The organism is Veillonella sp. 3_1_44, from assembly GCF_000163715.1.
Lineage (GTDB): Bacteria > Bacillota > Negativicutes > Veillonellales > Veillonellaceae > Veillonella > Veillonella parvula_A.
This window is the reverse complement of record NZ_GG770200.1, coordinates 388,914-446,584: the sequence shown is the minus strand read 5'-3', so window position 1 is coordinate 446,584 and position 57,671 is coordinate 388,914. Positions and strand designations below refer to the sequence as shown.

At 39.4% G+C, this 57,671-nt stretch carries 43 protein-coding genes and 1 riboswitch (1 of these 44 only partly in view); of the genes, 10 read left to right on the top strand and 33 right to left on the bottom strand.

The genetic code is table 11. The features are described 5' to 3' along the window. On the bottom strand, positions 1–273 hold the 5' end (the start) of the coding sequence (locus HMPREF0873_RS05605) for a DUF3427 domain-containing protein (protein ID WP_008714900.1). Its footprint begins 2,631 nt before the window's first position; 273 of the gene's 2,904 nt are visible here — the first part of the coding sequence; it begins with the start codon at positions 271–273; its stop codon lies off the left edge, out of view. A gap of 314 nt (positions 274–587) precedes the next feature. Between HMPREF0873_RS05605 and HMPREF0873_RS05600 the strand changes: the two genes are divergently transcribed. Then, positions 588–1,517: a DUF3829 domain-containing protein gene (locus HMPREF0873_RS05600; protein WP_008602411.1), complete on the top strand. Its 930-nt coding sequence runs from the start codon at positions 588–590 to the stop codon at positions 1,515–1,517. Positions 1,518–1,584: 67 nt separating this feature from the next. Here HMPREF0873_RS05600 and HMPREF0873_RS05595 read toward each other — a convergent pair whose 3' ends face one another. From HMPREF0873_RS05595 to HMPREF0873_RS05545, 11 genes are all read right to left on the bottom strand, one after another. Further along, the gene (locus tag HMPREF0873_RS05595; protein ID WP_004697524.1) at positions 1,585–3,138 is read right to left on the bottom strand and encodes an ABC transporter substrate-binding protein; all 1,554 of its coding nucleotides are present in this window, start codon (positions 3,136–3,138) and stop codon (positions 1,585–1,587) included. Positions 3,139–3,524: 386 nt separating this feature from the next. Next, positions 3,525–4,340 (bottom strand): ABC transporter ATP-binding protein, encoded by an 816-nt coding sequence (locus HMPREF0873_RS05590; RefSeq protein ID WP_038125689.1) that lies wholly within the window; start codon positions 4,338–4,340, stop codon positions 3,525–3,527. After that, positions 4,333–5,130 carry an ABC transporter ATP-binding protein gene (locus tag HMPREF0873_RS05585; RefSeq protein WP_021148551.1) on the bottom strand — a complete coding sequence of 266 codons (798 nt, stop codon included), beginning with the start codon at positions 5,128–5,130 and terminating at the stop codon, positions 4,333–4,335. Before HMPREF0873_RS05585 ends, HMPREF0873_RS05590 begins: the two co-directional genes overlap by 8 nt. A 12-nt stretch (positions 5,131–5,142) precedes the next feature. Beyond that, complete coding sequence (locus tag HMPREF0873_RS05580) at positions 5,143–6,711, bottom strand: ABC transporter substrate-binding protein (RefSeq protein ID WP_004697531.1); 1,569 nt, start codon at positions 6,709–6,711, stop codon at positions 5,143–5,145. A gap of 153 nt (positions 6,712–6,864) precedes the next feature. After that, positions 6,865–7,686 carry a nickel transporter permease gene (nikC, locus tag HMPREF0873_RS05575; RefSeq protein ID WP_004695039.1) on the bottom strand — a complete coding sequence of 274 codons (822 nt, stop codon included), beginning with the start codon at positions 7,684–7,686 and terminating at the stop codon, positions 6,865–6,867. Continuing rightward, entirely contained in the window at positions 7,686–8,624 is a 939-nt protein-coding gene (gene nikB / locus HMPREF0873_RS05570) for a nickel ABC transporter permease (protein WP_004697516.1), read from the bottom strand. Before nikB ends, nikC begins: the two co-directional genes overlap by 1 nt. Positions 8,625–8,767: 143 nt before the next feature. Further along, a riboswitch (cobalamin riboswitch) is annotated at positions 8,768–8,955 on the bottom strand. 403 nt (positions 8,956–9,358) lie between these two features. Beyond that, a complete protein-coding gene (gene potE / locus HMPREF0873_RS05565; RefSeq protein WP_004697529.1) occupies positions 9,359–10,690 on the bottom strand; it encodes a putrescine-ornithine antiporter in 1,332 nt (443 codons plus the stop codon). Positions 10,691–11,279: 589 nt separating this feature from the next. Beyond that, positions 11,280–12,707, bottom strand: coding sequence for an argininosuccinate lyase (gene argH / locus HMPREF0873_RS05560; protein WP_004697518.1), 1,428 nt, complete (start codon positions 12,705–12,707; stop codon positions 11,280–11,282). Continuing rightward, on the bottom strand, positions 12,707–13,918 hold the full coding sequence (locus HMPREF0873_RS05555) for an argininosuccinate synthase (protein ID WP_004697508.1): 1,212 nt from the start codon (positions 13,916–13,918) through the stop codon (positions 12,707–12,709). Before HMPREF0873_RS05555 ends, argH begins: the two co-directional genes overlap by 1 nt. A gap of 334 nt (positions 13,919–14,252) precedes the next feature. Continuing rightward, positions 14,253–14,954 (bottom strand): hypothetical protein, encoded by a 702-nt coding sequence (locus HMPREF0873_RS05550; protein WP_008714896.1) that lies wholly within the window; start codon positions 14,952–14,954, stop codon positions 14,253–14,255. 123 nt (positions 14,955–15,077) lie between these two features. Continuing rightward, positions 15,078–15,884 (bottom strand): transglycosylase domain-containing protein, encoded by an 807-nt coding sequence (locus HMPREF0873_RS05545; protein WP_038125688.1) that lies wholly within the window; start codon positions 15,882–15,884, stop codon positions 15,078–15,080. 331 nt (positions 15,885–16,215) lie between these two features. Between HMPREF0873_RS05545 and HMPREF0873_RS05540 the strand changes: the two genes are divergently transcribed. Continuing rightward, positions 16,216–16,494: a metal-sensing transcriptional repressor gene (locus HMPREF0873_RS05540; protein ID WP_004697521.1), complete on the top strand. Its 279-nt coding sequence runs from the start codon at positions 16,216–16,218 to the stop codon at positions 16,492–16,494. Positions 16,495–16,587: 93 nt separating this feature from the next. Here the strand turns inward: HMPREF0873_RS05540 and HMPREF0873_RS05535 are convergent, their stop codons facing one another. After that, entirely contained in the window at positions 16,588–16,848 is a 261-nt protein-coding gene (locus HMPREF0873_RS05535; protein WP_004695032.1) for an HPr family phosphocarrier protein, read from the bottom strand. Positions 16,849–16,984: 136 nt separating this feature from the next. Further along, the gene (gene ptsP, locus HMPREF0873_RS05530; RefSeq protein ID WP_008602401.1) at positions 16,985–18,712 is read right to left on the bottom strand and encodes a phosphoenolpyruvate--protein phosphotransferase; all 1,728 of its coding nucleotides are present in this window, start codon (positions 18,710–18,712) and stop codon (positions 16,985–16,987) included. A gap of 318 nt (positions 18,713–19,030) precedes the next feature. On the opposite strand from ptsP, the gene dapF reads away from it, so the two are divergent. From dapF to HMPREF0873_RS10010, 5 genes are all read left to right on the top strand, one after another. Continuing rightward, on the top strand, positions 19,031–19,864 hold the full coding sequence (gene dapF / locus HMPREF0873_RS05525) for a diaminopimelate epimerase (protein WP_004695030.1): 834 nt from the start codon (positions 19,031–19,033) through the stop codon (positions 19,862–19,864). Between the two features lies 1 nt (position 19,865). Further along, entirely contained in the window at positions 19,866–21,263 is a 1,398-nt protein-coding gene (locus HMPREF0873_RS05520; protein WP_008714893.1) for a Na+/H+ antiporter NhaC family protein, read from the top strand. A gap of 28 nt (positions 21,264–21,291) precedes the next feature. Then, positions 21,292–22,206: a 1-phosphofructokinase gene (pfkB, locus tag HMPREF0873_RS05515; RefSeq protein ID WP_004695028.1), complete on the top strand. Its 915-nt coding sequence runs from the start codon at positions 21,292–21,294 to the stop codon at positions 22,204–22,206. A 33-nt stretch (positions 22,207–22,239) separates the two neighbouring features. Continuing rightward, the gene (locus tag HMPREF0873_RS05510) at positions 22,240–24,234 is read left to right on the top strand and encodes a fructose-specific PTS transporter subunit EIIC (RefSeq protein ID WP_008714890.1); all 1,995 of its coding nucleotides are present in this window, start codon (positions 22,240–22,242) and stop codon (positions 24,232–24,234) included. A 442-nt stretch (positions 24,235–24,676) separates the two neighbouring features. After that, positions 24,677–28,081, top strand: a complete 3,405-nt coding sequence (locus HMPREF0873_RS10010) for a subtype B tannase (RefSeq protein ID WP_198003473.1) — start codon at positions 24,677–24,679, stop codon at positions 28,079–28,081. Between the two features lie 275 nt (positions 28,082–28,356). Here HMPREF0873_RS10010 and cysK read toward each other — a convergent pair whose 3' ends face one another. From cysK to HMPREF0873_RS05425, 15 genes are all read right to left on the bottom strand, one after another. Continuing rightward, entirely contained in the window at positions 28,357–29,292 is a 936-nt protein-coding gene (cysK, locus tag HMPREF0873_RS05500) for a cysteine synthase A (protein ID WP_008602392.1), read from the bottom strand. Between the two features lie 15 nt (positions 29,293–29,307). Further along, positions 29,308–29,757: an Rrf2 family transcriptional regulator gene (locus HMPREF0873_RS05495; RefSeq protein WP_008602390.1), complete on the bottom strand. Its 450-nt coding sequence runs from the start codon at positions 29,755–29,757 to the stop codon at positions 29,308–29,310. Positions 29,758–30,250: 493 nt separating this feature from the next. After that, a complete protein-coding gene (gene ahpC / locus HMPREF0873_RS05490; RefSeq protein ID WP_004695016.1) occupies positions 30,251–30,814 on the bottom strand; it encodes an alkyl hydroperoxide reductase subunit C in 564 nt (187 codons plus the stop codon). A 189-nt stretch (positions 30,815–31,003) separates the two neighbouring features. Further along, the gene (locus HMPREF0873_RS05480; RefSeq protein ID WP_008602389.1) at positions 31,004–31,219 is read right to left on the bottom strand and encodes a hypothetical protein; all 216 of its coding nucleotides are present in this window, start codon (positions 31,217–31,219) and stop codon (positions 31,004–31,006) included. A gap of 9 nt (positions 31,220–31,228) precedes the next feature. Continuing rightward, entirely contained in the window at positions 31,229–32,839 is a 1,611-nt protein-coding gene (locus HMPREF0873_RS05475) for a CTP synthase (RefSeq protein ID WP_038125685.1), read from the bottom strand. Between the two features lie 15 nt (positions 32,840–32,854). Beyond that, positions 32,855–34,588 carry an arginine--tRNA ligase gene (argS, locus tag HMPREF0873_RS05470; RefSeq protein WP_008602385.1) on the bottom strand — a complete coding sequence of 578 codons (1,734 nt, stop codon included), beginning with the start codon at positions 34,586–34,588 and terminating at the stop codon, positions 32,855–32,857. Beyond that, positions 34,554–35,012, bottom strand: coding sequence for a DUF1934 domain-containing protein (locus HMPREF0873_RS05465; RefSeq protein WP_004695011.1), 459 nt, complete (start codon positions 35,010–35,012; stop codon positions 34,554–34,556). Before HMPREF0873_RS05465 ends, argS begins: the two co-directional genes overlap by 35 nt. 51 nt (positions 35,013–35,063) lie before the next feature. Beyond that, positions 35,064–35,315, bottom strand: a complete 252-nt coding sequence (locus HMPREF0873_RS05460; protein ID WP_012864827.1) for a GIY-YIG nuclease family protein — start codon at positions 35,313–35,315, stop codon at positions 35,064–35,066. Positions 35,316–35,439: 124 nt separating this feature from the next. Further along, positions 35,440–36,081: a peptidylprolyl isomerase gene (locus HMPREF0873_RS05455; protein WP_008602382.1), complete on the bottom strand. Its 642-nt coding sequence runs from the start codon at positions 36,079–36,081 to the stop codon at positions 35,440–35,442. Between the two features lie 212 nt (positions 36,082–36,293). Beyond that, positions 36,294–37,202 carry a DUF3829 domain-containing protein gene (locus HMPREF0873_RS05450; RefSeq protein WP_038125684.1) on the bottom strand — a complete coding sequence of 303 codons (909 nt, stop codon included), beginning with the start codon at positions 37,200–37,202 and terminating at the stop codon, positions 36,294–36,296. Positions 37,203–37,338: 136 nt separating this feature from the next. After that, positions 37,339–38,115: an HAD family hydrolase gene (locus tag HMPREF0873_RS05445; protein ID WP_008602378.1), complete on the bottom strand. Its 777-nt coding sequence runs from the start codon at positions 38,113–38,115 to the stop codon at positions 37,339–37,341. Between the two features lie 8 nt (positions 38,116–38,123). Further along, positions 38,124–38,360: a DUF1653 domain-containing protein gene (locus HMPREF0873_RS05440; RefSeq protein WP_004698254.1), complete on the bottom strand. Its 237-nt coding sequence runs from the start codon at positions 38,358–38,360 to the stop codon at positions 38,124–38,126. A 44-nt stretch (positions 38,361–38,404) separates the two neighbouring features. Continuing rightward, positions 38,405–39,478 (bottom strand): iron-containing alcohol dehydrogenase family protein, encoded by a 1,074-nt coding sequence (locus HMPREF0873_RS05435; protein ID WP_008602376.1) that lies wholly within the window; start codon positions 39,476–39,478, stop codon positions 38,405–38,407. A gap of 149 nt (positions 39,479–39,627) precedes the next feature. After that, the gene (brnQ, locus tag HMPREF0873_RS05430) at positions 39,628–40,959 is read right to left on the bottom strand and encodes a branched-chain amino acid transport system II carrier protein (protein WP_008602374.1); all 1,332 of its coding nucleotides are present in this window, start codon (positions 40,957–40,959) and stop codon (positions 39,628–39,630) included. 204 nt (positions 40,960–41,163) lie between these two features. Next, complete coding sequence (locus HMPREF0873_RS05425) at positions 41,164–43,167, bottom strand: molybdopterin-dependent oxidoreductase (RefSeq protein ID WP_021148570.1); 2,004 nt, start codon at positions 43,165–43,167, stop codon at positions 41,164–41,166. Between the two features lie 580 nt (positions 43,168–43,747). Between HMPREF0873_RS05425 and HMPREF0873_RS05420 the strand changes: the two genes are divergently transcribed. From HMPREF0873_RS05420 to HMPREF0873_RS05410, 3 genes are all read left to right on the top strand, one after another. Then, positions 43,748–44,887, top strand: a complete 1,140-nt coding sequence (locus tag HMPREF0873_RS05420; protein ID WP_004698291.1) for an Ldh family oxidoreductase — start codon at positions 43,748–43,750, stop codon at positions 44,885–44,887. Between the two features lie 295 nt (positions 44,888–45,182). Next, a complete protein-coding gene (locus HMPREF0873_RS05415; protein ID WP_008602367.1) occupies positions 45,183–46,820 on the top strand; it encodes an L-lactate permease in 1,638 nt (545 codons plus the stop codon). A 389-nt stretch (positions 46,821–47,209) separates the two neighbouring features. Further along, entirely contained in the window at positions 47,210–48,397 is a 1,188-nt protein-coding gene (locus tag HMPREF0873_RS05410; protein ID WP_008602366.1) for a multidrug effflux MFS transporter, read from the top strand. 711 nt (positions 48,398–49,108) lie between these two features. Here the strand turns inward: HMPREF0873_RS05410 and HMPREF0873_RS05405 are convergent. The 4 genes from HMPREF0873_RS05405 to HMPREF0873_RS05390 form a co-directional block, all read right to left on the bottom strand. After that, a complete protein-coding gene (locus HMPREF0873_RS05405) occupies positions 49,109–53,365 on the bottom strand; it encodes a 2-hydroxyacyl-CoA dehydratase (protein WP_038125683.1) in 4,257 nt (1,418 codons plus the stop codon). 514 nt (positions 53,366–53,879) lie between these two features. Further along, positions 53,880–54,713, bottom strand: a complete 834-nt coding sequence (locus HMPREF0873_RS05400; protein ID WP_008714880.1) for a MetQ/NlpA family ABC transporter substrate-binding protein — start codon at positions 54,711–54,713, stop codon at positions 53,880–53,882. Between the two features lie 371 nt (positions 54,714–55,084). Then, entirely contained in the window at positions 55,085–56,398 is a 1,314-nt protein-coding gene (locus HMPREF0873_RS05395; protein WP_008714878.1) for a DUF389 domain-containing protein, read from the bottom strand. Between the two features lie 9 nt (positions 56,399–56,407). Then, entirely contained in the window at positions 56,408–57,445 is a 1,038-nt protein-coding gene (locus tag HMPREF0873_RS05390) for a nicotinate-nucleotide--dimethylbenzimidazole phosphoribosyltransferase (RefSeq protein ID WP_008714876.1), read from the bottom strand. Positions 57,446–57,671 lie beyond the last annotated feature (226 nt).

Below are 57,671 nucleotides of genomic sequence, written 5' to 3'. Positions count from 1 at the left end.
ATTTAAATTTCCTAAATCTTCCAAAACTTGTGGACTATTAAAACCAAGATAATCCGTCGTTAACACACGTCCTCGGACGCCACGTTCTTCTAACTCTTTAAGAATTGGTTTTAATGTTAATAAGCCTTCTGGAGTAATAAATGCTACCGATATTAAAAACTCATCACAATTGCGTAATCCATCTTCAATAGCAGATAATACATTACGCCCTTCCCCATTAGCAATAAGTTCCGAAGATGTAGCAAAATTGATTAAATGATTCGATTCTGACATAACGAACTCCCCATATAATGAATACTATACTTGCTATTATACCAGCCGCAGCTACAACGTCTAGAGAGTATATAGTTTTACTTTTAAAAGTATATTTTTATAACAGCTTACAGCCTCATTCATCGTTTAATCGCTAATTATAAATATAAATACATGTCCAAATCTAACATTTTCATCTATTCCTTATAATTATCGTATCTATACGTCTTTTTTGCCACGTAAAGTTGTGATATAATGTAAATAATTACTCTTAGGACATTAGTCTGTCCAAATGGATCCAAAAGAGTTAGTGTGTTTTCAAGGAGCGTGCGCAGTTGAAAAAGGGGTACATCAAGTTAATAGCAGCCATTGTGCTCGGTGCTGCTATTATCGGTGGTGGGATCTATGGGGTGTATACACTCTTATCATCCAATACAACGACAATTTTATATCGATCAACCGTTGACGATAAAATCAACGCCATACGACCTTATATTGTTGCATTAGATGCATATAACTCATACAGTGTAGCCTATGCTAACCAATTACAGCCAACTCTTGAAGAGTTGCGCAATGGGTCTCATAATACGACGATTACCTTACCTAAATATAAGGAACTTAAAGCTGCATTAGAGGTAGCAAAACAAGATAGTTCTACACCCTACGAAGACGTAAACCAAGCGACAAATGACGTCCTCGTAGTACTTGATCAAATTATTCCTATTGCTGATCAGTTGCAATCTTACTATGTGGAACGTCGTTATGAAAAGGATAATTATAAAGGTAGCGATGAGCTAGCAGCTCAATATGTACCTTTAGCAGAACAGTTCTACGCTACATATAATGCATTAGACTTAGCTTTAGATAATCGTAATAATGAGCTTTATAACGAACGCATGACTGAGTATCAGGGAGAAAAGCGGGAAAATGCGGTTAACTTTATAGAGATAAATCTCATAACAGCACAAACTATTGACCTTATTGATCCAGATGGGAATACAGACACCCAAAAGGTAGAATCAAACTTACAACAAATTACACAACGCCTCAATAAATTACAACCTGGTACTACACCAGAAGTACAAAATGCGGTAAGAGAGTATCAAGACTCAGTAAAAGAATTTGTTGCAGAGGCACGCAACTACATTATTATCAACTCATCTTATGGCGAAGCTTATACGCAATTATTTACCAAGTATAATAAAATGATTGGCAAGGCCAATGCAGTTAACATGGCAGACTTAGATGTAACAGAAAAAAAATAATATTTAGATAACACAAAGGACTAGCCCATGCGAGCTAGTCCTTTTATTTTTATGTAAGCAGCAAACTTTATTTCTTTTTCAAATCTTTTGTAATGATGTAATATTCAGACGGTGTTATCTTGATACCATCAATATGTTTATTACCTACAATATTAATTTTAGGATACCCAAGGAATAATGCTACAGCGTTATCTAACATCAGTTGTTGGGCATTGATAACCGCATTACGACGCACCACTGGATCGCTACTACTTTCACCAAGAGCCAACAATTCATCGAAACGAGGATTAGAGAAGCCAGACCCATTAGTTTCAACGCCTATACCCCAATATTGTTTCAAGAACCATACTGGTTGACCCGTATTAGCGGTTACAACACTGGAGATAATCATATCATAATCACCAGATTGAGATAATGTGTCGATAACCGCATAATCTACGATTTTAATTCGTAAATCTACACCGATTTTTTTGTAGTCCGCTTGCAATGCTTCCGCATATAATGGCAATTCAGGACGAGTTGTGTAGGCATAAAAATCAAGTACGAGGTTTTCACCGTCTTTATCTACAATACCGTCGCCATTTGTATCTTCATAACCTTCACGTTTCAGTAATTCTTTAGCACGTTCTACATTATATTTATTAGGATCACGCAATTGGTTAAAGCCATAGTCTATGGATGGTGGCAATGGAGCCTTACCGGCTACGAAGGTATCCTTCATGAGGTTCTTCGCATAAGACTCACGGTCTGCTGCTGCAATGAGGGCTGCACGAAGATTTGGATTTCGTAGTTTCCCTTTTTGCCCCATACGAACAAATACGTCACGCAAGGAAGCCACTTCATAGATAGTGAATTTCTTATCATTTTGGAAGATACTATATTCACCAGGTCCAATGTTAACGGCCATATCTACATCGCCCGCTTGTAACGCCATAGCACGAGTATTCGCATCATTAATAGATGGGATTTCAACCTTAGCAAAGCCTGCCTTGCCATCCCAGTAATTATCATTGCGCTTTAGTTCAGCACGCTCTTTTGTGAAAGAGGATACTACATATGGACCAGTACCAATAGGACCTTCCTTTGCAATATCACGACCATTCGCCTCTGCTGTCACATCCATAATCAAAAACAATGGATCTCCTAACAAGTTGGGCAAATTATAATATTCCTTGTCAGTCTTGATGGTCAACTCCTGACCGTTAGCAGTAATTTCTGTATAGTTAAAGAACGTTTTTGCTCGTTTACTTTTAGCAAAAGTTCGTTCTAAAGATGCTTTTACCGCCTCAGCTGTCAAACTATTACCATTTGAGAATTTAACTTTATCATTGATGGTGAAAGTCCATGTTAACTTGTCATCACCTTGCTTCCAAGAGGTGGCAAGCCAAGGCGTTGCTTTCATTTGATCATCAAACTTGATAAGCGTTTCACCTATACCAAATCGTACAACGGCCCAACTAAAATAATTTTCCGTTGGTTCTAATGTGCCAGCAAAACTAATAGCCCCTACCTTTAATACATCATTAGATGAAGCAGAATCTTGATTCATACAACCAATAGTCCCGAGCATAGTCACACCAAGGGTCATACCAATTAGTAAAGCCTTGCGTAATCCTTTCATTTATACACCTAACCTTTCTACACACATTAACTATCTATTTATACTCAGATACTCACTATTTTTTGCATTAACATAATCTAGTAAATATAACCTGCTTTTACAATAGTTAATATAAAGAGAATCTATGTACATCACTTCATATGAGCATATCTTGTTATACCCATAGGGGTATATTTTATACAGTCAACTATACTATATATTAGGTGTTAACACAATGTATAATTTGAGAAACATTTCAATATATCTATTAAAAAATTTCATATCTTAACTATGCATAAAAATAGCAGTTAGTCTTGAAACTAACTGCTATTTTAAGTTTACCTATCCGATGTAACTCTCTACATTTCAAATTTATACTTTTGAAATTTTGAAAGTAAATTTTCCTATTAAGCTTCTAATGCAGCCTCATCCAAGGTAAGCGGCTTATGATCTTGACCAATTTCAAAGATAGAGCTCAATAAAACCTTTGTATATGGATGTTTTGCATCCGCCAAGTGGAAAGCATCTAGTTCTTCAACGATAGCACCTTTGTACATTACGACCACCTTGTGGCACATCGTACGAATAAAGGCAATATCATGAGCAATAAATAGGTATGTTAAATTTTTCTTTTTTTGTAAACGCGCCAAAAGGTACGCAATGGAGTCTTGTACAGATACATCTAGGGCACTAGTAGCCTCGTCTAACACGAGGATTTCGGGCTCTAAAACGATAGCACGAGCAATGGCAACACGTTGGCGTTGACCACCAGACATTTCATGAGGATAGCGATGCATAAACTCGCGAGGTAAATCTACCATTTCCAGGTAGTCACCTGCGATTTGCTCTTCTTTTCCCTTTTCAAGAAGACCAAAATTATAAAGTGGCTCAAGAATGATATCTTTAACCTTCATACGTGGGTTAAAAGCTGCAGATGGATCTTGGAATACCATTTGAATCTTTTTACGATATTCTTTCGTTTGTTCAGAATTCATATGTTGAATCTCTACACCATCTACATAAATCTCGCCTTCCGTAATAGGAAGCATCTTCATAATCATACGAACCAATGTTGTTTTCCCAGAGCCAGATTCCCCTACAATCCCAAGGGACTGACCTTTTTCGAGAGTTATATTAATATCCTTACATGCTTCAAGCTCACCACCAGTAGGAAGTGGGAATCGTTTACATACATTCTTAATTTCTACTGCGTAATTAGTCAATGTAACGACCTCCTCCCAATGTTGGCACAGCGTCTTTTAGTTGTTTCGTATATTCATTAGATGGATTTTCCAAAATGTCTTGTGGGGTTCCAGCATCTACAACACGGCCCTTTTTCATAACAATAATATAGTCAGACATATACGCTGCTACACCAAGGTTATGAGTTACCATGACTATTGCAGAATTATGCTCTTTAGCTAGTTCAAGCATTTGCATAACCACTTGAGATTGTGTTGTTACATCGAGTGCAGATGTCGGTTCGTCACCGATGAGTAATGCTGGGTCCAATGCTAACGCCATAGCAATACCAACACGTTGACGTTGACCACCAGATAATTCGTGTGGATAACGGCGCAATATATCCGCTCCATTAGGAAGAGATACAGATTCTAATAACTCAATTGCTCGTCGATCACATTCATCATTAGTGATTTCAATATGAGATGTAAACAATTCTCTAAATTGTTTACCAATGCGAACAATTGGATCTAATGCACTACCACTATCTTGGAAAATCATAGCCATATCTTTACCACGTATGGCTCTCCATTCTGACTTAGATAGGGTACGAAGGTTGTGACCGTTAAAGATCATTGTACCGTCTGTAACCTCACCACCTACAGATAATAAACCCATGAGGGCCCGGATTACAGTAGTTTTACCGGATCCGGACTCACCTACAATGGTTAATACCTTACCGCGTTCCAAGGTAAAGTTCACATCCATAACAGCAGGCACACCTTGGTACGCAATGTTAAGGTTTTCTACAGTTAGTATGTTTTCTGCCATTATAGCTCCTCACTATTTTGTAATTTTGTTAGTAATCCAGTAGTAATCACTTGGGTACATTACAGCACCTTTCAAGTAAGAACCTGTAACGATATTAGTTTTAGGATAGCCTAAGAATAATGCAGCACCATCATTCATCAACAATTGTTGAATTTGCATTGCGTAATCACGACGTTTTGCTGGGTCGAATTCAGTTTCAGCTGCATCTAACAATTGGTCAACTTGTGGATTGGAGTAACCAGAACCATTTTGAGGGTTGGAGCCATTGTTGTTAGTGTGCCAATAGTTAGCCAAGAACCAGATTGGATCACCTGTATTAGCTGTTACAATGTTGGAGATAAGCATATCATAGTCGCCGTCTTGACCCATTTTATCGATCAAGTTATAGTCAACTGTTTTGATTTTCATATCGATGCCAACCTTTTTAAGGTCTGCTTGAACAGCTTCTGCATAAAGTGGTAATTCTGCACGAGAGTTATATACTATGAAGTTGAATGTTAATGGTTTGCCATCTTTATCAAGGATCCCATCGCCATCAGTATCTTTCCAACCATCTTCAGCCAACAATTGTTTAGAACGTTCAGGATTATACGCATTAGGATCTTTCAAATCGTTGAAGCCATAGTCCATGGATGGTGGAATTGGAGCAGAACCAGGAATAAATGTACCTTTTAACAATACATCAGCATAGTTTTTACGGTCTGTTGCAGAGATAACTGCAGCACGAACTTTGTCATCCCCAAGAATACCTTTTTGATTAATACGGGCCAATACGACACGAAGAGATGCGATTTCATCTACTTTGAATTTATCATTGCCTTGGAATAAACCAATTTCACCAGGACCGATGTTAACAGCCATATCTACGTCGCCAGATTGTAAGCTCAAAGCACGCGTATTAGGGTCATCGATGGAAGGAATTTCTACAGTTTTAAATGGTACTGTACCATCCCAGTAGTTTTCGTTCGCAGCCATTTCAGCACGTTCTTTAGTGAAGGATTTAACTACATATGGGCCTGTACCGATAGGACCTTCCTTCGCAAAGTTACGGCCATCTTTTTCAGCTTGAACGTCAACGATTAGGAACAACGGATCCGCTAAAAGGCCAGGCATATTAGGATATTCTTTTGTTGTATGAATAACTAATTGTTGACCATTAGCTTCCATAGAGTCATATTCGAAGAATGTTTTCGCACGATTAGACTTTGCAAAAGCACGTTCAATAGACGCCTTTACAGCTGCTGCATCAACTTTTTTACCATTGGAGAATTTCACCTTATCATTGATTGTGAAAGTCCACGTTTTATGGTCTGGGGATACTTCCCATTTAGATGCAATCCATGGTTGAGGTTTCATTTGTTCGTCAAACTTAGCCAATGTTTCACCTACACCATAGCGCATTACAACCCATGCGAAGAAGTTTTCTGTAGGTTCTAATGTGGATGCGAAGTTAGTAACGCCTACTTTTAATACATCTTTGTTAGCAGCACCATTATTATCAGACCCACAACCAGCTATGAAGGAACCCATCATTACAATACTAAGACCTGCTAATAGGGCCTTTTTCCAAGATTTTTTCATTTAAAATCTCCTTTTACAACTACATGTAAAACATAAAAACATTTAACATCATCACTATCTAAAATAGTTGTGATGGAAAAACCATAATTTCTTACCAGTCATAATGAAACTTTCACTAGATAAAGATTCAAATTTATGAAGGTAAAAACAATTTTATCCTTGATTTTTTGGATCCACTACATCTCGTAAGGAGTCAGACCAAAGATTAAAAATAGCAACCACGATAAGGATGGACATACCAGGGAATGCCATGAGCCATGGACTCGTTTGCAAGTACTGGCGACCCTCGTTAAGCATAAGACCCCATTCTGGAGTCGGTGGCTGAGCACCAAAGCCAAGGAAGGATAAACCTGCTACCTCAATCATGATAGCCCCGATATCTAATGCACCTGTTGTAATAACGAGAGGCATAATATTAGGAATGATATGACGTCTGATGATGGCCGTCGTAGATGCGCCCATCATAACAGCAGCCGTTACATATTCCTCACCGCGCACCTTGAGCGTCATAGAACGTACAATACGAGCATATTTTGCCCAACCTACAACAGATAAGGCTAAAATCGTATTTACAATGCTACCACCTAGAATACCAGCAATAGCAATAGCCAATACGATACCAGGGAATGATAACATGATGTCTGCTAAACGCATAAGAACCATTTCAACTTTACCGCCAAAATAGCCTGCTATAGCACCGATGATAGTACCAATGCTCACCATGATAACGACGATGGATACGCCCATGAACAAGGATAATTGAGTACCATAAATGATACGAGATAATACATCACGTCCTAATTTATCTGTACCAAACCAATGTTGGCTGCTTGGTGCTTGCAATGCCTGACTTATATTTGAGGTGAAAGCATCGCCCGGTGCAAGCCAGGGTGCAAAGATAGCGATGAGAACAATGATAATCATCAACCCACTATAGAAAGAGAACAATTTATGTTTTTGAATAAATTCTGCCATTATGCTCTCTCCCTTTTCAATCTAGGGTCTAATAAGATATATGATGCATCAACCAATGCGTTAATACACATATATGCTAAAGCAACCCACAACACAAAACCTTCAATCAATGGATAATCGCGCATAGTAATAGCATAAATTGCCATATTCCCAAGTCCCGGCCAAGAGAATACCATTTCTACGACTGCCACACCACCTAGTAACCAACCAATAACAACACCAAGAATAGTGATGAGTGGTAACACCGCATTAGGTAAAATATGACCGAATAAAATTTTTATCTCACTAACACCGCGAGCACGAGCGCCAATAACATAATCCTTTTGCATTTCCTCAAGGATAACTAGCCGCACTTGACGCATGTATTTAGACCCAACAACAACTGCCAAAGTAATAGCGGGCAAAATAACACCAGACGCAGTCACTCGAGAGGATGCAATCGGTACAAGGCCCAATTTAAGACCGAAGATGTAAATCAGTACAAGACCTAACCAGAACGTAGGCATAGATACGCCTACGAAGGATAGAAATCTCAACACATAATCAACCCATTTGTTACGATTTAAGGCGCTTATAATACCTGCAGGCAATGCATAGAGCAGCGTAAATACTAAAGCCGTACCCGCTAACATTAATGTACCTGGTAAAGCCTCCAACATACGATCTACTACTGGTTTTTTAGCAGAATAACTCATCCCTAAATCACCTTGTGCGGCATTGACGACCCAGTTTGCATACTGTACTACAAATGGTTTATCTAACCCAAGCTGAGCTCGAGTTTCATCGATAAGCTCCTGAGATACGATAGTATCTGCCGTTTCAAGTAACATCGTTACTGGGTCACCTGGTGCTAAATAGGTGAGACAAAATGTCAAAAATGTGATGCCAAACAAGGTAACAATAAATTGCCCCAATTGTTTGACAAAGCGTTTGCCCATAGGCGCCTCCTAAACTCTCTAAACACTAACAACAATTCAAATGACAAACTAATGGTACTAGCTTTTTATATAGCGATGAAGCTTAAAGGCTAGGGAACGAAAAAAGGTTAGTCGCCCGACTAACCCAAATTAAGCACAGCATATGCATACCATGCCTTTAGAGCAGGCTTTCTGACTCTGATTCATCGCAACATTTCGGCCTTCCCAGTTTCCCAGTGACCCTATAATGAAACCTTGCTCCTCATTACAGCTATTTGCATAGTATGGGTTTTTCACCCATTTTCCTCTTTTACGCTCGGTAAATACCGACACTCACTAGTTCATTCATTTTTATCGATTATAAATATACTATATTAACACTCTATTTACAATACATATACCCCTTATGGGTATATGTATTTCGCATATTTTCAATATAATTTTTATACTGATAAAAAATATTGATTAATGATTAAATTCACAATCCTGCATAAAATTATATAAATTAACTTATATAAATAATTTTTTATTATATTTACTGTATATGACGGTATATATATTAATTTTAATAATAATAAAGCAATGTAAAAACTTTATTATAAAATCTTTTTATACACAGCAAAAATTTGATTAATAATAATACTCTTTATATTTTTTCATATCTAGCTCGCATTAATTATAAGTCTAATGCATGATTATGATAAAAAAGAGGCTATTACCAAGTAATAGCCTCTAATAAGACGAGATGTATTCAGTTAATCAATACTTTGTTGTAAGCGGTGTGCTCTGCGTGTATCCCACGCTTTACGCAAAACATAGATCACCAAGCCTATGCTTACTGCCACTGCGCTACCTACCATAGCATCAAAGCCACATGCGTAGATTGCATATAGGCAGTAAAGAACGCCTATACCGAACAAGTAATTAGAGCGTTTAATACGACTTTCAGCTACGCCAGCCATACGCATCATTGTAGGTACTGCCAAGATGCACAATACATACGGTACTACGTTAGTTACAACCGCTAAGTTTACTAGGATTTCAAACTGCTCACGCAAGGATTCGCTTGCAGTGAATAAAGTAAGTAATGTTTCAACAGCGAGTAAAATCAATACACCACGAACAGGAGCATCTTTGCTATTTACACGAGCGAATATTTTAGGGAAGTAACCATGTTCTGCTGCACTTTTGAAGACGCGAGACAATGTGAATTGCCAGCAAAGCAAAGCGCCAAAGCAAGAAATAACCATAGCAGCCATAACGATGTTTGCAATTGTATCATTGAACATGTATACGAATGTCAAACCGAATGGTGCGTTAGAATTTAATAAATCAACGTTAGGCACAATACCTGCCATAACGTTTGTGGACAAGATATAAACCACTGCCACTGCTAATGTACCCGCCACAGTTGCGATAGGTACGTTTTTCTTTGGATTCTCAACAGCATCAGCATTAGCCGCTGCGGACTCAAATCCTAGGAAGCCCCATAAAGTTAGGGAAATAGATTGTTTTACCGCATCATAAAGCGGAAGATCATTTGGGTTCCATGCCGCCCAATAGATAGATGGATCAAACCAATACCAGCCGATTGTACCGATTAATAAAACCGGAACAATAGAGCCCCAAATAGTCATATTGCTGAGTCGACCTGTGAAACGATTCCCTCTGAAGTTTAGAATCGCTGCAAACCACAAGAGCACAATTGTTACTTGACTTGTTTGTGTCGCATTGAGGTCAACACCAAAGAAAGCTGCGCCATAACCTACGGCAGATACCGCGATGGCGATATTAGCAATGATGAGAGATATGCTGTAAGCATAGCTCGCCATAAAATGTCCAGTTTTACCGAAGCGATGTTCTGCATAACCGCCCATGCCCCCTTGTTTTTGGGAGAACATACCCGCTTGAGCAAAAATATACGCTAGTAAAAGCGCACCCACAGCTGTCACGAGCCAAGATAAAACTGAAATAGTACCAACTTGAGCCAAATTAGTTGGTAACATAATGATCCCAGCTCCTAGCATATTGGCTGCTACCATTGTGGTTAGCTGGAATACAGACATTTTTTTAGCGGTGGTTTTCATGTATCAATCCCCTTTCACTAAGGTGAATTTTTTCTCGTCCATAATTCACTTAAAATATATATACCGCTAAGTAAATTCAGTTCGTGCTGTGATGGGCTTGAATGTGAATTTACCGTTTTTATTCTTATTACGAGTTAAATAATAACACCTATGAAACCAAAATAAAAGTACTTTATTGGCGGACAAGGCATATTACACGAATTGAATAAATCATAGGTAATTTATCATCAAAATCGAACAGAACTCATTTTAATCGTAGCAAAGTATATTTTTACCCCATTTTATTCTGTGTATAGATGTAATTTTTCCTATCTATCACGGTTATAGTGTCCTAGTACAAGACTATTATTCTCTCACAGTCCACTATATATGTACATGTAAATACATCATTTTAATAGTGGATTATCAATTAGAATTTTGGGCTTTATAGGTATCGTCTAGCTTTTAAATAAAAAATCGATATACATATAAGTATAATGGGCAATATTAGACCCTTAATGAAATCCTTATATGTATATCGATCTTATTTTTCCAGATTTTATTGATAACTATTCTTTATTTTTATCTACTACTTATTCCGCACTAAGCTCTACTCTTCTACAGATTCAACGATTTCTTTCCATTCAGCAATTTGCTTTTCCTCAGCAGCGATAATGATTTTACCATTATTACGTTGTCGTTCCACACATTCTGGAGCCGTACCAGAATAGTTATTACGACCTGCAACACAAGCTTCGATGGAGATAGCGTCAAGAATATCTGCATCAAAATGGTTGGAAATAGCTTTGAAGTCCTCTACGGATAGATCAAGGAGTACACAACCTTTTTCGATGCAATGATGCACCGCATTACCTACGATTTCATGGGCTTCACGGAATGGAACACCTTTCTTCGCAAGATAATCCGCCATATCTGTAGCATTGGAGAAGTCGTCATCCAAGACTGCTTTCATATGAGCCCCATTGACCTTCATACCACGAATCATAGCCGCATTAATGGACAATGCGAAGTGTACTGTATCAATAGCATCGAAGATACCTTCTTTATCCTCTTGCATATCCTTGTTGTATGTAAGAGGCAAGCCTTTCAAAGTTGTTAAAAGGCCTAACAAATGACCATAGGTACGGCCTGTTTTACCACGAACCAGCTCGCAAACGTCAGGATTTTTCTTTTGCGGCATAATACTAGAGCCCGTGCAGTGAGCATCATCAAGTTCAATAAAATTGAACTCATTGGTAGACCACAAGATCAACTCTTCGCTAAGACGACTCAAATGCATCATTACTAGAGATGCAAAGGACAAGAATTCAACTACGTAGTCACGGTCAGATACGGCGTCCATACTATTTTCGTAAATACGAGAAAAGCCCAAAAGCTTTTGCGTATATGTTTGATCAATGCCGTATGTAGAACCAGCTAATGCGCCGGCCCCAAGTGGCATGATGTCAGCATGTTTGAATACCATCAACAAACGATCAAAATCACGTTCCAACATAGAGAAATAGGCCATCATATGATGCCCAAACAATACAGGTTGAGCCCGTTGTAAATGCGTATAGCCAGGCATGATAACATCACTATACTTTTCAGCTGTTTCGATGAGAGCCTTCTGCATATCTACGATGAGTTCACCCATTTCCACAACAGCTTTACGCACGTACATGTGCAAGTCTACTGCACATTGGTCATTACGGCTGCGGCCTGTATGCAAACGACCACCAGCTTCACCGATATCATCAGTAAGGCGTTTTTCAATATTCATATGAATATCTTCAAGAGCCACGGAGAACGGAAACTCTCCTTTATCAATCTGATTTTTAATCTTCGTTAAACCTACTAAAATAGCATCTCGATCTGCGTCGGAGATAATATGTTGTTTTGCCAGCATAGTCGCATGAGCCTTGCTGCCTGCAATATCTTCGGCGTACATCCGCGCATCAAAAGCGATAGAGGATGTAAAATCCTCTACCGCTTTATCAGTGCCTTTTGTGAAACGCCCGCCCCACAATTTAGCCATTATTTACCTGCTTTCTCTTTCATCAATGCATTAATTTTGAGAGGTAAACCGAACAAGTTGATGAAACCTTCTGCATCAGATTGATCGTATACATCATCTTCTTCGAATGTTACGAAATCTTCGCTGTACAAAGAATATGGAGAAGTACTACCTGCAGAAATGATATTTCCTTTGTACAATTTAAGTTTTACTTCACCTGTTACAGTTTTTTGAGTTTCGTCAACAAACGCTTGTAACGCGTTCATCAATGGTGCGAACCACATGCCATCATATACGAGTTCAGCGTATTTGTTAGCAATGAGTTCTTTGTAGTGGTATGTAGCTCTGTCGAGGCATAGGTATTCAAGTTCTCTATGAGCATACATGATGATAGAGCCACCTGGGTTTTCATAAACGCCACGGGATTTCATGCCTACCAATCTATTTTCGACGATATCTACAACGCCTACACCATAGTGTGCACCGATTTCGTTGAGTTTTTCTAATATTTGTAATGGAGTACCTTCTTGACCATCTACAGCTACAGGTACACCTTCTTTGAAGGATACAGTTACATAACCAGCTTCATCTGGAGCTTGTTCAGGTGTATGTGTTACCAAGTACACATCATCTTTAGGTGCATTTGCTGGATTTTCAAGATCGCCGCCTTCATGGGACAAATGCCATACGTTTTGGTCCATAGAATATGGATGAGATTTTGTAGCTACAACTGGAATATCGTGTTTAGCAGCATATTCCATACAGTCTGTTCTAGATTTCAAATCCCATTCTCTCCAAGGAGCGATGATTTTCATGTTAGGAGCTAATGCTTTGATAGTCAACTCAAAACGAACTTGGTCATTACCTTTACCAGTCGCACCATGAGCGATTGCATCAGCGCCTTCTTTTTTTGCAATATCTACAAGAATTTTACCAATTAAAGGTCTCGCGAAGGATGTACCTAATAAATATTTACCTTCATAAATTGCACCAGCTTTTACAGTAGGCCATACATAATCTTTTACAAACTCTTCCTTAGCGTCAACGATGTACGCTTTAGATGCGCCAGATTTGATCGCTTTTTTCTCAACTGCATCATAATCCTCAGGTTGGCCCAAGTCTACACACACTGCAATAACTTCAGCGCCATAATTTTCTTTCAGCCAAGGAATGATAACAGAAGTATCTAAGCCACCAGAATATGCGAGTACTACTTTATTTGCTTTACCCATGATAACACCTCATAAACCACTATCTATTTAGACTCATATAATCAATACAGTATCAGATAATTGTGAAAGTACCGTGGTATCTTCTATTACCGACAAGCATTTTCTCCTTCTGACAAAAAATAGTATACACCTGTATAATTATAAATGCAAGTATTATTTTTATACAATTATATAATATTATTCGGAACGTAACCATTCGAGAGTAATAAAGCTCCAACATTTTAAACCAGCATATGTTATAGCTTTTTTTGTGTTTACTAATTATTAATACCTGTAAATCATTTATTAGTTCAAGCAAATTATTATTTTTATTACCACTTTGGAATATATGGCCTTAAATTATATCAATAGGTGAAAATTGGTAATCTAAAGCTATCTTATAATCATCAGTTGTATCAAGGGGTTCTTTTAAAGTCTCAATAATAAAAGACTTAATTTCACCTATAATCGAGTAAAGCTCATTTTGTTCTTCATTAATAATAGCTTCAATGCGAACATCTAAATCATAAGATCTAGAAATTCTATAATTACCTGTAGAGTAATCTACATTTCTAAATAACTCCAATATATTCATCTTAGATATTGCTGTATCAAAAGCATTTATAGCATTTAGGATATTATGTTTCGCCATTACATTTACACTGACAATGGTCTGATTACAAATATGTGGAATTGTATCAACAATATATTCTTCTCTAACAGTAGCTCGCAACGATTCATCAGCCATTATTAACTCTCTATCCAAGGCTTTATCCCAAAAGCAATGTCTTACAGCCATACAATCATGTTCATCATCATAATAAACTATCCAGTTTTCAATTTTATAAGCATCAGCTTGTTCAATGTAAAAGATTTCACGAGCATAGGAATCTACATCAAGCAATTCAGACTTATAATCTACTCCTCCAGGACCTCTTAAATAATAGGCTATAAAATTCTCCAGCCTAAGCATGGCAAACTTAATTATAGGTTTTACACCTATATAGATAGAAGAAAAGTTACCCTTTTCATAACGCTTTAATTCAACATTATCCAATATCTACGCTCCTTATGCTCGAAATTCTCTCTAAAAAATCATCTTAATAACACAAATGTATCAAAAAAATCTCTATTAGCCAATTATTAATCAGCTAACAGAGATTCTAAAATAGTAATTTAATTATTCTTCCACAAGCTCCAAGTCCTGTTCGTACGCATAGTCTGCCTCGGCTTGTGTAATCATGCCTTGGTCTACCATTTGTTCGAGCACCAGCTTTTGCCGTGCTTTAGCACCTTCATAGTTCGTATAAGGATCTAAATAGGACGGTGCATTGGGTAATGCTGCGAGCAAAGCACTTTGCCCCAATGTTAATCGGCTTGGGCTTGTCCCAAAGTATCCGTGAGCTGCTTCATAGATACCGTAATAATTATGACCATAATATACGGTATTCAAGTACATGGTAAGGATTTCTTCCTTAGAGTAGTAATGTTCCATTTCACTAGCGAGGATGGCCTCTTCCACCTTACGACTCATGATACGCTTCGAGGAAAGGAACAGATTTTTTACAAGTTGTTGTGTAATAGTACTACCGCCTTCTAGCGTTTCACCTGCTATAGTGTTTGTGTACAAGGCGCGAATAATACCGAGTACATCAATAGCTCCATGTTTATAATACCGCTTATCTTCAATAGCGATTAATGCATTTTTTGTATACTCAGGAATAACATCCCCTTTCACCCAATGCTCTTTTGAAACACGTTGATTAAGAGCTATCTGTACTTTATCTCTAAATGTAAACAGTCGTATAATTCGATCTGTACGACTGAGCGTATCTTCACTTTGTTCTATTTGTTTTTCAACAATTGTATGAGCTTTACTCTCACGATTTGTCCCTTGAAAGCTATGGTATCCGTCATATATAAACATAGCCAAAATCATGACCACCACGAACACAACTAGATTTCGAAGGTAGCGAAATACTTTCATTTCTTTCACCTATTTCTTAAAGGTCTGTAATATAAACACATGTAACTATAGGTTTATAATCTAGCTATCTATACAATACCTTATATACATATACAAATATAAAGTATATTAAATGTATTGTATCACATCAATCAATAAGAAGATATGTAAAACACTAGTTTTTACGTCCACTCATACTACAAATATATTTAATATATCTTAATAATGGCATGATACCCTATATCTATATATACCGATTAATGCATATTAGTTATACTTATTAAGTTGTATTAAAAACTTTAAATAGAGTATAATGTATGAGATGATAAAAACATGCCTATGGAGGAGTAAAATGAAACAGTGTATGGATTCAGAAAATCTGCATCGTCGATTGCGTAAAATCTTAGGTCAAGTGCAAGCTATTGATCGAATGATTGAAGAAGACATTCCCTGCGAAGATGTGTTGAGCCAAATTAATGCAGCTAAATCTGCACTACATAAAGTAGGACAAGTAATTCTTGAAGGACATATCAACCACTGCGTACGAGATGGTATCGAACATGGTGACGTGGAAAAAACCATTAGCGACTTTACAAAAGCTGTAGAGCGCTTTGCAAATATGGGTAAATAAAAAAGGACTCTACAAATGAATTGCACCCAAAAAATTGGACATAATTTTTGGAGGTGCAGTTCAAAATGTAGGGTCCTTTTTATTACCCTCATATTAATCGTGGTTAGTTGTTAAGAATTCGCTCAATGCAGCGAGTGCCTCGTCTTCGTCAGCACCGTCAGCCGTCAAGGTAACGGATGTGCCTTTTGTAGCACCCAAGGTCAATACAGTTAAAATGGATTTAGCATCTGCTGTTTTGCCATTAGCAGCGATAGTCACTTTGGAAGCGAACTTAGCAGCCAATTGTGTGAAAGCTGTAGCAGGACGAGCATGTAAACCGGATTCGTTAGTAATTTCTACTGTTAATTCTTTCATGATAACCTCTTTCTATCTCGATAGGCGGTGCCTATCCATACGTTCTAATAGATATATTGTATCAATATCAAGCATTTCAATTCAAGTATATTACATCCTATTTACTATGTAATAATCCTATTTAACAAAAGTAAAATTATAATAAACCTTTTTCAGCTAATACAGATTTAGCGTATTCTGTAATTTCTTCTGCTGTGTCCATAGTAAGTGCTTTATTTGCTACCTCTTCACATTCTGTTTTGGAAACAGAACGCAAAATATTTTTAATAAGAGGAATCGAAGAAGCCGTCATGGAGAATTCGTCGAGGCCAAGGCCCAACAGAATCATGGTCGCCACAGGGTCGCTAGCAAGCTCACCACACATGCCTGTAAATTTACCTTGTTCATGACTAGCATCAATGACGTGCTTAATAAGACGTAACACACCTGGATGCAATGGTTGATACAAGCTACCAATTGCTTCGTTCATACGGTCTACTGCCAATGTGTATTGGCAAAGATCATTCGTACCGATACTAAAGAAGTCTACATATTTAGCAAGAATTGGAGATATAACAGCTGCCGCTGGTACTTCGATCATGATGCCAACCTTGATATCCTTGTTGAAATCCTTACCCTCAGCCTCCAGTTCCTCCTTACATTCACTAAGCATAGCATTCGCTTGCTTCACTTCCTCAACGGAAGCAATCATAGGATACATGATGTGAATATCACCAAACGCACTAGCTCGTAATAAGGCACGCAATTGTACCTTAAAGATGTCTGGACGATTTAAGGATATACGAATAGCGCGATATCCTAGGAATGGATTCATTTCACTTGGTAAATCAAGGCATTTCAATTCCTTGTCTCCACCGATGTCCATGGTACGGATAATAACAGGCTGCCCCTTCATATCTTGGGCTACCTTTTTATACTCTTCGAATTGTATTTCTTCTGCAGGCAATTCGTCATTTTCCATGTAAAGGAATTCTGTACGATACAAACCAATACCTTGTGCGCCCATAGTGAGCGCATGTTTAGCATCCTTCGCCTTACCAATGTTGCCGAATAGTTCTACATGATGACCATCAATGGTAGTAGCTTCAAGATTAGCGGATTCGCGTAACCGTTTTAACTCTTCTTGGAACGCCAACGCTTGATTTGTATACTCCGTCCAATCCGCATCAGATGGATTGATTTCCACGATACCATCCGTACCAAGAACGACTGCCTTATCGCCATCTGCAAAGCTTTCAATATCACCAACGCCCATAACTGCAGGAATCTCTAAGGTGCGAGCCATAATAGCCGCATGAGATGTAGGGCCACCTGCTGCCGTAACGATACCTTTTACTACCGCTTTATCAAGGGATGCCGTATCAGATGGTGCCAAATCATGAGCCACCAAGATAACCTCGCCAGAAATATGTGATAAACCGCGAGGGTTCATGCCTAACATATTACGCATCAAACGATCACCGATATCCTTAATATCTGCGCCTCGTTCACGCATATAGGCGTCTTCCATGCCGAGAAAGATATTTGCAAAGGTTTCAATTGTTTGAGCCGTAGCCGCTACCACATTCATATGGCTAGACTCAACAAGGGATTTAATTCCGTCAGATAAGGATGGGTCTTGAGCAATTTGCATATGCGCTTCAAAAATAGCCGCCTCTTCTGGCCCCATTTCATCCAACGCTTTTTTACGAATAGTATCCAATTGTTTTAAGGTAGATGCCATAGCAGTTGCAAACTTGCCAATTTCTTCTTCTACCTTGTCTTCCGTTACATTGTAATCAGGAATGACAATTTCCTCTTGAATATATCTATATACATTGCCTACTGCAACGCCACGAGATCCAGAAATCCCTTGAATTCGCATATGTGTTCCTCTTTCTATTACGATTAACTACATTACTCTTTATTTTATCATTTCTCTGTTAAACAATAAAGTAATCCAAATACCTATACTCCCTTAAATAACCGTCCCATATGGGGCATTTTTTGTTTTACTATAACTCTCAATAAACGTTGTAAGCTTTCCTTATTTTCCCTTTATTTTGCTATAAATTTATACGATTCCATGCCATGCTTAGGACCTATTTATGATATAATATTATAATATAAAATATATAATAATAAACATATGAGACTTTCACGGGCTTCATGGTGAAAGTCTTACTTATTGATAGGAGACTTTATGAAATTAACGAAAATGCATGGTCTCGGCAATGACTTCATCCTCTTTGCCGACCCACAAGGGACGTCTAAAGACTACACAGACCTCGCCATCCGCCTTTGCGATCGTCGCACGGGTATTGGTGCTGATGGTCTTGCTATCCTAGTTCCTTCCGAAACCTGTGATGTGCGCATGCGCATCATCAACTCCGATGGTAGTGAAGCAGAAATGTGCGGTAATGCCATCCGTTGCTTTGCCAAATACGCTTATGAACACGGTGAAACAACGAAGGAGACTTTCACCATTGAAACCTTAGCTGGCGTAATGAAGCCTACATTGACTATCGAAAACGGTATAGTCACACAAGTTACTGTAGACATGGGCAAACCATTTTTTAAGGCCCAAGACATTCCTATGAATGTAAACATGGATAAGGTTATCGACGTAGACCTCAATGTAAACGGTGAAACCGTAACAGTGAGTTCTGTATTGCTCGGTGTGCCTCATACGGAGGTATTCATCGACGACATTACAAAAGCCCCTGTTACAACACAAGGCCCTATCCTTGAAAAGCACGATGCCTTCCCTGCCAACACCAATGTAAACTACATTGAAGTGGTAAACGACAAACACATCAAGGTGCGCACATGGGAACGCGGCGCTGGCGCTACTTTAGCTTGTGGAACAGGATCTTGTGCCTCTGCCGCTATGTCCTTTGAAAAGGGCTTAACAGGCCGCGAAGTAGATGTGGAACTCTATTTAGGAACATTGCATATTTCATACTTGGAGGATGGCACGGTGCTCATGACAGGCCCGGCTGAGGAAGTCTTCGAAACAGAACTTCCTATCGATTAAAATGAAGTGGTTACAACTTATATTAAATGCGTTCCTAAGGTACCAACAGGGTCGCACACTCATACCACGGAATATAGAGCCCCTTTTGGGACTACTTGCATCCATTCTCGTCATCCTCATAGCCGTAGCCAATAGCATCGCTATTGGTTATGCCTTGATTGTCGTATGGAGCATCATGGCCTACGTGTTCTACCGCAAAGGATATGCCCTAAAAGAATTATTAAACCTATCTTGGACAGGTGCGAAAACATCCATCATAGTGATGCAAATCTTCCTTCTCATCGGTTGGCTCATCGCCATGTGGCAAGCAGCAGGCGTTATTCCTATGATTATCGCCACAGGTATCGATTTAATTGATCCATCCATCTTTATCGTCTGTGCCTTTTTAATAACAGCCATAGTGAGTATGCTGTTAGGTACTGCACTGGGCACTGTAGGAACGATAGGCATCGTACTCATCACCATGGCAAGAGCTGGAAGTATTCCAGAAAATATCGTAGTTGGTGCCATTATTGCAGGTGCTTACTTTGGTGATCGAAACGGTCCACTATCCTCTAGTGCATCTCTTGTAGCGGCCTTGACCCATACAAAGGTATCGACGAATATTCCCATTATGTTTAAAGATGGTATTCCAGCACTCATCATCTCTACAGTGTTGTATCTATTACTATCTCAGTGGTACCCACTCAATTACGAAAATAGTTTACTATCCGATACAATTCACTTTATTTTCAATATCGATTGGACATTATGGATTCCAGTCATCATCGTCATTGGTCTATTGCCTTTGAAAGTATCTATCCGTTGGCCTATCGGACTCAGTGCATTAGCGGCGGCCATTCTAGCCTATACCAATCAGGATGCGAGCCTCTCAGAGTTGGGATGGTATACCTTAACAGGCTTTGAACTACCGCACTATAATCCACTAGCTAATATCATTCATGGCGGCGGTCTACAAACGATGTTTATCCCTACCCTTTCAATTTTTATGGCTACTACCATTTCAGGCATGCTCGAAGGGGTTGGCTTCTGGAACGATATACGACAACTGTTAGAGCGAGCTAAAACACGGAGCGATGTATTTGCTGCCAATGTAGGTCTTGCTTTCTTAACAGGTGCGGTTGGATGCAGCCAAGCTATTGCGGTAGTTATGACGCACTCTATTATGCGTATTACCTACGCACAGCGAGGTATTCAAGACGAAGATGTAATGCTAGACTTTGAAAATAGTGGCATTCTCATCGCTCCATTACAACCATGGAATATCGCTGCCTACGTGCCCATTGTCATGATGGGTACAAGTTCAACAGGTTATGTACCATTTGCCTTCTTCCTATATCTAGTACCACTCATCTATTGGTTACGATTACGGAAGCAAGATCAACCAATCATACGCTAATTAGTATTATCTCAAAAGGGGAAATTGTATGATTTATACCATTACCTTTAATCCAGCTCTCGATTATATCGTGCGCCTTGATCACCTCAAGACGGGTACTATTAATCGCACCATCCAAGAATACGTTCTCGGTGGTGGCAAAGGTATCAACGTATCTATCGTGCTCAACAATCTTGGCATGGATACGACAGCACTCGGCTTCATCGCAGGGTTTACAGGCGAAGAAATCGTAACACAACTCAAGAAATTCGGCGTGAAAGAAGATTTCATCCGGCTTCGCGAAGGATTAACCCGCATCAATGTTAAGGTAAAAGCCTCTGATGAGGAAACAGAGATTAATGGCCGCGGCCCAATCATTGCTACCGACGAATTAGAAGCTCTATACAAACAGCTTGATGCGTTGACCGAAAAGGACACCTTAATCCTTGCTGGCAGCATTCCTTCTAGCCTACCAAGCGATATGTACGAACTCATTATGGAGCGCTTACAACATAAAAATATTCGCATCGTAGTCGATGCTACAAAGGATCTACTCACAAAAGTCTTGCCTTATAAACCATTTTTAATTAAGCCAAATAATCACGAGCTTAGTGAAATCTTTGGGCGCACTTTATCTACAAAAGATCAGCTTGTAGAAGCAGCAAAAACATTGCAAGAGAAAGGCGCACAACACGTGCTCATCTCCATGGCTGGTGATGGTGCTATTTTGGTGTCCGCTGACGGCACTGTATATACCAGTCCTGCCCCTAAAGGAACTCTCGTGAATTCCGTGGGTGCTGGCGACTCCATGGTAGCCGGCTTTATTACGGGCTATGAAAAGACGGGTGACTTACAAGAGGCGCTCTATTGGGGTATCTCCAGTGGCTCTGCCTCCGCTTACTCTGAAAACCTCGCAACCCTTGAAGAAGTAGAAACACTGCTTTCACAAGTACGAGTTAAATAGTTTTATATTTTATGTGCATCAAGGAGTACACATATGAAAATCACTGATCTATTAAAACCTCAATCTATCCTACTGAATGCAGATCCTGTCACAAAAGCTGACGCCATTTACACCTTAGGTGAATTGATGGACAAAGGAGGCTATTTGACAGACAAGGCAGAATATTTAAAAGCTGTCTTCGCTCGTGAAGAGTCTGGTTCTACAGGCCTTGGCGACGGTATTGCCACACCACATGCTAAATCTGCAGGAGTAAAAGAACCAGGCCTCGCCGCTATGGTTGTACCTAATGGGGTAGACTTTGAAGCATTAGATGGTCAACCTTCTCGCCTATTCTTCATGATTGCGGCTCCAGAAGGCGCCGCTGACACTCATGTTGAGGTATTGAGCAAACTAGCAACTATGGTGATTGACCCAGACTTCAAAGAAGCCCTAATTCAAGCGGCTACTGTTGATCGATTCTTAGAGCTCATTACAGCTAAAGAAGAAGGAAACTTTGACCCATCCGTAGAAGGATATATCAAACCAGCAGAGGATCAAAAAGCAACCAGCATTACCGATGCTATCGAAGCAAAGGCTACAGAAGCAATTGAAAAGGTAGCACCTAAGATTTCTGTAGATAACCCGCATTATGATGTACTAGCTGTTACAGGCTGTCCTACTGGCATCGCACATACCTACATGGCTGCTGAATCTTTAGAACGCAAGGCTAAAGAAATGGGTATTTCCTTAAAAGTAGAAAAGAACGGTGCCTCTGGCGTTAAAGATGCTCTTACAGCAGAAGAAATTGCACATGCTAAATGTATTATCGTAGCTTCCGATCGCCAAGTAGAAATGGCACGCTTTGACGGTAAACCTATGATTCAAACTAAGGTAGCGAATGGCATCAATAAAGCGGAAGAGCTACTAACAGAAGCTATGGCTGGCACAGCTGCCGTATATCAAGCATCTGCGGCTGACCGCGAAGCTGCTGAGATTGCAGCTAGCGCATCTGATAGCGTAGGTCGTCAAATCTACAAACATTTGATGAACGGTGTATCTCACATGTTGCCATTTGTTATCGGTGGCGGTATCTTGATTGCCCTCGCCTTCTTATTCGACGTATTCGATCCAGCGAATCCTAAAAACTTTGGTTCCGGTACACCTCTTGCGGCTTTCTTAATGCAAATCGGTGGAGCTTCCTTTGGCTTCATGTTACCAGTATTAGCGGGTTACATCGCTATGAGTATTGCGGACCGTCCAGGTCTTGTAGCTGGTTTCGTTGGTGGCTTATTAGCTAACCAAGGTGGCTCTGGTTTCCTAGGCGCATTGATTGCCGGTTTCGCAGCAGGTTATTTGGTATTATTAGTTAAGAAATTAGTATCTGGTTTGCCTCAAGCATTAGAAGGTACAAAACCGGTTCTATTCTACCCTGTACTTGGCGTATTGTTCATCGGTATCGCTATTACCTTTATCATCAATCCTCCTGTATCTGCACTTAATCACTGGTTAATGGACTCCTTACAATCCATGGGCACTACTAGCCGCGTATTATTAGGTCTAATCTTTGGTGCTATGATGTCCGTTGATATGGGCGGCCCTGTAAACAAGGCGGCTTATGTTATCGGTACTGGTGCTCTTGCAACTGGAGAATACGGTATCATGGCTGCTGTAATGGCAGGCGGTATGGTTCCTCCATTGGCAATTGCTCTTTGTACTACATTCTTCCCTAGTCGCTTCACAGAGGCTGAACGCAAATCTGGTATCACAAACTACATCATGGGCCTTTCCTTCATCACAGAAGGTGCCATCCCATTTGCAGCAGCCGATCCAGTTCGCGTATTACCAGCTTGCATCATCGGTGCTGGTACAGCTGGTGCATTATCCATGTTCTTCGAATGCACACTACGCGCTCCACATGGCGGTATCTTCGTAGTACCAACAATTGGTAATCCACTTCTTTACCTTGCATCCATCGCAATCGGTTCCATTGTGGCTTGCTTCATCTTAGCACTTGTAAAGCCAAGTTTAAAAAATAGTATCGCTAAATAGATCATAAAATTAACTATCAATTATAACTTATATATGATTGATGGCTGATGATTGTTGATTGTTTATGATGAGTTTCGACGATTAGCGGTTAGTAACTAATAGTTAACATTTAGCGACTAATTGATTAATGACTCTTATCGATGGTGAAAGCTGGTGTCACACCAGTAGATATAGTAAAAGGACTAGAATATACGTATTCTGAACTGCCCTAAAATTGGACACAGTTTTGGAACAACAGTTCAGAAGTATACGTGATCTAGTCCTTTTCTTATATTCAAAAATAATTAATATTATTTTATAATTCATGATCAAAACTACTTTCAAAAGTGGAAGCAAATCCTCAAAATTGTACAATTACATTGATTTATGTTAAACTATATAAATATTAATTAACTTTAAAATTATAAATTATTATTAGAAATCTAGTTCGGAGAACTAATTCATGAAGTCATCCAAAAATTGTAAGGTTACTGCTGCATTTCTTGCCGCAGCTGCGTTGGGTGGTGTTACCCATGCAGAGCCTACACTTAACATGAATGATTTAGTAGGTACGAGTACCAGTGCTGAATCAACGACACAGAGTCCTACAAGTGTAGCAACTCCAGTCGTGAAACCAATGGCAACTCAGCCAGTCTTACCAGCTACACCACAACCGGCCACCGTTGTACAACAACAAACACCACCGATGGCACAACCTCAACCATCCTACGTGATGCAACCAGCAACGGTTAGCCCTGTACAAACTCAACAAGTTACACCATTGCAAGCAGTACCGCAACAAGTAGTACCAATGCAATCTCAACAACAGGTTCAAACTCAACCGCAGTATGTTGTCAATAAAGATACAAAGGCTGTCATGGAACCTACATTAGCAATGCACAGTTTGATAAATGTACAACGAAAAACTGAACCTGTTACTATAGAGAAACCAGTGGATGGTAAGCAACAAGTACAAACTACACAAGTACAGCGTACACCTGTTGTTATTCAACAAGAATCCATAGCTCCATTAACTGTATCAAATACTACAGTAACAAAAGCCGTGGTAGCAAAACAGAGGCTTACAATTCGAGATATCCAACGAGCTGAGCGTGAGCGTTTAGCTCAACTAGCCGCTGAAGAAGCCTCCCAACAAGAAAATTTATCACAAGCTGATCAACAACAACTTGCTCAAAAACAAGCTGAAGCTCAACGTCAAGCAGCACTACAAGCACAACAACAAACAGAAGCCCAACGGCAAGCAGCTTTGCAGGCGGAACAAGAGCGTATCGCCGCGCAACAAGCTGAAGCTCAACGCCAAGCGGCTATTAGAGCAGAGCAAGAACGTATCGCTGCTCAACAAGCCGAGGCTCAACGCCAAGCGGCTATTAAAGCTGAGCAAGAACGTATCGCGGCTCAGCAAGCTGAAGCTCAACGCCAAGCAGCTATTAAAGCTGAGCAAGAACGTTTAGCCGCTCAACAAGCGGAAGCTCAACGCCAAGCGGCTATTAAAGCAGAGCAAGAACGTATCGCGGCTCAGCAAGCTGAAGCTCAACGCCAAGCAGCTATTAAAGCTGAGCAAGAACGTTTAGCCGCTCAACAAGCCGAAGCTCAACGTCAAGCGGCTATTAAAGCTGAGCAAGAACGTTTAGCCGCTCAACAAGCAGAAGCTCAACGTCAAGCAGCTATTAAAGCAGAACAAGAACGTATCATCGCTCAACAAGCGGAAGCTCAACGCCAAGCGGCTTTAAAAGCTGAACGTGAGCGTATCCTCGCTCAACAAGCTGAAGAAGAACGCTTAGCTGCTGAAGAAGCAGCTCGCCAACGTGCCGAAGCTGCCACTAAAGCCGAAGCCGAACGACAAGCAGCTATTAGAGCAGAACAAGAACGTATGGCAGCTCAACAGGCTGAAGCTCAACGTCAAGCGGCTATTAAAGCAGAACAAGAACGTATTGCGGCTCAACAAGCTGAGGCTCAACGGCAAGCCGCTTTAAAAGCTGAACAAGAGCGTATTGCGGCCGAGAAAGCTAAAGCAGAACGCGAAACTGCTATTAAGGCAGAGCAAGAACGTATTGCTGCTAAACAAGCGGAACTTGCAAGACAAGCTGCGATCCAAGAAGAACAAGAACGTTTAGCTGCTGAACAACTAGCAAAAGAAGAAGCGGCAGCTGCAGCTAAAGCTCGGGCTGAAGCAGAGGCAAAAGCTTTAGCAGAAGCGGACGCTGCTGCTAAAGCTCAGGCTGAAGCTGAAGCAAAAGCTAAATCTGAGGCAGAGACTAAACAGGTTCAAGAAAGTAAATTACCGCAATCTTATGTAAATGCTCGTAATGAAGCTTCCACAAAAGGCTCTCCTGTAACAGAAGAGAAAAATATTCTCTCCCAACCAATTGAACCCCCATTGCAAGCTGATGCATCTGCAAAGATTAGTCTTGCTTTCGACGCAAAGAATTATGAATCCATGTCTACCACAGTAGATAATAAGGAAATCAAATATCGCGCCTTCGAATATATCCCTTACGTGGCTAATCCAATCGACATAGATCAGCAATACATGAACATTTATGTACCAGAGGAATATTTCAACAACGGCACAATCAACGGTTACAATACCCAAACAGCCCCTATCTTCATGCCAAATGCAGTAGGTGGTTACATGCCGAGCCAGGCTATGACGCCTAAGATGGAAAATGGAAAACCTAACAGTGTTCTTTATGCATTATCCCGTGGTTATGTAGTAGCTTCCCCATCTACTCGTGGTCGTACCAATAAAGCTTCCGATGGCAACTTTATAGGTAAGGCCCCTGCAGTAATCGTTGACTTACAAGCGGCTACAGCTTACTTACACGCTAACGATTCCGCTATGCCAGGTAATGCAAACCGCATTATCACAAATGGTACAAGTGCAGGCGGTGGTGTATCCTTATTACAAGGTGCAACTGGTAACAGCTCCGACTTCCAACCATATTTACAAGCATTAGGTGCAGCTACAGCGGCAACTAATGTATACGCAGCATCCGCATATGCCCCTATCACTAACCTTGATGCGGCAGATATGGCTTACGAATGGAGCTATAACGGTATCACATCTTTTAACAAAGTAACTATGGGCCAAGGCGAATTACCACAAGCTAATGTAGGTGGTAACTCTGCTCCACCACAACGTACGATGCAACGTGTAAACTTGAATACAGACGATTTATCATACTCTAAAATGCTCAGCGAACACTTCCCTGATTACGTAAATAACTTACAATTACGTGACTCTCTAGGTCGTATACTAAAACTCGACAAGAATGGTAACGGGACTTTCAAAAACTATGTAAAAGAGTTTATCGTTGCTGCCGCTAATAAAGCAGCAGCTCAAGGTACTGATTTATCCAAGCATACATACCTTGTACGAGATAATAAAACAGGGGCCATCAAAGACATTAACTGGGAAGCATATAACCACTTTGTAAGTCGCTCAAAAGCGCCTGGTGCCTTTGACTCTCGTGCTAATGATACAGGTGAAAACAATCTATTTGGTACAAGTACTACAGATAATAATCACTTTACCATTACTGCTGCATTACACGATTCAACAGCTAACCAAGATGTATACGTAGAAAATGCTAAGATCGTTACTATGATGAACCCAATGAACTATCTTGGTTCTCCTGCTGCGACAAATGCACGATTCTATCGTATTCGTTATGGCACAGCCGACAGTAATACATCTGTTGCAATTCCTTTAATCGTAGGTACACGTGCTCAAAACCTTGGGTACAGAGTAGATATGGCAACACCATTTAATGTAGATCACTCTGGTGACTACGATTTAGAAGAATTATTCAACTGGATGGATAATATCGTTAAAAACGGTAGATAATCACAATTAAATACATACCAAAATACTAAAGGAGCTACCTAGTAGTTCCTTTTTCATATACAATTATAAATTTTCTTGTGTATTCAATTATAAATGTTATTGTGAAAGTCCCTCTCCGACTATGAATAATCTGCACCATTATTTAATCAGTACATCACCCTATTATAATAATAAAAGAATTCAATCAAAAAAGGATGCCCCCTGTAAAATACAGGGGGCATCTATGTGTTTGAGCCAGGTAAAAGCAATTATTATGCTTTCACCATGATAGGCGATTAAACTTCAGGGAACAATGCTGTAGATAAGTAGCGTTCGCCTGTATCAGGGAGAATTACTACAATATTTTTGCCTTTATTTTCAGGGCGTTTTGCCAATTCTTGAGCCGCCCAAAGCGCAGCACCAGAGGAAATACCTACCAATACGCCTTCTGTGTGACCAAAAGCTTGAGATGTAGCAAAAGCATCCTCGTTAGAAACTTGGATTACTTCATCGTAAATGTTAGTATCCAATGTATCTGGAATGAAGCCAGCACCTAAACCTTGGATTTTATGAGGGCCTGGTTTACCATTAGACAATACAGGAGAATCTGCTGGTTCTACGGCAACCACATGTACATCAGGGTTTTGTTCTTTCAAGTAGCGACCTGCACCTGTCAACGTACCGCCTGTACCAACACCAGATACGTAGATATCTACGGTACCATCAGTATCTTGCCAGATTTCAGGACCAGTTGTTCTGTAGTGAATTGCAGGATTAGCTTGATTTACGAACTGACCTGCTTCAATAGCACCGGATGTAGCCGTTACGATTTCCTTAGCTTTAGCAATAGCGCCTTTCATACCAAGAGAACCGTCAGTCAATACGAGCTGAGCACCATAACCAAGCATTAATTTACGGCGTTCAATGGACATTGTTTCAGGCATTACGATTACAACTTTATAGCCAAGCGCAGCACCTACAGCAGACAAGCCAATACCAGTATTACCAGATGTAGCTTCTACGATTGTGCCGCCTGGTTGTAATTCACCAGATTCAACTGCAGCTTGAATGATTGCTGCTGCGATACGGTCTTTTACGGAACCGCCTGGGTTGAAGTATTCCAATTTTGCGAAAATATTAGCGTTTGCACCATATTTTTTACCAAAACGTGTAGTAGCTAATAATGGTGTTTTACCGATTAATTCAACAAAAGATTTTGCAATTTTAGACATAGTGGTCACTCCTTATTAAATAGAACCATCCCAATTATCATATTTTGTATCAAGTTTTGCGTAAGTCCCATCAATTACATCTTGTAGGGTTACGTTTTCTAAATAATCATGAATATAGTTTTGTAAGCCTGCCCAGAAACCAACGGTGCGTTCGTTGATTACTGTATCAGTACTCACCCCTTCATCAAGGGTAGATATGATAGCCATCGATTCCTCAGTAGCAAGCAATATTTCAATAATTGTGTACTCCTTAGGGCTTTTAGACAATCGATATCCGCCGTATTTACCGCGGATACTATCCACTAGGTTAGCAGCGCCTAAACGAGCTACGATACCTTCTAGGTATTTTTCAGATATGCCTTGTCGTTCTGCCACAGATCGCAAGGAAACTGGTTTATCTTGCCCTTGCTCTACCAAATCGATGAGAACCATCAATGCATAACGACCTTTTGTGGAAATCCTCATATATCTTGCCTTTCTTTGTAAACGTTAGTGTTAAACACACCCATATTAAAAAGTGCTTATATTATATTTATAAAGCTATTTATAAAACCTTTCACATTAATAGGAATTAATTTCATTATAGACCACTCACTATAAAAATGCAAGAACTTATTTCCTACTTTTATAAAGGGATATCTACTCATCCTATATTTATTGAGTTTATCCTATATTTTAACTTAATAACTTGCCTCGTAGAAAGCTCAAGTTATTATACTTTTGTTAACTCGCAACACAACGAAGTAAGAATAATCTTATAACACAAAAGGACCAGCCCGAAGGCCAGTCCTTTTGCGTATAGTTTGTAGTTTGTTATATGAGGTTTACCATGATGAATTGGAGAGGGTTCATCTGGTATTGGGACTTACCGTATCGTCAGGAAAACGATGCGCGCCCGTGTTTATGTCATTTGAGGAGTTGTCTAGATTACTCTAGCATTTAAGTATAAGTTTCTTAATTAGATTTTACCTACAAGATCAAGACCTGGTTTCAAAGTATCTTTACCTGGTTTCCAACGTGCAGGGCACACTTGATCGCCATGTTTAGCTACAAATTGAGCAGCTTGTACTTTGCGAACTAATTCTTCAGCGGAACGGCCGATACCCATATCATGAATTTCTGCTGTACGCACGAAGCCTTCTGGATCTACTACGAATGTACCACGGTAAGCCATAGCAGATTCTTCTTGGAATACATCGAAGAAATCAGCTAATTCATGTTTTTTGTCAGCCAACATGTAGTACTCGATTTTATTAATGCTTGGAGAAGCATCAGACCATGCTTTGTGAACGAATTCGGAGTCACAAGATACGGAGTAAACTTCGCAACCCAATTCTTTCAACTCTGCATAAGAGTTTTGTACGTCTTCCAACTCAGTAGGGCATACGAATGTGAAGTCTGCTGGATAGAATACGAATACAGACCATTTACCCAACACGTCTGCAGTGCTAACTTTTACCAATTCAGGTTTTTTGAAAGCATCAAGTGTAAATTCAGGAAGTTGTTTACCAATAATAGACATGTTATGTCCTCCTTATTTGAGTTCCATATGTAACGAATATATTTATATTGGTGTACTTAACACCGCATCTATATCTATCTTTGTCTATATAATAACAAATATCATTCAATATTGCAAGCATTATTTTTAAATTTATCGATATATTTTTCCAACTTTTTTCGATGTAAGCAAAAAAAAGAAGAAAGATGCTCATTTCTGAGCATCTTTCTTCTTTTTACATACTACAACAGACTTACTGTTCACAGTAGCGTGATCAAAAGCTATTAAACCCGCTATATTAGCAAGCCCTCTCCGTGCTATGTGACCAGTTATAGATTGTTCTTTTCCCGATTTACCATATACAAACTGCTCTAGTTTGAGTGCAGCTAATATAAATAAACCTATAATAGATAAAATAGATTCCATCGCTTTAATCTATTTTTTTAGTTCTAAGATTGCATCTACGAAACCACGGAATAATGGATGTGCATTATTTGGGCGAGATTTAAGTTCTGGATGTGCTTGTGTGCCAATGAAGAATGGATGATTTTTCACTTCAATACTTTCAACGAGACGGCCATCTGGAGATGTACCAGAAATTACGAGGCCTGCATCAGTCAATTGTTGACGATATTCATTGTTGAACTCATAGCGATGGCGATGACGTTCATAAATCAAATCTTCTCCATAAGCCTCGTGAGTTTTCGTACCGGCTTCCACTTTGCATGGATAGATACCTAAACGCATCGTACCGCCTTTTTTATCTACATCAACTTGATCACTCATCAAGTCAATTACTTTGTACTTAGCATTTTCGTCGAATTCGCTAGAGGTTGCTCCTTCCATGCCACATACGTTACGAGCAAATTCCATGACTGCAGACTGCATGCCAAGGCATAGGCCGAGATATGGAATATTGTTTTCACGAGCATATTGGATTGTACGAATTTTACCTTCTACACCACGGGAACCAAATCCACCAGGTACGATGATGCCTTCAACACCTTCAAATACCTCTTTAGGATCTACAGATGTATCATCAAGTTCTTCGGAGTCAATCCAACGAATATTCACTTTAGTACCCGTAGCAATACCAGCATGATCTAGAGCTTCAACTACGGACAAATACGCATCATGCAACGCTACATACTTACCAACGATAGCAACTGTAATATCTTTATTAGGATTCAAAATCTTATGAACCATTTCTTTCCATGCAGTCATATCGCAAGGACGATCTTCAAGGCCTAATTTTTTAATAACAATATCATCAAGACCTTGATCTTGCATCATCAATGGCACTTCATAGATGGAGCTACAAGTTTGGTTTTCAATAACGGCTTCTGGTTCTACGTCGCAGAACAACGCAAGTTTTTCTTTCATTTCATCAGAAATGTGTTTTTCGCTACGGCATACCAAAATATCTGGTTGAATACCAATGCTACGCAATTCTTTTACACTATGTTGTGTAGGTTTTGTTTTCAACTCGCCTGCGGCATTGATGTAAGGCACTAATGTAACGTGAATGTAAAGTACGTCGTTACGACCTACTTCTTTTTTCACTTGACGAATGGCTTCCATAAATGGCAAGCTTTCAATATCACCTACGGTACCACCAATTTCTGTAATAACTACATCAGCATTATCCTCTTTACCTACACGGTAAACATTTTGTTTAATTTCATTTGTAATATGTGGAATTACTTGTACAGTGCTACCTAGATAATCACCTTTGCGCTCTTTATTGATTACAGACCAATATACTTTACCAGCTGTAATATTGGAACGTTTACTAAGGTTAATATCGATAAAGCGTTCATAATGACCCAAATCAAGGTCAGTTTCAGCGCCATCATCTGTTACAAATACTTCACCATGTTGGTAAGGGCTCATCGTACCCGGATCGATATTAATGTATGGGTCAAATTTTTGAATCGTTACATTGAAACCACGGTTTTTTAGTAAACGACCCAAAGATGCTGCTGTAATTCCCTTCCCAAGAGAAGAAACAACGCCGCCAGTTACGAAAATATACTTAGTTGCCATGATGCCTCCCACCTATTACATTTTTTCCGGAGCGGAAATACCTAAAATACCCAAGCCTTGACGAAGAACGAGGGCAATCGCTGTAATTAATCCAAGACGAGCTTGTTGTAATGCTGGATCTACGCCAATGATACGACCTTGACGGTAGAATGAATGGAACATGCTTGCCAAATCATATAGATAACGAGCAATACGATGAGGGGCACGATGTTCGGCAGCTTGAACGACCTCTTCCGGATATTCAGCTAATTTCTTAATTAATTCTAATTCCATTTCACTTGTAAGCGTTGTGAAATCAGTTTCACTATAATTGCCAAATGCAATGCCAGCTTCACGCACTTGGTTATAAATGCTGTGAATACGAGCATGAGCATATTGGATATAATACACTGGGTTGTCATTACTGCGAGATTTTGCCAAGTTAATATCAAAATCAAGTTGGCTATCCAAAGAACGCATCAAGAAGAAATAGCGAGACGCATCTACGCCAACCTCTTCGATCAATTCATCTAATGTAACACTATCGCCACTACGTTTAGACAATTTAACAAGTTGTCCGTCACGGAACAATGCTACCATTTGTAATAACAATACGGTTAATTTATCAGGGTCATAACCAAACGCCGCCATAGCCGCTTTTACACGACATACATAGCCATGATGGTCAGCGCCCCAGATATCAATCATTTCCTTGAAACCACGATCATATTTATTGCGATGATATGCAATATCTGCCGCTAAATACGTAGGAACCCCATTATCACGAATAACTACACGGTCTTTATCATCACCGTAGTCAGTGGATTTTAACCACAATGCACCATCTTTTTCATAGACTTTACCAAGGGCCTTCAGAGCCTCTACAGAATGATGAATTTCATCCGATTCATGAACTGTACGTTCAGAGAACCAATTATCAAAAGTAACGCGGAAGTTTCTTAATGTTTCCTCTAAGCGAGCTAATTTTTCTTTTAAGCCCTCTTCCTTAAACAAGGCTACACGATCTGCTTCGTTCATAGCATTTAATTTATCAAAGCCTTCGCGTTCTGCAATCGCTTTCGCTGTTTCAATAATATCTGGGCCACGATAGCCATTTTCAGGGAACACTAAAGCCCCTTCTGGAATATCGAACTCAGGCATAGAACCGTCTTCATTGCGTTTAGGTGGGAATACTAATGTAGCACCTTGTAACTCTTGGAAACGGTACTCAATGGAAATAGCCATGTTGTCGATTTGATTACCTGCATCATTGATATAGTACTCGGATTGTACATTATAACCCGCTGCACGTAACAAGTTTACAAGAGCACTACCGTACGCAGCACCGCGACCATGACCAACATGCAATGGACCTGTTGGGTTTGCACTTACGTACTCTACTTGAATTGTATCGCGCGCACGCAATGGTTGAACACCATACTCAGTACCAGCATTCAAAATGGCTTTTAACGTATCGTACACCATATCAGATTTCAAAAAGAAATTAATAAAACCTGCGCCGGCAACCTCAGCACGTTCAAGCCAATCAAAATTCATATGACTAATCAAAGCTTCAGCAATGGCTCGAGGATTTTGACGAGCTACACGAGCGGATTGCATAGCGATGTTTGTAGAAAAATCACCGAATTCCTTTTGAGGTGGCACTTCGAGAACGATTTCTGGATATTCCCCAGCCGGCAAATCACCGCTGTTAATCGTATCTTGTAATGCCTGTTCAATCCCCGATTTCAGGATTTCCTTCATGTCCATGCTCTATATCCTCCCGCACGTCTATATCTAACTGATTATAAAATTGCCATTCACCTTCAACGGAAATATCATATCCTAAATGAACATGACCTACGCCATCATGAAAGTCTACTGTTAATTCATGAGTATTTACAGCCATATGTAAATCACCATATGGTGTTTCATATACGGCTTCACGTTCTTCACCACGGACGTATTGATGACGCATATTGACAGCCCCTGTTCGGAGCAACACGATAGAATCATCATGAATTTTAATGGTCGTCTTAACCCCATCCAATCCAGTCACACTAGATTCTTCATAACGCACATATTGAGCATTACCTTTTTCATGTGACGTACCTGGGGAAATCAGTTCCACTACGGTATCCTTGCCATCCATATCTCGTTGTACACTCTTTACGGACACTAGAACCCGCTTCATTTTCAACCTCCGTGGTAGTAATTAATCATCATATTATACCATAATCAAGGACTATTTTGCACCCTTAATGAGTCTCAATTTCTTAGTCTTCGTCATCCGTTTAATAGCATATTCCCTGCGTTGTGCTTCTTGTTTTTGGTGAAAGCTTTCAGCATATACCAAGGTCACAGGACGACGTCCTCGCGTATATTTTGCACCGCCTGGGATATGTCCATTGTGAGCATCTATTCGACGTTTGAGATCTGTAGTCCATCCACAATACAAAGAATCATCAGAGCAACGCACTAAGTAAATATAGTGCATTTCTTTTGATTCATCGCCTTGAACACTAGCGTCGTTCAAGATTGTATCACAATCTACAATTATACCTTGTACCTCTTGTGTAGATGCGCATTCACCAGAAAGAGACTCTTGAGAAGTACTTTTCTTATTTGCCATTTTTCGCATCATCAGTAATCGGCTCCAATGTAATGGTATTGATGATTACTGGTTCTACTGGCTTATCATTGCGACCGGTTTTAACCTTGCCGATTTTTTCAACTACATCCATGCCTTGTACTACAGTACCAAAGATGGTGTGTTTATTATCTAACCAATCCGTAGGTCCCAAGGTAATAAAAAATTGAGATCCTCCTGTATTAGGACCACGGTTAGCCATGGCTAGAACGCCCATTTTATTGAAGTGTAAATCATTGGAGAATTCATCAGGAATTGTATAGCCTGGGCCACCAGCACCTGTGCCATCAGGATCTCCACCTTGAATCATAAAGCCTTCGATAACACGGTGAAATGTCACACCATTATAGAAGCCTTTTTTCACGAGATAATCAAAATTTTTGACCGTAATCGGCGCTTTAGACCCTAACAAACGAACCTTAAATTGACCATAGTTTGTATCAAAAATAGCATATTCATCTGCAATTGGCGCATTCGTAAAATTAGGCATCGCCACAGTTTCTGCTTTCACAGTATTACCTTGTGGTTGCTCCCCAGTTTTGGTACTACATGCTGTTGTACTAAGTACTGTAATCCCCAACATTGCGCATAAAGCCAAGCGTTTCCAGTTCATATGTCCCCCAAAATACTAATATTATATTTAACTAAATGTAGATTTAAAATTTACATAGAAAAACCGCTCAACCCATGAGCGGCTCTTTTTTAGTATATCATATTATGGCGCTATTGAGATTAAAAATATAAAAAAATAATATAACAACAAAAAACAGAGCTTCAAAGGAGCTCTGTTTTTGTAGGCCTCAACTAATCACTTAGTTAATTCGATTATTTAGAGTCAAATTGGTCTGGAGTTGTATTATTATAAGACTCAATATAATTATTGAAATTCTCAATCATGTCGTTAAGATTGTTTTCATTTGCATCAGTAAGTACTTGACGTACAGAACCAACTACAGAGTTATAAGAGTTAACAAGCACTTCTCCACGATCATTATTTATGCTCTTAAGCAATGTTTGAATTTCATTAAGTTCTTTTTCTACAGCTTGTTTGTCTGCATTTTTAGGAGCTTTTTCTACATTTTCTACAAGAGTAGTCAAGCGAAGCGTAGATTCCATTGCTGCTGCATAGCCTTTTTTACCGTCTTTTTTCAATTTTTCGATTTGTTTCTTAGTTTGTTCAGTGTTAGCTTTGTTAAGAGCATCATTGAACTTCGCATAAGCTGCATCAAATTTTTCTACTTGTGCTACGTATTTAGCTGCTAGTTCTTTACCTTTAGCACCACCATCGTTCATGTAAGCTTTAGAATCATCATAAGCTTTCAAATCTTTGAATGTTGGTACTAATTCATTAAGAACATTTAATACATTATCGCGTTCTGTATCAACTTCTTTGAACGTAGAACCTTCTTTTTTAGATTGTTCCAAAGCTTCTTTTAAAGTATCATAGTGAGGTTGACGGCCAATAGCACCTTCTTGGAAACCACCTTTTAATTTAGCCAAACTGTCTGCATAGTTTTGACCCCAAGTAGCATTGTCACCATTGAAGCGATTTGTTGCATCAATAAGGGTATTAAGCTTAGCAGCTGCTTTCTCATCGCTACCGCCATCAACTACGGAGGAGACTACGGAGCCAATGCCACCCGCTTTATCACTGCCGCAACCAGAAACAAATAAACCTGCTGTCAATGCTGCTACACAAAGTAAAGTTGAAAATAATCTGCGTTTATTGTTCATATCTTCTCTTCTCCTTTTAACACATGAATATTGAACTAAGCGCATTATACTAACTATACTACACCAATTCTGTAGCCACAGCTACAAAAATAAATCTTCATATAAGCTTCACCTAACTTAGAGGAATTATCAATAATTAATCGATCCATTTAAAATGCTTACACGCATTATAAATGCCATCTTTATCACAGTCTGTAGTAATATAATCAGCCTTTGCTTTTAATTCAGGGCGCGCATTACCCATAGCAATATTTAGCCACTCAGGCCTAAACATAGACAAATCATTATACCCATCACCAAATACAACAGCTTGATTTGGCTTCATTCCAAAGTGTTCAAGCATATTACGAATACCCAACGCCTTTTCCATAGGCTCATATAGAACACAGCCATCACCATAACGAATGAGCTTATGTGTCATATACTCGATATCCTTCTCCTCTTCCTCTCCTTCCTTGAAAAACACATAAATCTTATAAAATTCTTCAACACTATGAAAATCAAAATTAGGGTCTACAGTTGTTTTAAACACATCCCAATTGGGATGCCACTCTAAAATTTCCTTATACGGCGTAATACGACCGAGTTTATTGCGGTCAGTTACGGCCCAAGGAATATTATGTGATTCTAAATACTCTAAATATTTAATACATGCATCACGATCCATACCTATCATAGATACCAATTCATTATTAACAGTGATACTGTGACCACCATCTGCTACAAAATCAGTAAGGCCCGCTTGCTCTGCAAAACGCTTAGCATCCACTTGAATACGACCAGTTGCTAAGGCTACACGGTGACCACGACGCTTTAACTCATCTAAACTGTATTGAGCACTTTCAGGGATTTTACCTTCAGGCCATACAGCTAAAGTATTATCAATATCGAAAAAGAAAAACTTCTGCTCCACGGCCCCTCCTAATCACGTCCACTCATTAACTTAAACCGTTCTTTTTGTTTTACATCTGGATATTTTTCATGGTCCACATCACTCAAAAACATATCTAGTGGTCGTACATATAAGTCACGTTGATCATATAATTTTTGATATACCACGAACTGTTCACTCGTTTCCGAATGAGTTGCAACATCTAACACGTAATAGTACATGCCTTTAAAATGACGATATAAGCCACCCTTTACAATTTCTTGCATTTATAACCTCATCACATAACATACACAAATAGTTACAAACCATATTAATCAAGAGATTCCATATATTGAATAGCCTTAGTCAACATATCTGCTGTAATTTTATATGGAGATACATCAATATCATGAACAGATGTAGCCTTTTCAACAATTCGAGGAATATGCGATGCAGTAAGATCTAATTGTGAAAGTTTAGTAGGCCAACCTAATTCGCGATATACTGGCAACCACCGTTGTAACTCATCCATTTGTTGGTCAACGGTTAACAAAATAAGTAAGCCATAAGCTACTATTTCACCATGCAAATGATTTTCTTCTGTTTCTTTATTAGTAACACAGCCATAACATACAGCATGAGCCATGTTGCTATTATATGCCATAGGAACACAACCTGATACAACACCGGTAGTAAAGATAACAGTCATAGCAATGGTATCAAAGGCATCACTACGTTTATTAGCTTGACTATCTTTATAGGCTTGTATACCATGTGCTAAAATTGGTTCACTACACATAGAAGCTAGAGTAAGGCCTAACTGAGTATTATAGTCTTGCTCGCGACTGCGAGCAGAAAGATGAGTTTCATAGTGTTTTGCAATAGTATCTCCCATTCCTGCCCACAAGTAACGGCTTGGTGCTTCTACGAGAATATCAGCATCAATAAAGCAGTGCACAGGAGGATGATTTACAAAAGCTACGTCATCAAAAGTATGATCTGCCGTGTATACAGCTGCCACTTCTGACGTTGCCGCACAAGTAGACGCAATGGTTGGAATTGTAAAGAATGGTTTATCATCTAACTCTATAGCTACTACTTTTACCGTATCCATGGCCTTACCACCACCAACAGCAAACAAAAAGTCCGCATCTTTTACAGATGCCATTTGTGCAATTTCCTTGCCTCGAGCAAAAGTACACTCTCCACCAAAGTGGATAATATCTAGCACCTTAATCCCCGCTTTATCAAGCACTGGACGAATGTGTGGCAAAGCTTTAGAAAGAGCTGTTTCGCCACCGATGATAGCTACAGACTTGCCATATAATTTTGTAAACTTTGGAATAGCGTCAAATACATCATGACCTCCAAAACTATAACTAGGTAAACAATGAGTACTACGCATAAAATTTCCTTCCTTCTTTTATCATTTATATCCTTATTTATCCTTATTATAGAAACTTCTACACACAAAATCAATTTTATATGACAACAATCAAAACATAAAAAGGCTCTATACTCTCACAAAATGAAAGCATAGAGCCTTTATCTTTATTACTTATTATCGGAAGCAAGACCTTTATGGATAAGACCCACAACAAAGCCTAATACCGCAAAGCTTACCCAGCCCATACCAGCACTTTGGAATGGAATATATTGAGCAAAGAGCTGTTCCAAAGCTATAGGTGCAATACCTGCAGTCTCAAGACCAGTCATAAGAGCAGAGATCATTGTGAACGCTACAGTCCATGCATATACGCAACGACGACCACCGAACACATTATGAAGAAGTGCCAACAAAATGATTACGATAGTCAACGGATACAAGAGCATCAACACAGGGATTGCTGCACTGATGATTGTTTTCAAGCCAAACATACTAAGGCCAAAGGCCGCTAGAGAGAAAATTACTACATATAATTTGTAACTAATCTTTGGAGTCAGCTTGTGGAAATACGTACCGCAAGAAGTGATAAGACCAATACTTGTAGACAAGCAAGCTAGCAGCACGATGATAGCCAAGATGATTTGACCGAACTCACCAAACAAATAGTTAGCACTTACGGACAATACAGGAGCCCCTGTCTCGAACAAACCAAAGCGTTCAACACTTGTAGCACCAATATTAGCGATAAATACATACACGATACCAAGAAGGCCTACCGCAATTGCACCTACCTCCATTACTGTTTTTGTAATCACAGCACGAGATGTAGCACCACTGAGGCGTACAAAATCGATTACAAGAATAGCAAATACTACGGAAGCTAAGGCATCCATTGTATTGTAGCCATCTAAGAAGCCTTGTAACACAGCCGTTGGTGCATCACCATATGCCGGTTGTGGTGCCGCATACCCACCAAGTGGAGTAATAAAAGATTTAACAATCAACAACAGAATTACAAGAAGTAAAGCTGGTGTCAAAATATTACCGATACGGTTAACAAGTTTTTGTGGACTAATAGATAACCACAAAGAAATACCAAAGAATAATGCCAAGAAAATTGGTTCCATATTCATGCTTAAACCTTCAGCAAAAGGTTTAATTGCGATTTCATAAGCTACAGTACCAGTACGCGGCGTCGCAAACATTGGTCCAATACTCAAGTAAAGAGAAATAGTATACAACAAGCCATAAATCGGATGAACACGGCTTGCTAGTTCTTCAACATCTTTACAGGAAGAATAGCCCATTGCTGCAACACCTAAGAGTGGAAGTCCTACACCAGTTAACACAAAGCCAAGCAAAGCCCAACCTACATTATCACCAGCTTGTTGACCTAAGGCCGCTGGGAAGATCAAGTTCCCTGCCCCAAAGAATAGGGCAAATAACATCATGCCTATAGCCAGATAAGCACGGGTCGACAGATTATCGTTACCATTCATAAATGTAACCCCCTTTAGGTTATATAAAAATAATATTACTATTATAATCTAAAGGGGCTTGGGTATACAAGAAAAATATCCTCACTATTCTATATCCGTATAGAGTTATTCCCATAAGTAACAGACTTTAACTTTTACTTATAGAAATAAGTAGATAAATTCCTATTTTACAGTAATCATTACAGACTATTAATTGGTCATTCACTACAAAAGATTTCTTATATGAACTTGTACATCATAAAAGGTGCTCCCCCATCCCTGATCGGTAGGACGAGCTGCGGTAAGCGCATTGATTGCCACGTGAGGATCACTCGATTGAGATTGCCACCATACACCTAGTGTTACCAATGTCCCTCTCTGTACTTCATCGTCGTAGTATGCTTTAATTTTTACACTGCCACGATCGTTATAGATTTCTACCTCAGCACCATCGTTTATGTTATACATTTTTGCATCTTCTGGATGGATGCGAAGTTTCATCAACTCAGGATCATTAAAGTCTAATTCGCAGAAGCTAGAGTCCAAAATTCGAATATCATTACCATTTATAAGCCAAAACGGTGCATTATCACCATATGGAGGCATATACCGAATTAATGGTTCTACATCCTGCGGATTATATAATTCAATTTTTCCAGACGGTGTTTTGAAATCCATCTTATAACTCTCAGGTACCGTCATCTCCACAGGCTCACCATTTAAAATCAACTCTTGGTCCCTCTTGGATATACGACTCGAAGTCCGCACAATTTGTTCAATAAGATCTTTTTCACTAAGGTCAAAAAAATCATCCTCCAACCCCATGCGTTTTGCTAACTCAGCAATAACTTGCCAGTTGGAACGAGATTCACCAATTGGCTCAATCAATTTGTAACCCGTCCCAATTGTGTAATGACCATAAGAATTATAAATATCATCATGCTCCACAGATGTTGTGGCTGGTAAAATAATATCAGCATACTTACAAGTATCCGTAAAGAAACGCTCATGTACCACAGTGAATAAGTCATCGCGCATCAACCCTCTACGTACAACATTCTGGTCAGGAGCTGTGATAGCCGGATTTGAAGAGAAGATATATAAACTATGAACTTTAGTTCCTTCAGGGTTTATAAGCATTTCACCCAGTTTAATCATAGGCATCAATCGTTTAGCTGGCGCATGAACATGAGCCTGTTGCATCACATCTTTGCCAATAAATTTACTACCACTAGCACTCGACAACAATCCACCCCCAGGATATTGCCATGCTCCAACCACAGCAGGCAAGGCATTAATAGCACGGCATGTCATAGCACCATTGCCATATCGAGATAGTCCACTGCCGAGACGAATAAACGGCGCTTTTGACTTTGCATAAGCATGAGCAAACTCAGTCATCCGCTCCACAGAAACACCGCAAATTTCAGCCGCTTTTCCCGGCGTAAAGTCAAGCAACACCTCTTTTACCAACTCATCGTAGCCTTGGACATGCTTCTTAATAAAATCTATATCTGCCAAGCCATCACGATGAATGATATGGAGCATCCCTAAAGCTAGTGCCCCATCACTTCCTGGTTTAACGTAAATATGTTCATGAGCTTGGCTAAAAGTATAAGTTTTATGAGTGTCGATAATCCAAACGCGAGCCCCCTTCTTTTTCGCAATGTTCACATCATGTAAAATATGAACATCTGTGGCTGTCGCATTTATCCCCCACAAGACGATAAGATCACTATGTTGCGCCTCTTGTGGTTTAATCGCTAAGGTATCACCGTAAACAGAACGGAACCCCGCTTGTTTAGCAGGAGAGCAAATACCTCGATCTTGGTCTGTAGCACCAATACAACGGAAAAAATAATCTGCTGCAGGACTCTGAATAACCCCCATTGTTCCTGCATAAGAGTAACGCAAAATACTTTCACTGCCATAAGTATCAATAGTTTCTTTGAAATTATTGACAATTGCATCAAGGGCTTCATCCCAACTAATACGAGTGTACTGATCTTCACCAATTCCCTTTTTACCGACACGCTTCATAGGGGACTTCAAGCGCAATGGAGAATGGATTACCTTTTCATAATGTGCCATCTTAGGGCATAGTGTACCTCTTGTGAAAGCATGTGCTCTATCCCCTCGAACAGATATTACTTTATTATTATCGACTGATACAATGAGACCGCATGCATCGGGACAATCGTATGGGCATACAGATTTATATTCTTTCATAATAAGCACCTCGCTTATAAATTGTATAAACTATAGGATGTATATTTATATTATATTATAGTATGACTCGTATAAGTATAACCTTTTGCACATCTTCTGAATTAAAAAGGTTTTAGAAATGATTATTTTATGTATATCAATGCATTCGATTATCACATTACATTTATGACCTCATCATTTATTTTGATATATATAGTTAGACATTTCAAGTTTTATCGATATCTATCCATTATCATTCTTGTCCAATGCCTAAACAGATATACTAATAAGTTCTATAAAAATACCAAAATTCTTCAAAAAAATCATGTAATCATTACTAAAAGTCATAACCATATAGTTTTAGGTATAATCAGACATTTTAATAGTGTCGTATAGATTATGTGACAAAAATCACCGGTACGTATGCGTATTTAGTAATGTCGTTCAGACTGTAAGACTATTCAATCTCACTTGTTTCTGTGCTATACTGACAGTGTCATTTGAGAGGATATAGAACTCACAAGAAATCATTTTGAATTCATGGTTATCTAATGTGAAGTAGCTATATCAGGTACATATTTTCTGAAAAGAGGTTTTAACGATGGCAGACGCAAAAAACACTGTGTTATTCCCTTATGAAACACTAAAAAAATTGAGCATGGACGCTTTCCAAAAATTTGGTTTCTCCGAAAAAGAAGCTGACATCATCCAAGACGTACTTTTGACTTCTGACTTGTTCGGTATTCAAAGCCATGGTATGCAACGTATGGTTCGTTACCATAAAGGTATCACTAATGGCTTGATTAAAATCGACGCTAAACCTGAAATCGTAAAAGAAACTCCAATTTCTGCAGTTATCGACGGTCATGACGGCATGGGTCAATTATTGGGTCATAAAGCTATGGAAATGGCTATCGAAAAAGCTAAAAAATCCGGTGTTGGTATCGTATCCGTACGTAACTCCAACCACTACGGTATCGCCGGTTACTATGCTAAAATGGCATCCGACCAAGGCTTAATCGGTTTCTCTTGTACAAACTCCGAAGCAATCATGGTTCCTACATATGCTCGTAAAGCTATGCTTGGTTCTAACCCTATCGCTTGGACTGTACCAGCTGATCCTGTTGACTTCTTCTTCGATTGCTCCACTACAGTAGTAACTCGTGGTAAACTTGAAATGTACAATAAAATGGGCAAAGCTACTCCAGATGGTTGGGCTGTTAATAAAGACGGCGTTCCTTCCACTGATGCAGCTGAAGTATTGGGCAACATCTCCCGTCATGAAGGCGGCGGTATCCTTCCTTTAGGTGGTGCTACAGAAGTTCTTGGGGGCCACAAAGGTTATGGTAACGGCATGATTGCTGAATTATTCTCCTCTATCTTGTCCCAAGGTGGTACTTCCAACAAATGTATGGTTGGTGGTAAATCCAATATCTGCCACGGCTTCATGGCTATCAACCCTGAATTCTTCGGTGACCCTGCGGAAATCAAAAAACACTTCTCCCAATTCTTACAAGAATTACGTGAAGCACCTAAAGCTCAAGGTCAAGATCGTATCTATACTCATGGCGAAAAAGAACATGAATCCGTTGAAAAAGTTAAAGCTGAAGGCATCCCTGTACTTAACGGTACAATGCTTGAAGTTCAAGACCTTTGCAATGAATTAGGTCTAGACTTCAAATCCTACTTCGGCGATTATGTACCAGAAGCTCCTGCTACAATGTTCAAAGGTAACTACTAATACCTAAACTTAGTAATGGCCCTAACAAGGACTTGTAGTTAGTACAGAAGGGGACATAAACACTGTTTATGTCCCCTCTCTTATGTTTTTAACCTCATAGGCTATGAGGTTAAAAAATTTTATGTACTATATCAATTTTTATGATAAGTATATCTGTTATTTTATTGTAAGCTTTTATTTTAACTGAACTTTTACAAATTAACATCATAGCGATTTATTCATCAATTAAATTGATTAAACTACGTCGTCCTGTTGAGCATATATTTTTGTTTTACTTGAAAGGATGATCTTAGAAATGAGTGCTATCACCGTTCTATTAGCGCTATCTCCAATCATTTGGTTGATTGTAGCGTTATCCATCTTGAAATTACCTGCATGGCAAGCAACAAGTGTTGCTGCGATTGGTTCTTTCATTATCGCTATTACAGCATTCCAAGCTGACCCATTTATTATGGTCACTGGTGCCCTTGAAGGTGCCGCATTGGCAATCTGGCCAATCCTATTAGTTATTACAGCTGCTATCTTCGTTTATAACTTGGTAGTACATACGAAAGCAATGGAAACTATTAAAACCATGCTTTCTTCTGTAACATCTGATACTCGTGTACTTGCATTACTACTTGCATGGGGCTTTGGTGCCTTCATGGAAGGTATGGCTGGCTTCGGTACTGCCGTTGCAATTCCTGCAGCTATGATGGTTGCCGTAGGTTTTGACCCACTTAAATCTATCATCGCATGTCTCGTTGCAAACTCCGTACCAACAACATTTGGTTCTATCGGGATTCCAACAACTACATTGGCATCCTTAACAAACCTTGATCCAAGCCATTTAGGTACATTCATTTCCGTACAATTGTTCTTGCTTAACCTTATCGCTCCATTCTTTGTTGTTATGATTATTGGTGGCGGTATTAAAGCGTTAAAAGGCGTATTCCTTGTAACATTACTTTCTGGTTTAGCATTAGCAGTTCCTGAAACTGTAATCAACGCTGTAATGGGTCCAGAATTATCCGTAATTTCTGCATCCATCGTTATCATGGCAGTTATCATTGGTTGTGCAAAAATCATGCCTCCTAATGATCCTAAATACGCAGTTAAACAAACTGGCGAAGTCCCTAAAGTTTCTGGTGGCGAAGGCCTTGTAGCTGCAATGCCATTCATCTTAATCTTCGTATTATTGTTATTAACTTCTAAATTGTTCCCTGCAATTAATGGTCCTCTTGCGTCCATTAAAACATCTGTACCTATTTATCAAGGTGCTGGTGCAAAACCTTACACATTCGTATGGATTGCAACTCCTGGTATTATGATTTTTATCGCTGGTATTGTTGGTGGTTTCATCCAAAAAGCAAAAGCTGGCGAAATCTTCGGTACATTGGGTAGCACAGTTAAAAACTTGAAATTCACATACCTTACAATCATCACAGTTGTTATGACAGCTAAATTGATGACTTACTCTGGTATGACTGCAGATATTGCAAAAGCAATGGTTGCTGGTACAGGTACATTGTACCCTCTATTCGCACCTATCGTAGGTGCGTTAGGTGCCTTCTTGACTGGTTCTGGTACAAACTCCAACGTATTGTTTGGCCCACTTCAAATTGCTGCAGCCCAAGGCTTAGATCCTACAAACTTCGAAGACCTTGGTTTCTGGTTGGCAGCAGTTAACTCCGGTGCAGCTGGTATCGGCAAAATGTTGTCCCCACAATCCATCGCGATTTCTATTGGTGCCGTAGGGCCTGCTTTGAAAGCATACCTAGAAAACCACAAAGAAATCAGTGCTGAAGAAGCTCATAAACTAGAACATGAAATCGAAGCAAGCGTTATCATGAACAGTGCCTTCAAATACTTCATTGTATTCATCGTAATGCACGGTTGTATTTCCTTCTTCGGTCAACATTTCATCCATGAAATTCACCACTTTTTCTTCTAAGAACTGGTAACAAAAAAAGAACAGCTCTTCACGAGCTGTTCTTTTTTGTTGCCACATATGAGAATACTACATATAACATGGTTTAATGATATTGCTTCTACAGATGAAACCGTAGCTGTCCCGATTACTACTATTGCAGCTAACACAAAACCTTTTAGTTAATATTTCATATAATTCTCCCATCGCCAATAAACACATTGATATTTTTAGATATAATTAATATACTAATTGTAATCTATAAATAGAGATATAGCAAACTCAATATTTCATATAGATATTTTTTCTCAATCATGGTAAAATACATCGTATCAAATAGAAAAAATTAAATGCAGTCTGCGAAGTGCGATTCGCAGACTTTTATTTTTCTCACTTTAGTATAGGAGGGTTTTATGACTCAAGAAAATTCTGCTAAGGTCTCTTTCATCTTAGTAGTATTCCTTGGTCTCTTGACAGCCATCACACCACTTGCAACAGATTTATATTTACCAGCATTACCAATTATGCCTAGTGAACTAAATACATCTGCATCAAATATTCAAATGACCATTGGTGTGATGACTTTTGGTGTTGCATTAGGTCAATTATTTGGAGGTCCTATTAGTGATACTATGGGCCGCAAGTTGCCTCTTATAACAGGCAACTTACTTTGCGTTATCTCTAGCATAATCTGTGCTTATGCACCAAGCATTGAAATACTTTTACTAGGACGCTTTCTACAAGGTTTAACAGGATCTGTGGGCGTTGTAATTGCTAAGGCCATCGCTCGAGATTTTGCATTTGGTCAAGAATTGACTAAACTCTTTGCATTGCTCATGATGGTTAACGGTTTGGCGCCAGTAATCGCTCCGCTCATCGGCGGTCAATTATTACTATTCACTACATGGCGCGTTATCTTCGTTATTTTAGCAATATTTTCTGCTATTCTATTAGCGGGATCTCTTCTCTTCCGTGAAAGCTTACCTAAAGAAAAACGCGTTACAGGTGGCGTTGCAACTGCTACAAAGAACTACATTACGCTTATTAAAGATAAGCGATTCCTTGGGCAAACACTAATCCAATTCTTTGCTTTTGGTGGATTCTTTGCGTATATCTCAGGTTCATCCTTTGTATACCAAAACATCTTCCAACTATCTGCACAAGAATTTAGCTATCTCTTTGGTATCAATAGCTGTGGTATTATCTTAGCTAGTGCCATAAGCGCTAGATTAAGTAATGTAATCACAGTTCGACAATTACTAACATTTGCCCTCTGGCAACTAACAATCGGCTCCTTGCTATTCTTAATAGCTATGCTTTTCGAATGGCCACTTATTCCTGTAACGGCCATTCTATTCTTTACCGTATGTACAGTATCCCTATTTGGCTCTGCCTCTTTCTCTATGGCAATGGCTAAATACGGTAAAATGGCTGGAAGTGCCTCTGCAGTACTTGGCTTTGCTAGCATGTTCTCTGCAGGAATCGTATCTCCATTAGTTGGTATTGGTGGGGAATATACAGGGATTCCCATGGGGACTACAATGCTAGTATGTTCAGCGCTTTCCTTATTGTGCCTATATGGTTTGGTAGAAAAAGATTAATCTCTTTTACACATTTGTATAAGCCCCACAATGGGGCCCGACTACAACAGAATAATATTAGTATATAAATAAGATACCCCTTTCCTTGCTCAGTACTTCGTAAAATCGCTTCGTAAAGGGGTATCTTATTTATATTAACACTACCTGTGAAGGCGTCCCATTGCGGGACTTTACAAGCATATTTCAAAATAGATTAATTCTTTAACTCTACAAACACCTAGGCATAATAACGAAAACCACCTACACAACTGATTGTAGGAGAAAGGAGATGTGCCATAGGCACATCTCCACATTTCTTCCCCCTCCTCTATCCAGTTATATTTTCAATGGGACATCTTCATAATTAGCGTATATAGAAAAGAATACAGCCCTCTCTGCAGCGATTTTACGGAACGTAGTGACGTACTGAGCCAAGAGAGGGCTGTATTTTTTCTATACTAGTAATATGCAGTTGTATTCGGGCCCCATTATAAAATGTAAGGGACCTTATCGCTTATTCACTAAATTCCATCCCAACTTCTCCCCACTGCACTAGTTATATTTTCAATGGGACATCTTCATAACGGTTGTATATAGAAAAGAACACAGCCCTCTCTGCAGCGATTTTACGAAGCGTAGCGCCGTACTGAGCCAAGAGAGGGCTGTGTTTTTTCTATACTAGTAATATGCAGTTGTAACGGGGCCCCATTGAAAATATAACGGAGCACACCTTTATTCAAACATTGTCGATAGTAGTAATTTCAATCGGTTTGCTTGGTTCACCGCACTGGAGCCTGGATCGTAGTCGATAGCTGCAATTCGCACGTCTGGGTATGCAGCGGATAGTGTTTTCACCATGCCTTTACCTGTTACGTGGTTTGGTAAACAGCCGAATGGTTGTAAGCATACGATTTGTTTAGCCCCTTTTTCGATAAGGTCAATCATATCTCCTGTGAGGAACCAGCCTTCACCACATTGGTTACCAAGTCCGATGAATTGAGCTGCTTCTTTTGCTACTTCTGTCATACGTTGTAGCGGGTCAAAGTGTTTTGACGCTGCTACGGCTTTTGCATATGGTAAGCGGTAGAGCTCAAGGGCTTCACGAGCCAATGTACCGAAGAAGCCAGATAGCCATGTACCATCAAGGTGCTTAGCACGGTATGTGCTATCCATTGCACAATACAAGAAGAAATCTAGCAAGCCAGATGTAACGACTTCACCGCCTTCCTTTTCAATAAGCTCATTAATATGATTGTTAGCACTTGGATGGAATTTAACGTAAATTTCCCCTACGACACCAACACGAGGTTTTTGTACATCTTTATTAATTGGCAAGTTATCAAAATCATGGATGATTTCTTTGATGTACTTATTATATTGTCGAAGACTAGCAGATGTAATATTATCACGTAATTTTTTAATCCAGTAGTCACATAGTGCATCGGTAGAACCAGGATTTGTCTCGTATGGACGTGTGGCAAGAACACATTGCATGAGCGCATCACCGTATACAACGGCTTGAATCATGCGATGCAAGAAGCCTTTTGTCAACTTAAAGCCTGGTTGACGTTCCATATCACTCGCATTGAGAGATAGGATTGGTACTTGTTTCATACCCGCATCAATTAATGCTTTACGTAAGTAACCGATGTAGTTTGTAGCACGACACCCACCACCAGTTTGAGAGATGATAACAGCCGTCTTATCTACATCATATTTACCGGATAACAGTGCGGACATGAGCTGTCCTACAACGATAATCGCTGGGTAACATGCATCATTATTGATATATTTCAAGCCCACTTCAATATCGTCACGTGTTGGAGCTGGCAACATTTCAAAATTGTAACCTTCATGTTGAAGAACAAGCTCTAAAAGGCTGAAATGCAATGGTGACATTTGTGGCACCAAGATTTTATAAGTCTTACGCATTTCTTCTGTGAAGACAACGCGATTGTAATCGTAAGTTGGTAATTTCTCTACCACTATTTCTTCCGGCGCCTCAGGATTATGATGACGACGCAAGCTACGTTCCATTACAGATTGCAAGGAACGCAAACGGATTGTCACGGCTCCAAGGTTTGTACCTTCATCGATTTTGAGCAAGGTATGGATTTTGTGATTTGCTGAAAGTATATCTTTTACCTGATCTGCTACGATGGAATCGAGGCCACATCCAAAGGAGTTAAGCTCTACAATTTGGAATCCTTCAGTTCTACTTACGAATTCAGCGGCACGATATAGGCGACTATGGTAGGACCATTGGTCTACAACACGTAAATGCTTGATTTCATTGCCTAATGGTGCAACGCCATCTTCTGTAAGAACAGCCATACCAAGAGATGTGATAAGTTCAGGAATACCGTGGTTAATACCGGAGTCCAAATGATATGGACGGCCAGCCAATACGATTGTAGGAATTTGTTCTGCCACTAGGCGAGACACGGTTTTCTTTGTCGTTTCACGGTAAGACGCTTTACAGTTTTCCTGCTCTTCCCAAGCGAGGTCTACAGCCTTAGCAATATCCTTCTTCTTTAAGCCTAAGAAATCCAATGCTTTCACAAGAGCCGGAACAAGGGATTTTTTATCAGCTAGCGGCAAGAATGGTGCGTGGAACGGAGTATCGCCCAAAACCTCTTGCATATTATTTTTGATAAGTTCTGGATAGGAAATAACCATTGGACAATGGTAATTATTGTCGCGGCTAAATTCCTTAGGGCCATGTTGAATACAAGGGTACCAAATAAAGTCTACCTGTGCATTCGCTAAGTCGCGAATGTGACCATGAACAGCCTTTGCTGGATAGCAAGCCGTATCGGATGGAATCGTATCGATAGCCTTATTGTATTGATCCTTAGTCGTATAATCTGAAAGGATTACTTCATAACCCAAGCTATTGAAGAATGTAAACCAGAATGGGAAGTCCTCATACATGTTGAGAACGCGAGGAATCCCTACACGCATTTTACCTTCAAACTCTGGAATGTTTTTCTTCAAGTAGTAATCAAAGTAACGACGTAATTTTACATCTACCAAGTTAGGAACTGGTTTACGTTTCTCTTGGATCATATCGCCAGCACCGCGATCACAACGGTTGCCCGTTACGTACGTACGACCATCGGAGAAGGCGTTAATAGTAAGCATGCAGTTATTTGGGCAAAGGCCACAATTGCGCATTGTCGTAGATACTTGTAAAGAATTAAGGCCTTCACTATCTAGCAATGTACTTTCACCCTTTTGCAACTCTTCCGCCGTTTCCGCGGCAAGAAGAGCCATACCGTATGCCCCCATCAAACCAGATACATCAGGGCGAATCACCTCTACGCCCATCAATTTCTCAAAGGCACGCAAAACAGATTCGTTATAGAACGTACCACCTTGTACAACGATATGATCGCCTAATTCTTTAGGGTCTTTCACCTTGAGAACCTTATAAAGGGCATTTTTAATTACAGAATAAGCAAGACCTGCCGCGATATCTTGTACCGTAGCACCTTCTTTTTGAGCCTGCTTAACCTTAGAGTTCATAAATACGGTACAACGAGAGCCTAAGTCGATTGGCATAGGTGCCAATAACCCTTCTTTTGCGAATTGATCGATTGGAATTCGTAGACCAGATGCAAATGTATCAATGAAAGAGCCGCAACCAGATGAGCAAGCTTCGTTCAACACGATATCTTCGATATACCCATCACGAACCTTACAGCATTTCATATCTTGACCGCCAATATCCAAAATAAAGGATACATCAGGACAGAAGAATCGAGCCGCACGATAATGAGCCATCGTTTCTACTTCGCCTATATCGATGCCGAGGGCGCGTTTAAGAAAGGCCTCACCGTAGCCGGTTACGCCAGAGTGTGCAATATAAGCACCTTTAGGCAATAATGTATAAATCTGCTCGATAATTTCACGAGATTTTTCTAATGGTTTACCATGATTAGGACCATAGTGGGAGAAGATAATTTCCTTATTACTATTAATGAGTACTACCTTTAGCGTAGTAGAACCAGCATCAATCCCAAGATAACAAGGACCTTGAGCATCCTCAATATTCGCTTTTGGCGTTACCGCCTTAGCGTGACGAGCACGAAATTCTTCTAATTCTTGTTCATTCTTAAATAGCGGATCGACACGGTCTGTAGCTTCCATAGGAATACCGATAAGTGCACCGATTTCCTTTGTCAATTGACCGACAGTGATCTCACGGCACTCATCTTTCATCAATGCCGCCCCTAAAGCAATGAACAACTCACCATTCTCAGGGATAATGCGATGCGCTTCATCCAACTCTAAAGTATCGCAGAAGCATTGGCGCAACTCGGATAAGAATGTCAATGGACCGCCAAGGAATGCTACATTACCTTCGATTTTATGTCCGCATGCAAGGCCAGCAATCGTTTGGTTTACAATTGCTTGGAATACGGATTTTGCAATATTTTCATGAGATGCGCCTTGATTTAACAAAGCTTGTACATCTGTTTTAGCAAATACGCCACAACGTGCCGCAATTGGATAAATCGTATCAGCATTCATGGCTAATTGATTAAGACCAGATGCATCTGTCTGCAATAAGGTCGCCATTTGGTCGATAAAAGCACCCGTACCACCAGCACAGGAACCATTCATACGGTGTTCCGCAGTTTGACCTAAATACGTAACCTTCGCATCTTCACCACCAAGTTCGATGATAACGTCTGTTTCTGGATAGAGGGCTTTTACAGCTCGCGTTTCAGCAATCACCTCTTGTACGAATGGGATGCGCACCTTTTCGGCCATAGCCATCCCACCAGAACCAGTAATACATACATGAACAAGAGCGTCTTCATGACCAACTTGAGCCTCTTGTAGCAAGGTATATACTGTGTCCAATATGTTTGCATAATGGCGTATGTACTTTTTATACAAATAATTATCGTGTTCGTCCAATAATACAACTTTAACCGTTGTAGACCCCACGTCAATCCCCATGCGTAGCATGTGCTGCATAAATACCTCTCTTTTTAACGACCGTATGACCACCTAAGTGACCATACTTATTTTTGTGAAAGTCTCACATGTAATATGTACAACATATATACTGTACTAAGCATCTAAAATAAAAATTAAATTAGATAAGGATATAATACTTTCACCAAAATATCTAAATTTTTAAATATCCTATCTTTATTATACAACAACAGCAGTTAAAATCTAAGTTATTTCTATATCTAAAATGTTATAGAAAATATGTTAAGATTTAAATTACAAAGTCATATATATAATAGGATGTAAAAAATATTATACCATTTTACAATGAAAAATAACGTAACTTTTGCAACATAACAGGACAAATCAAATATATTAACTGCATTAGACAATATGCAATAGATAAAAACTAACCCCCAAAATGGATTCCAATTTTGGGGTTAGTTCATAAGACAGTATATCTTATTCGTATCTATAAAGTTATGTCATGAGAGAGTATTGTATTAAATACATATATGTTATTAACGATCATTGATTAAAACGCTGGAATAATAGCCCCTTTGTAATGATCTTCGATGAACTTCTTAACTTCTGGAGATTGTAATGCTTTAGCTAATTTTTGAATAGCTGGTTTATTTTCATCACCAGGGTTTACGGAAAGAAGATTTGCATATGGAGAATCCGCTTTTTCTACGAATAAGCCATCTTTTGTAGGATTAAGACCTGCTGGCAATGCATAGTTAGCATTGATTACAGCTGCATCTAAATCTTGAATGGAACGAGGAATTTGAGCTGCCTCTAACTCTGTAATTTGGATGTTTTTAGGGTTGCTAGTCACATCAAACGGTGTGTTAGTCAAACCAGTTGGGTCTTTCAAAGTTACAAGACCTGCACTTTGCAACAAGAGAAGTGCACGAGCACTGTTTGTTGGGTCAGATGGAATCGCTACTTTTGCGCCATTTGGCAAATCTTTTAAATCTTTAATTTTTTGAGAGTAAATAGCCAATGGTTCGATGTGAACTGGTGCAAAGCTTACGAAGTTTGTACCATGATCTTTATTGAAGTTATTTTGGTAAGGCACGTTAGCAAAGAAGTTTGCATCTACTTCATGGCTAGATAATGCCATGTTTGGTTGAATGTAGTCTGTAAATTCAATGATTTGAAGATCTACACCTTCCTTAGCCAATAAAGGTTTAATTTGATTTAAGATCTCAGCATGAGGTACAGGGTTTGCTGCCACTTTTAACACCTCTGCTTTAGAACTACCAGCACTGCTGGAACTTGCGTCATTTGTGGAAGAACCACAACCACTAATCAATAAGGACGCGCCTAGTACGGCCGTCGCTGCTAATGCTAACCATTTTTTCATGTAATCCTCCTATCTACGATGAACACCTACATCTATTGACGAGGACTCATGCGTATACAACACACGTAGATATGTTAATAAATCTATATATTCTTACACTGTATCTACATTTAATTATTTAATAATTTCGATGTGGTTAGTATAGCAATTTAAATCCTACTCGTATAATAGTTTTTATATATCCATGGATATAACTTTAAACTATAGCAAGATAAGAGTAATTACATTTAGCTATGCCAAGTACATAAAAACGGTACTAAGATGATTCCCCGTACTACTAGGTAATATACCTAATAGGTACAATCAAACTTAGTACCGTTATAAATATCGCTCTATATAATAAACAATCTAATCAAAATCAAAAGATTCAATTATAAAGTTGACGTTGTTTGCTCCACAGAAATAGTTACAGGTGCTGATAATTTAGCCTCTAACCAAGCTTTTATTCGTTCCGAATCTGCATCAGATACAGTGGACGCGGTATGGATAATCACCATATAGCGATTCGCTTTAGGCTGTTCTAAATTATCTATCAAAGGCATGCCTTCCACTCTGCTTACAAACGGGAATAACGCCTTTGCTTCAGCTTCTGTCGTTTTCATAGTGTTTATAGTTTCACTTACTAGTTGATAAGTCGGCTGGTACAGATTACTCAAGTTTGTATATTTTTCATGATCCTCCGAGGCTTTATTCAAGCTCGTCTTATCCACAGCAGATTTTTTCTCATCTACACTATTAACAAATCGCACTGCATAAGACTGCAAATACTCGTCTTTCTGTAATTTATCATCCAACTGGGATCGTTCCTCTGAAGTCACAGGAGCTCCTACAACTACTATATCTACTAGCTTATTCACTCGGTCCAATGAATAATCAATCACTAATCGACGCCCATCTTGATTAATATTGGTCTTAATAAACTGCTCTATATGATTTGACTCAGAATACTTGATGGTCATATCATAGCCTGCATAAATGCTTGGTATAGCCATAATAAGACCAATCACAAGAAATATTAGCTGATTACGACGATTAATCTCTTCTGCTTGCTTATGGGATGGCAAACTATATACACCTTTTAAAACAATAAAAGATGCAAAGAAGATGAAAAATGCATTTATAAAGAATAGATACCCAGCCCCAAAGAAATAATGCCAATTTCCATTAGCCAGTCCATATCCTGCCGTACACAGTGGTGGCATAAGTGCAGTCGCAATCGCTACCCCTGGTATGACATTATCTAAGGTCTTACGCGTTTGACCAATAATCCCAGCTAACCCACCAAATATAGCAATGAATACATCAAAAATATTCGGTTCTGTACGCGCTAATAGTTCAGATGTAACTGTCTGAACGGGGGAAATATAAAAATATAAAGTAGATGCCAAAACAGCAATCGTAATCTGTAAGGATAATCTTAAAATAGCGCTTTTCACAACTGTAAAATTAAGCGTAGCGAAGCCAAAACCAGTTGCTAGAATAGGTCCCATCAACGGCGATATAAGCATAGCACCAATAATAACTGCCGTACTATTCATATTCAACCCAATAGAGGCAATAAACATGGAGAGGATCAGGATAACCAAAGCAGGTCCCTTAATCTTAGCCCCACCTATCAACCTTTTAGCAATGGTTGCATCATCGGCTCGCTCAAAATGTATATCAAAGTATTTATTTATTTCCATTCTTCTTCCTTATAATTTCATTAGCTCTGCAAAGGTGCCCACATTTACAAACATATGCTGCGTTGTTTTTAGCATTTGAACCATCAAGATGGCCCCCGTGCCTTCTCCCATCGACATTTGTGCTTGAATAGGAACCATGTCTTGAGTGATCCCCACCTCAGCCAAAGCGATTTCCGTACCTTTTTCTTTAGAATAATGCGATGGCAATGCATAGTCCTTAATACGAGCGTTTATGTGCGTTGCACAAGCAGCTGCCACAGATGTTATAAAGCCGTCAATAACAAAAGGCTTTTCAAAATCTACACAAGCTAGCATGGCTCCAAGAATAGCCGCAATATCAAAACCACCTACATGAGCTACGATTTCACGAACTCGGTCTGGTTCACTTTCAGAATCAATACTAGCCTTGTGCTTGTCTAATACAGAACGTACAAAGTCAACTTTTCGTTTCATCAAATCTGGTTTATCTGGCCAGGAACCAGGACCCACGGTTTCCGTCGGATCAGCCCCAGTTAAAGCAGACAACACACAAGCAGAGGTTGTGGTATTGCCTAACCCCATTTCACCAAAGGAAAAGAGATTGATTCCTTTTGCCACATAATGTTCAACTCGTTCATATCCAGCTTGAAAGGCACGATTAAACTCATCCTCAGTCATAGCAGGATGGTTCAAAATATTCTTTGACCCTTTCGCTACTTTGCGATTCACACCGATGCCATCATCTGAAGCGATGCCTACATCGACGACCTCATATGGAATATTGTTAAAGTTACAAAATTGCGTTGCTGATGAGCGACCTAAGAGCATATTACAGGATTGCTTTTGCGTCACCTCGTAGTTATACCCAACATAGCCTTCCATATTACAACCATTATCGGCAGAAAATATGATATGCTGTGGTCGAATTTCGCCATTAATCTCACCCCAAGCCGCGCAAATCTTACGAAAATATATTTCCCATAAACCAAGACCACCTGGGATGAGGCATTTTGGTTGGAGAAATTTATTTAATTGTTTCTCTATCGGTAATACTGACTTATCTTTCATTTTATTCTCTAATCCGCACCTAATGTACCAACTAGCCTTCTATTAATTCGATATTATTCTATCTGAAAGTATAACATAAAATGCATATCTAGTAATGTGACTATTATTAGTTTTTAAAAGTATAATTCAGTTTTAAAATTTAGTATTCTAACAACTATATTTCTAATCGAAATTATCATTACATAATTACAACCACTCTAGTAGATAAAAAAGGTTATCCCCTTAC

Coding starts and splice junctions, on each gene's coding strand:
- HMPREF0873_RS05595 (WP_004697524.1), bottom strand. CDS start 3,138: ATGAAAGGATTACGCAAGGCTTTACTAATTGGTATGACCCTTGGTGTG.
- HMPREF0873_RS05585 (WP_021148551.1), bottom strand. CDS start 5,130: ATGGCAGAAAACATACTAACTGTAGAAAACCTTAACATTGCGTACCAA.
- HMPREF0873_RS05580 (WP_004697531.1), bottom strand. CDS start 6,711: ATGAAAAAATCTTGGAAAAAGGCCCTATTAGCAGGTCTTAGTATTGTA.
- nikC (WP_004695039.1), bottom strand. CDS start 7,686: ATGGCAGAATTTATTCAAAAACATAAATTGTTCTCTTTCTATAGTGGG.
- nikB (WP_004697516.1), bottom strand. CDS start 8,624: ATGGGCAAACGCTTTGTCAAACAATTGGGGCAATTTATTGTTACCTTG.
- potE (WP_004697529.1), bottom strand. CDS start 10,690: ATGAAAACCACCGCTAAAAAAATGTCTGTATTCCAGCTAACCACAATG.
- argH (WP_004697518.1), bottom strand. CDS start 12,707: ATGGCTAAATTGTGGGGCGGGCGTTTCACAAAAGGCACTGATAAAGCG.
- HMPREF0873_RS05555 (WP_004697508.1), bottom strand. CDS start 13,918: ATGGGTAAAGCAAATAAAGTAGTACTCGCATATTCTGGTGGCTTAGAT.
- HMPREF0873_RS05545 (WP_038125688.1), bottom strand. CDS start 15,884: ATGAAAGTATTTCGCTACCTTCGAAATCTAGTTGTGTTCGTGGTGGTC.
- HMPREF0873_RS05540 (WP_004697521.1), top strand. CDS start 16,216: ATGAAACAGTGTATGGATTCAGAAAATCTGCATCGTCGATTGCGTAAA.
- HMPREF0873_RS05535 (WP_004695032.1), bottom strand. CDS start 16,848: ATGAAAGAATTAACAGTAGAAATTACTAACGAATCCGGTTTACATGCT.
- ptsP (WP_008602401.1), bottom strand. CDS start 18,712: ATGCGAATTCAAGGGATTTCTGGATCTCGTGGCGTTGCAGTAGGCAAT.
- dapF (WP_004695030.1), top strand. CDS start 19,031: ATGAAATTAACGAAAATGCATGGTCTCGGCAATGACTTCATCCTCTTT.
- HMPREF0873_RS05520 (WP_008714893.1), top strand. CDS start 19,866: ATGAAGTGGTTACAACTTATATTAAATGCGTTCCTAAGGTACCAACAG.
- pfkB (WP_004695028.1), top strand. CDS start 21,292: ATGATTTATACCATTACCTTTAATCCAGCTCTCGATTATATCGTGCGC.
- HMPREF0873_RS05510 (WP_008714890.1), top strand. CDS start 22,240: ATGAAAATCACTGATCTATTAAAACCTCAATCTATCCTACTGAATGCA.
- HMPREF0873_RS10010 (WP_198003473.1), top strand. CDS start 24,677: ATGAAGTCATCCAAAAATTGTAAGGTTACTGCTGCATTTCTTGCCGCA.
- cysK (WP_008602392.1), bottom strand. CDS start 29,292: ATGTCTAAAATTGCAAAATCTTTTGTTGAATTAATCGGTAAAACACCA.
- HMPREF0873_RS05495 (WP_008602390.1), bottom strand. CDS start 29,757: ATGAGGATTTCCACAAAAGGTCGTTATGCATTGATGGTTCTCATCGAT.
- ahpC (WP_004695016.1), bottom strand. CDS start 30,814: ATGTCTATTATTGGTAAACAACTTCCTGAATTTACACTTGATGCTTTC.
- HMPREF0873_RS05480 (WP_008602389.1), bottom strand. CDS start 31,219: ATGGAATCTATTTTATCTATTATAGGTTTATTTATATTAGCTGCACTC.
- HMPREF0873_RS05475 (WP_038125685.1), bottom strand. CDS start 32,839: ATGGCAACTAAGTATATTTTCGTAACTGGCGGCGTTGTTTCTTCTCTT.
- argS (WP_008602385.1), bottom strand. CDS start 34,588: ATGGACATGAAGGAAATCCTGAAATCGGGGATTGAACAGGCATTACAA.
- HMPREF0873_RS05465 (WP_004695011.1), bottom strand. CDS start 35,012: ATGAAGCGGGTTCTAGTGTCCGTAAAGAGTGTACAACGAGATATGGAT.
- HMPREF0873_RS05460 (WP_012864827.1), bottom strand. CDS start 35,315: ATGCACTATATTTACTTAGTGCGTTGCTCTGATGATTCTTTGTATTGT.
- HMPREF0873_RS05455 (WP_008602382.1), bottom strand. CDS start 36,081: ATGAACTGGAAACGCTTGGCTTTATGCGCAATGTTGGGGATTACAGTA.
- HMPREF0873_RS05450 (WP_038125684.1), bottom strand. CDS start 37,202: ATGAACAATAAACGCAGATTATTTTCAACTTTACTTTGTGTAGCAGCA.
- HMPREF0873_RS05440 (WP_004698254.1), bottom strand. CDS start 38,360: ATGCAAGAAATTGTAAAGGGTGGCTTATATCGTCATTTTAAAGGCATG.
- HMPREF0873_RS05435 (WP_008602376.1), bottom strand. CDS start 39,478: ATGCGTAGTACTCATTGTTTACCTAGTTATAGTTTTGGAGGTCATGAT.
- brnQ (WP_008602374.1), bottom strand. CDS start 40,959: ATGAATGGTAACGATAATCTGTCGACCCGTGCTTATCTGGCTATAGGC.
- HMPREF0873_RS05425 (WP_021148570.1), bottom strand. CDS start 43,167: ATGAAAGAATATAAATCTGTATGCCCATACGATTGTCCCGATGCATGC.
- HMPREF0873_RS05420 (WP_004698291.1), top strand. CDS start 43,748: ATGGCAGACGCAAAAAACACTGTGTTATTCCCTTATGAAACACTAAAA.
- HMPREF0873_RS05415 (WP_008602367.1), top strand. CDS start 45,183: ATGAGTGCTATCACCGTTCTATTAGCGCTATCTCCAATCATTTGGTTG.
- HMPREF0873_RS05410 (WP_008602366.1), top strand. CDS start 47,210: ATGACTCAAGAAAATTCTGCTAAGGTCTCTTTCATCTTAGTAGTATTC.
- HMPREF0873_RS05405 (WP_038125683.1), bottom strand. CDS start 53,365: ATGCAGCACATGCTACGCATGGGGATTGACGTGGGGTCTACAACGGTT.
- HMPREF0873_RS05400 (WP_008714880.1), bottom strand. CDS start 54,713: ATGAAAAAATGGTTAGCATTAGCAGCGACGGCCGTACTAGGCGCGTCC.
- HMPREF0873_RS05395 (WP_008714878.1), bottom strand. CDS start 56,398: ATGGAAATAAATAAATACTTTGATATACATTTTGAGCGAGCCGATGAT.
- HMPREF0873_RS05390 (WP_008714876.1), bottom strand. CDS start 57,445: ATGAAAGATAAGTCAGTATTACCGATAGAGAAACAATTAAATAAATTT.